The organism is Amaricoccus macauensis (assembly GCF_049800915.1).
Taxonomy (GTDB): Bacteria; Pseudomonadota; Alphaproteobacteria; order Rhodobacterales; family Rhodobacteraceae; genus Amaricoccus; species Amaricoccus macauensis_A.
The window spans coordinates 113,006-170,676 of record NZ_JBNAFY010000003.1; the positions used below are offsets into that span (position 1 = coordinate 113,006).

Sequence of the window (57,671 nt, forward strand, 5' to 3'; positions counted from 1 at the left end):
TCTCCGGCCCGACGAGCCGAATAGGCCATGATCAGATCAAGACCCTGAGCCGCCCCGTCATCGAGGCAACCCGCGAATTGACGAAGGCCATCGGCGGTGTCGTCGCTACTCGGCAGCCGACCTGAAGTCGAGCATCCCGGTCCGCCCGTTGGCGCGCGGACGCAGCGCCATTGGCCGGTTGACGTCCTTGTAAAGCAGGTAGCGGAACCGACCGGGGCCGCCAGCATAGCACGCCTGCGGGCAGAATGCGCGCAACCACATGAAATCGCCCGCTTCCACCTCGACCCAGTCCTGGTTCAGTCGATAAACTGCCTTGCCTTCAAGCACGTAGAGCCCGTGCTCCATCACGTGGGTCTCGAGGAAGGGGATCACCGCGCCGGGCTCGAAAGTCACCACCGTGACATGCATGTCGTGGCGCATGTCCATCGGATCGACAAAGCGCGTCGTCGCCCATTTCCCATCGGTCCCCGGCATCGGCGTGGGAGTGATGTCATTCTCGTTCCGCACGACCACATCGGGCTGCACGAACCCCTCTGCCGGCTCGTAGGCCTTGCGGATCCAGTGAAAGCGCAGTGTCGCGTCACCCTTGTTGTGCAGGGTCCAACCGCTCGACGGCGGCAGATAGGCATAGCCTCCGGGCACCATCGTGTATGTCCGGCCACACACCCTCAAAGTTGCGGTTCCCTCGACAACGAAGAGGACGCCCTCCGCGTCCGGGTCGGTCTCGGGCCTGTCTGACCCGCCTCCGGGCGCAACTTCCATGATGTATTGCGAGAAAGTCTCCGCGAAACCCGAGAGTGGGCGCGCCAAAACCCAAAGCCGGGTCTGCGTCCAGCCGGGGAGAAAGCTCGTGACAATGTCGCGCATCGTGCCCCGCGGAATGACCGCATAGGCGTCCGTGAAGATCGCCCTGTCAGTGAGAAGCCGATCCTGTCCCGGATGGCCACCATGGGGCGCATAGTATTTCGAAGTCATGATTGCTCCTGAGGCGGCGAGACAGCCAAAGTATGGGTATCGGAATCGCGTCCGACCACCCGTGCCCAGCCTACAACACCTTTCGGTTTTTCTTGAAAATCGCGCGGCGTTCCCAGGCAAACCCCGTGCTTCAGGCCCCCTTCTGCGGCACGCCCGCCACATAGGTCTGCGCGATTGACCTGTCGTCTCCCATGATCTGGAGCACGAAAAGCTCGTCTGCAAGCGTCTCGACCTTCTCCATGCGAAGCGCCATCGCCGGTGTCGCACGCGGATCGAGCACGACGATGTCGGCCTCGGTTCCCGCGTCCAGTGTCCCGATCCAATCCGTCATCCCGAGCACCTCGGCATTCCCGCGCGTGATCCAGTGAAACGCCCGCAACGCATGCAGCTTCTGGTCCTGAAGCTGGAGAATCTTGTAGCCCTCGTTGAGCGTCTGCAACATCGAGTAGCTGGTGCCCCCGCCAATATCGGTGGCAATCCCGCTGGTGATGCCGCGTGCCCGCAGCCCCGCATCATCGAAAAGCCCGCTGCCGAGAAAGAGGTTCGATGTCGGGCAGAACACCGGATGCGTTCCGGTTTCCGCCATGGCACCGATCTCGCGCTCCTTAAGGTGAATTGCATGCCCCAGAAGACTCCGTGGACCCAGCAGGCCGTAGGTTTCGTAGACATCGAGATAATCCCGCGCCTCCGGGTAAAGCTCCGCCGTGAAGGCAATCTCTGCATGGTTCTCCGAAAGATGCGTCTGGATGTAGCAGTCGGGATGTTCCGCCGCGAGCGAACGAGCCATTTCCATCTGCTCGGGCGTGGAGGTGATCGCAAAACGCGGTGTGATCGCATAGGACGCCCGCCCCTTGCCGTGCCAGTCCGCAATGAGCGCCTTGCTGTCGTCATAGCTCGATTGCGGCGTGTCGAGCACCGCTTCTGGCGCGTTGCGGTCCATCATCGTCTTGCCCGCGATCATCCGCATGTTTCGATCCGCAGCTTCGGAAAACAGTGCCTCGGCTGAGGCCTTGTGAACCGAGCAGAAGGCCACGGCGGTCGTGGTGCCGTGATCCGTCAGGAGCGAACAGAACTGCCGCGCCATCGCCCGCGAATGCTGGGCGTTGGCGTATTCCCCCTCCGCCGGAAAGGTGTAGTTGTTGAGCCAGTCGAGCAGTTGCGCCCCCCAGCTCGCCACGACCTGAACCTGCGGAAAATGGATATGCATGTCGATGAAACCCGCCATCATCAGCCCCGGCCGGTGATCGACGACCTCGACCTCCGGCGCCTCCCGCACCACCTCCGCGAAGGGACCACTGGCCACGATCAGCCCGTCGCGGACGAGGATGCCGCCGTCCTCGAGATAGGTATGGGCTTCGGTATCGGAGCTCTCCAGCGGCTCACGATGGAACGTCAGAAGACGGCCGCGCAGGAGCGTTTCGGTCATGGACTGCCTCTCGTGATTGGGACGGGACGGCGCGTCTGCCGCCCCGCATCTGGCCTCAGGTATATTGAGCGGGTGTATCTTCGTCGATGAAATCGGGCTCGTCGGGCACGATGATGCGATGCTCCAGATCCTCCTTCGGCGCGAACCGTGGATAGGTCAGGAGAAACGCTGCGATGATGAGATACCCCACCGTGATCCCGTCGAATTGCGGCGCCTGAAGCGTGGCGGAATGGATGATGCCAACCGAGGACATGACCGCCGCCGCGAAGGCAAACCGCCCGGCATGCTGGAACCGCCCGTCGATCACGTCCGCGACGATCGCGCCCCAGATGAGCCCCGTCAGGATCGCCCCTTGCGAGAGCGCGAGGTGCCCCTCGTAATGCGCACCTTCCATCAGAAGCGCGGCAGTCAGGTTCGTATCGCCCAACCCCGGCAGACCCTCCACACCCGAGCTTCGCAGAGCATTTAGGAGCGCGCCCCACTTCACCATCAGGAATGCGGAAATGTGCGGCAGGATCGCGAAGGCCACCGCCGCCATATGTGTCGTCTTCACCGCGAAGGTCGTGTTCGTCATGAGGCTCACCGAGACAAAGACGAGCACCGGCGCTGCGGCGGCAATCGGGATCAGACCGGCGAGGAACGAGAGAAGCCCGAAGAACGCCGCCACCGCGATCACCAGCGCCACGCCAACGATGTAGCCCGCATGTGCGTCAAGCCGCTTGTAGGCCGGATGTCCGATATAGACCGTGGTCGGAAAGGGCGAACCGAAGAGTGCGCCCACCATTGTGCCGGCTCCGTCCGTCACCTGGCAGACCGCCACCGGGTAATGATCACCCGCGGCCTCGGCCGACTCCACGTTGTTCATCGTCTCGATGAAGTTGTAGATCTGCACCGGGATCAGCACGAGGAAGAGCTCAGGATTGGCAAAGAGATACTGGATGCCCGCCAGCATGTCGCCCAGGTAGGGTATTGGCGGGTAGAACCCGATGCCCTCCACGCTGATCGTGGATTTCCCCAGCACGATCGCGATGATCGTCCCGGCTGCGATCGCGACCAGACCGGCAGGCAGGTTTCCCGGCAGCCGGAAGCGGCCAATCAACCCCCAGAGGATGAACAGCAGCGAGGTAAATCCGATGATCGGGTTCTCGAATATCTCCGCCAGCGGCACCGATCCGATGAAGACCAGCGCAATGCCGCAGAGCGTGCCCAGCATTCCGGCGCGCGGCGTGATCCGCTTCAGGAATGGCCCGACAATCGCGCCGAGCGCGGCCACGATCCCGCCCATGAAGCCAGCACCGATGCCGACCTGCCAGGCCAACATCGGATCGTCCGTTGCCCAGTAGATCGGTCCGATCACGCCGAAGAGGTAGACGAACATCACTGGCGTCGAAATCCCGTAGGGCAGCGCGGTCACATCCGCACCCTTTTGCGCCGCCGCCCGCTTTGCCAACAAGGTATAGACCGCCACACCGGCGATGATCGCCAGCGCCGCCCCCGGCACGATCCGGCCATAGACCAGGTCCGCCGGCATTTGGAACACGAACTGGCAGATCCCGGACAGGATCAGCAGGTTCACGAGGTTGTCGGTAAAGAGCGCCCAGAAGGCGCTGAAATCGCTCCGTGTGAAGAGCTTGTAGTCGTAAGCCGCCGCAGTCATCACGGTGACCCTCCCCTGTTGTGCCCCTGTTCCGCGCGGTCTTGTCGGGCCGCCTGTCGCGAGGCCGTTTTCCGTTATTCCGCTGTTTTCTCGGGTGATCGCACCATCTCGGTCAGAGCCGCCATGACCTCAGCCACCACGAAGGCCGCAATGACCTCCGGTCGCTTGTCTCCGCGCCCCACCGCCCCGATCGGACAAACGAGACGGTGCGTGTCGGCCTTAGACGCTCCGGCGGCGCAGAAGCGCTCGAATTTCACCCGCTTCGTGGCAGAGCCGATCAGCCCGACATAGGCTGCATCATGTCGCGCCAGCGCCTCCGCCGTCAGCAGGAAGTCGAGCGCATGGTCATGGGTCAGCACGATGAAGGCACTTCCCGCCGGGGCGGTTCGGATATCCGCCTCGGCCATGACGGAGAGGCGCTTCTCGATCCCGGCACCGCACATACCGAGCTCCGCCGCACGGTTGTCGATGAGGATGCAGCGAACCGGCAGGTGCTGGAAGAGATCCGAAAGTGCCCGCCCCACGTGCCCGGCACCCAGGACATAGACATGCGGCAGTTCCTCGAGACGCCGCGTTTCCGCCGCCATGGCCGCGGTCCGAGCGTCCCCCGACATCAGCGACAGCGAGATCTCGACCCGACCACCGCAACACTGGCCGATTTCCGGTCCCAGCGGCACATCCATTTCTGTCGCTATCTCGCCGCTCTTCAGCATCGAACGGGCCTTGTCGATGGCCATGTATTCGAGCTGCCCGCCGCCAATGGTCCCGAAGAACCCGTCCACCGCGACAAACATCTCCGTCCCGGCCTCTCGCGGCGAGGAACCCCGCACGCGGGTCAACCGCACGGCGATGACGCGCGGACTTGCTTCGAGGAAAGCGGCGAGCGACATGGGATCAGGCCCTCAACCGCTCGATGGCCATGAGCACCCGCTCAGGCGTCGCCGGCGCATCGAGCCGCGGACAACTCTTGTAATTCGCAACGCTCGCCACCGCATGGGAAAGCGCTTCGAACACCGAAATTCCCAGCATGAAGGGCGGCTCGCCCACGGCCTTTGAGCGCTTGATCGTCCGCTCCTTGTTCTCCGACCACTCCGCCAGCGCCACGTTGAAGACGCGCGGGCAATCCGAGGCAAGCGGGATCTTGTAGGTGGATGGCGCATGAGTGCGCAGTTGCCCCTTGTCATCCCACCACAACTCCTCGGTGGTGAGCCATCCCATGCCTTGGACGAAGGCTCCCTCGACCTGACCCTTGTCCAGGATCGGGTTCAGCGATTTGCCCACGTCATGCAGGATATCGGTGCGCTCGACCCGGTATTCGCCGGTGAGCGTATCGACGGACACCTCCGAGCACGCCGCGCCATAGGCATAGTAGTAGAAGGGCCGCCCCTTGCCCGTCGCCCGGTCCCAGTGGATTTTGGGCGTCTTGTAGAACCCGGCGGCCGAGAGATGCACCCGCGCCATGTAGGCCTCACGGATGAAATCGGCGAAGGGAATGGTCTCCTCCCCAATCTGCACCGCATTGGCGACGAAACGCACGTTCTCCGCAGTGGTCTGCCAGCGCTCGGCGGCAAAATCGATCAGCCGCGCCTTGATCTGAAGCGCCGCGTCCTGCGCCGCCATGCCGTTGAGATCGGAACCGGAAGAGGCCGCCGTGGCGGAGGTGTTGGGCACCTTCTCCGTGGTGGTCTTGGAGATCTTGATCCGGTCGAAATCGACCTGAAGCTCGTCGGCCACCACCTGCGCGACCTTGGTGTTGAGCCCCTGCCCCATCTCCGTACCGCCATGGTTGAGATGGATCGAGCCGTCGGAATAGATGTGCAGCAGCGCACCCGCCTGGTTGTACCAGGTGGCCGTGAAGGATATCCCAAACTTCACCGGCGTCAGCGCGATGCCCTTGCGCACAACCCCGCCCTTCGCGTTCCACTCCAGAACGGCCTTCCGCCGCGCCTGATAATCCGCACTCTCCTCCAGCTCCGCGACGATCCGCGGCGCGATATTGTCCTCGACCGTCTGGTGATAGGGCGTCACATCGCGCCCGTCGTCCGAACTGCCGTAGAAGTTGCGCTTGCGGATTTCCAGGCTGTCCACGCCCCGGTGATAGGCGATCTCCTCCATGATACGTTCCGCCGCGATCACACCCTGCGGTCCGCCGAAGCCCCGAAACGCGGTGTTCGACACCGTGTTGGTCTTCATCGGATGCGAGTTCAGCAGAACGTTCGGGTAGTAGTAGGCGTTGTCGGCGTGAAAGAGCGCCCGATCCGTTACCGGCCCCGAAAGGTCGGAGGAAAAACCGCAGCGCGCGGCGAACTCGCCGGTCATCGCCTCGATCCGCCCCTCGTCGTCGAACCCTACCTCGTAGTCGATCACGAAATCATGCCGCTTTCCCGTGGCGCTCATGTCGTCGTCGCGGTCGGGCCGGATCTTCACCGCGCGGTTCCACTTCTTCGCCGCTATCGCCGCGACCGAGCAGAACAGGTTCATCTGGGTTTCCTTGCCCCCGAAGCCCCCCCCCATGCGCCGCACGTTGATCGTGACCGCATTCGACGGCACGCCCAGAACATGCGCGACCATGTGCTGCGCCTCGCTCGGATGCTGGGTCGAGGAATGCACCGTGACATCCTCGTCCTCGCCCGGAATGGCGAAGGCGATATGACCCTCCAGATACATGTGATCCTGCCCGCCGATCTTGAGCTTGCCCTTGATCCGGTGCTTGGCTGCCTTCATCGCGTCCGGTGCATCGCCGCGCTTGAGCGTCAGGGGCGGTGTTACATAGCCCATATCGGCGGCCTGTGCGGCCTCCGGATCGAGCGCATGCGGCAGGTCCTCGTAGGTCACCTTCGCCAGCGTCGCGGCCCGGCGCGCGGCATCGCGGGTTTCGGCCACCACCGCGAACATGGGCTGGCCCCAGAACTCGACCTTTTCCGTCGCGAAGATCGGCTCGTCATGACGTCCGGTCGGCGAGACATCGTTCACGCCCGGAATGTCATCCGCCGTCAGCACGCCGACGACACCCGGCGCGGCCTTCACCGCTTCGAGATCCACCGCGACGATCTTCGCATGGGCCCGCGTGGAAAGCCCAAGATAGGCGTGCAGCGTGCCCGCAGGCTCCGCAATATCGTCGCAATATTCCGCCCGGCCAGTGACATGCTTGATCGCGCTGTCATGGCGCAGGTCGGTATGAACCCCGCCCCGGATCGGACCGCCATCCCGCTCGGCCCGCGCGAGCTTCTGTGCCACGGGCGGGTCCTTGCGCTTGTCGGTGTCGAGAGGAGCGTCGATGATGTCTTCCTTGCCCATGTCCATCCTCCTCATGCACTCAGCCGCACGGGCGCGTCGCCGCCCTGCTGTTCGAGCCAGAACCGCCGAAACAGGTTCTTCGCCACCTGCAAGCGGTAATCCGAAGAGGCCCGCCAATCGCTCAGCGGCGTGAAGTCCTCTCCAAGCTGCGCGGCGGCGGCCAGAACCGACGCCTCGCTCCAGGCGGACCCCACCAATGCCGCCTCTGCCTGGGCGGCCCGCTTCGGCGTCGCCGCCATGCCACCGAAGGCAATGCGTGCCTCCGTCACCACGCCATTCGCGACCGTGATGTTGAACGCCGCGCAAACCGAGGAGATATCCTCGTCCCGGCGCTTCGAGATCTTGTAGGCGGCATGCAGCGCGTCAGCCTTCGCACGCGGCACGCTGATACTCTCGAGGAACTCGCCTTCGAGCCGGTCCTGCTTGCCATAGGCGATGAAGAAATCCTCGATCGGCAGGGTCCGCCGCTCGCCCCCCCGGCGCAAGGTTATGGTAGCCCCCAACGCGATCAGGACGGGAGGCGTATCCCCGATGGGTGAGCCATTGGCCACATTCCCGCCGATGGTACCCATGTTGCGGATCTGCCAGCCGGCAATCCGGTCCCAGAACTCGGCCAGATGCGGGTATTCCCCGGCCATCGCTTCCCGGCTGCCGGTGTAGCTCACGCCGGCTCCGATCTCGATGGCCGTGCCGGTCACCTCCAGGCGCCGCAAACCGTCCAGATGTCCGAGGAAGACCACCGGCGAAATGTCCCGCAGGAACTTCGTCACCCAGAGCCCCACGTCGGTTGCTCCCGCAACCATCGTGGCACCCGGCACCTCGAGGAGTACATCGGCCAGATCGTCGACCGAGGCCGGCAGGATGCAGCGACTTCCCCCCTTTTCCACCATGACCCGCTGCCCGTCCTGCAAGCCCAAGAGCCGCGCCGTCATCGCATCGCGCTCGCGGGTCAGCGCATCCTCGGCCGGACTTCCAAGTGCGGTCGCAGCCTTTGCCGCGCGGATGATCGGCTCGTAGCCGGTGCAGCGGCAGAGATTGCCCTGAATCGCGGTTTCGATCTCGGCATGTGTCGGGTCCGGGTTGCCCATCCAGAGCGCATAGAGCGACATGACGAATCCCGGCGTACAGAACCCGCACTGGCTGCCATGATGCTCGACCATCGCCTGCTGAACCGGATGCAGCCGCCCGTCCGGCCCTGAAAGATGCTCCACCGAAACCACGTGGCAGGCATCGAGAGAGGCCAGCAGCCGGATGCAGGCATTCACCGGCTCGTAGTGAAGACTTCCCTCCTGAAGCCGCCCGACCAGAACCGTGCAGGCACCGCAGTCGCCTTCCGCGCATCCTTCCTTGGTGCCGGTCAGGCGGCGCTCGATCCGAAGGAAATCGAGCAGCGTGTCACTGGCACCGACGCTGTCCAGCGTGATGTCGCGGTCATTCAGAATGAAGCGGATATGCGATCTCGATGTCATCTGGCCTCCCTGTGTCGCAATCGGGAACTGGCGACGCTCTGATAATGCCTGATCCAATGCTCCCAAAATACGGGGTATTCGGATAAGCTTTTTCAACGATTCGTAGACAATCGGAGAAACCGATGCCTTATCTCGACAGCCTGCGCGTTTTTGTCCGGGTGGTCGAGCTTGGCAGCATCACTGCGGGCGGCCGGGACCTCAGAATGACGCCTGCGGTGGCAAGCAAGCGGATAAAAGAGCTCGAACGGCGCTTAAATGTGCGTTTGTTCAATCGAACGACGCGCAAACTTACCCCCACCGAGATCGGCCATGCCTTCTACGAACACGCCCGCCAGGTGGTCCAATCGCTCGAAGATGCCGAAGCCGCGGTCTCGAACTTCTCGCTGCAGCCCCGTGGCGCGGTGCAGGTCACGGCCCCCCTGGGTGTGGGCAAACGGATCATTGCGCCGTTGATCCCGGATTTCGTCGATCTCTACCCGGAGGTCTCGGTGCGCCTGCGGCTTTCCGACCGCAAGGTGGACATCCTCGAAGACGGTCTCGATGTCGCCTTCTTTGTCGGACGCCCGCCGGATTCGAACCTAAAGCTTCGCAAGATCATCGACACCCCTCGGGTGCTTTGCGCCGCCCCGGCCTATCTCGAGCGTTTCGGCACACCCCGAACACCGTCGGAATTGCAACGCCACAACTGCCTCCTGTTACGGTATCCTCGGTCGCCAGAATGGTTCTGGACCCTTGCCACGAAGGATGGCCCCCTCAAGGTCGAGGTCTCGGGCAGCTACGATTCCGATGACGGCGACGTGCTGACCGACTGGGCGCTCGCGGGCCGGGGTATCATCAACAAGCCACGCTTCGACATTGCCCATCACCTCGCCCGCGGCACGCTAGTGGAGGTCATGCAGGACGCGCCCCCCGAGCCCGCGCTTTTCGGCTGTCTCTATCCCCACCGCCGCCTTCAGGACAGCAAGGTCCGGCTCCTGATCGACTACGTGCTGGACCGCTGCCGCGAGCTGCCGATCATCTCGTCCTGATCTCACCCCCCGATACGCCACGGGATCGACCGCCCTCCCGAGGGTCCGGCTTCCTCGGCCTGCACTCTCCCGTGCAAAGCCGGTTTACGAGGCCATCATACTAGTATATCAGTTCTGGATTATGGGATACCAGTAGACAAGTATCCAATCGGATTTCGTGACCCGTTAAACGGAGCAAGACTTGCTGAAACGTCTGCCAGAAATGCCGCATTCCCGGACTGCGACACGCTCCGTGGGCGATCTTCTGGCGGGCATGCGGCTCGATCCCGAGACGAACATCACCTTCCAGATCTTCGATATTCTCCGCGACCTCATCGTCTCGGTGCAGCTTCGCCCCGGCCAGCGGATCTCCGAGAAGGAAGTCGCGGCGGCTCTCAATGCCAGCAAGACCCCGGTGCGCGAGGCGCTGATCCGCCTTGACGAAAGCGACCTCGTCCGCATCGTGCCCCAGAGCGGCACCTACGTGACGAAGATCTCCGTCAATCGCTACACCACGGCCTGCTTCATCCGCCTTCAACTCGAGCTCGGCGCGGTGCGCGGTGCGGCCTCCTACCCGGATCCCCGCCACCGGATCGAGGAACTCGACGACATTCTCGCACGGCAGGCCGATGCCCTCGCAGAGGAGGATCACGCCGGCTTCTTCGCGCTCGACGAGGCATTTCACCACCAGCTTTTCATCCTTGCCGGCTGCGGAGATGTCTGGCGCACGGCGCGTCGCTCGCAGTTCGACCTCAACCGCGCCCGCCATATCCGCCGGATGCACCGCATCCTGCGCGGCCCGGAGGTGCTTCGGGAACATGCCGCAATCGCGGAGGCAATCCGCACCCGAAACCCAGACCGTGCCGAAACCGCACTCCGCGCACATATCGGCGATCTCGACCGGCAGATCGGCGTGCTCTTCACCGACGAAAGGCTGCATGGGCTGATCGAATTGCCCACCCCGAACTGAGAGGCCCCAACGCCCCAGACGCCCGAAACGGGCACCACAACGGAAAAAGAGACCGAAAAGGGAGGATCCAATGAAAAAGAAACTGCTCGCCACGGCCATTCTCGGCACCACATGCCTGACATCCGCCGCCCTCGCGGACGAGAGCCTGCGGATCACCGACGAGCCGCTCGAACTGACCATCCACATGCACTGGGACCGCGCACAGGGCTACAACGAGAACTACCCCGTCGAGCAGGCGGCACGCGAAATGACGGGCATCCACCTCATCGATGCCACCGCCGGCAAGAACTCCACCGACCAGCGCGAAGCGATGAGCCTGCTGCTCGCCCAGGGCAACCTGCCCGACATCGTCGGTAGCCAGCTCATCAAGCAACCGGTGAACGAGTTCGGCCCCCAGGGCGCCTTCCTGCCGCTCAACGAGCTGATCGAAGAACACGCCCCCAACATCAAGGCCTTCTTCGACGAACGCCCGGAACTGCGCCAGGCAATCTCAGCCTATGACGGCAACATGTATTACATCCCCTACCTGCCCGACGGGAAATACGGCCGCGCCTGGTTCGTCCGGCAGGACTGGCTCGACAAGCTCGGACTGGAGCAGCCGCAGAACGTCGATGAACTCTACGATACGCTCGTGGCCTTCCGCGACCAGGACCCGAACGGCAACGGCCTGAAGGACGAGGTGCCCTTCTTCGTCCGGGACTGGGAGGAACTCATCCGCCTCGTCACGCTCTGGGACGGGCGCTCTTCCGGCTCGGACACACCGCACGACTTCCTGGTCAATGCGGACGGCGAGATCGTCCACCCCTACACGCAGGAAAACTACCGCATCGGCATGACCCATATCGCTGACTGGTACGCACAGGGGCTGATCGACCGCGAAGTCTTCACCCGTGGCACCTCGGCCCGCGACTACCTGCTCTCCGAGGATCTCGGCGGCATGACCCATGACTGGTTCGCCTCCACCTCCGGCTATAACGCCGCGCTGGAGGACGAGATCGAGGGCTTCAACTTCATCCCGTTCCTGCCCCCGGCCTCGGTCAGCGGCAACCGCATCGAGGAACACCGCCGCATCCCGATCAAACCGGATGGCTGGGCGATCAGTTACTCCAACGAACACCCGGTCGAGACCATCAAGTATTTCGACTTCTGGTTCACCGAACCGGGCCGCCTTCTGTCCAATTTCGGCGTCGAGGGCGAAACCTGGGACATGGTCGACGGCGAGCCGGTGTTCAAACCCGAGGTGCTCAACAGCGACCGCGCGGTCAACAGCCAGCTCTGGGAGGTCGGCGCCCAGATCAAGAAGGGCTACTGGCAGGACTACCGCTACGAATGGCAGTGGACCGCACCGGCCGCCCGCGAAGGCATCGAGCTCTACGATTCCGCCGATCTCCTCGTGGACCAGTTCCTCGGTGTCGCCTTCAACAAGGAAGAGCAGGCGATCTACGACCGCTACTGGCCGTCGATCCAGACCTACATGCTCGAGCGCCAGCAGGCCTGGGTGCTCGGTACCGGCAATATCGAAAATGACTGGGACGCCTATCTCGCGACCCTCGACAACATGGGCTACGGCCAGGTGATCCAGGTCATGAACGACGCCTACGCCCGCCAGTACAGCAACTGACCACGACGCATGAACCGGCGCGGCGGGGCCATCGCGCCTCGCCGCGCTGGCTTTTCTCACCCTGTTTCGCTGCCCTCCGGCGGTCCGATTGTCGTGCCCGCACGGATGAACCCCACACATCACGAAGAGAAGAAGGATAGGATGCTGAAAGTCTTGATCTCAGGAACCGGCTTTGCAGGACAAGGCCATGCCGATGCATTTCGAGGAGCGGGTGCCGAGGTGGTCGGCATGGTCGGCCGCACCCCGAGCGTCGTCCGCGAGGTCGCTGAAAAGATGGCCATCCCCTACGCGGGCACCGACTGGCAGGACGCGCTCGAGACCTGCAAGCCCGACATCGTCTCCATCGCCACCCCGGGCGGCGCGCATTACGCGCCCATCAGGCAGGCCATCGCCGCCGGATGCCACGTCTTCGTCGACAAGCCGATGACCGAAAGCGGCGAAACAGCCGTCGAACTCAGACGCCTCGCGGATGAGAAAGGCGTCAAGACCGCTTACGCCGCGAGCTTTCGCTATGCACCCAGTGTTCTTCACGCGAAACGGCTGGTGGCAGAAGGCGCGATCGGCGAGCCCACGGAGATCGAATGCATCTCCCATTTCAATCTGGAGCGCGAGATCCCCTTCGGCTGGTCACACCAGAAATCCGCGGGTGGCGGTCGCCTCAACAACAATTTCACCCACACGCTCTCCATCGCCTGTTCCGTCGTGGGCGACAGGATCCTGGGCATCATGGGCGAGGTGCGCGACGATCTCGGGCGTGCGCCCATCGTCGAGGGCGTCCACAACTTCGCCACGCGGCGCAACTTCATTCCGAAGGATCTCTCCGACCCCTCTCTCGAATGGGGCGAGAGCGATGTCGAATGGTCCTATACCGTGCTGGCACAACTCGAGAGCCCCTTTGCCGAGAAGCCGGTATCGGTCCTCTTCAAGCATGGCGGCCTCGTGCCGCGCTTTCACGAGGATCACATCGTCTTCTACGGCAAGGAGGGCGCGATCTACATCAAGGGCCATTACGGCAGCCGCGAACTCTACCACTACGGCGCAAGCAAGACCTGGACGGAGCTTCCCCTGCCCGAGGACATCGCCGCATCCATCCCGAAGGTGGAGGGCGAGACCGAGCAATGCTGGCACTATCTCGCCCGCGAATTCGTCCGCGACATCAGGGGAGAGAGCGTCGAGCCCTACCCGACCTTCACAGAGGGAAGCCGGTATCAGCAGATCATCGACCTGATCCGCCGCAATGACGACTGGACCGACCTGTCCAACCTGGCCTGAGGAACCCAACGATGAAAATCACCGATGCAAAAGTCTTCGTCGGCGGCCCCGGCAAGAATTACGTCACGCTCAAGATCATGACCGATCAGGGCATCTACGGTCTGGGCGACGCGACGCTCAACAACCGCGAGACCCTGCCCGCGACCTACCTTCAGGACTACCTTGTACCGAACCTGATCGGGATGGACCCGCGCAACAGCGAGGACATCTGGCAATTCTTCTATCGTGGCGCCTACTTCCGACGCGGCCCCATTGCCATGGCCGCCTTCGGCGCGATCGACATGGCCCTTTGGGACATCAAGGGCAAGATCGCCGGCCTGCCGCTCTATCAGCTCTTTGGTGGCAAGAGCCGCGCGGGCGCCATGGTCTATGCCCATGCGACCGGCGCCGACCTCGAAGACCTCATGGACTCGATCTCGTATTTCGTCGAGCAGGGATACAAGGCCGTGCGCGTCCAGTGCGGCATACCCGGAATGCCGAGCGCGAGCTATGCCGTGCCCGAGGAAAAGGGCGCATCCACCTCCTACATGACCGATTTCAGCGGCATCCGGCCCAAGGTCGAGACCTGGGACACCGAGCGCTACATGCGCTACATGCCCGGAGCGCTGGCCGAGATCCGGGCGCGCTTCGGTCCCGACCTGAAGATCCTTCATGACGTTCATCACCGGCTGATGCCGCGCGAGGCCGCCGAATTCGCGAGGGCCGTCGAACCCGTCGGCCTGTTCTGGCTGGAAGATCCCACACCCGCAGAGGACCAAGCCGCGCTCCGGCTCCTGCGCCAGCATTCCACCGTTCCCATCGCCATCGGCGAGGTCTTCAACTCGATCTGGGAATGCAACAAGTTGATCGAAGAAGAACTGATCGACTTCATCCGCGTGGCCGTCACCTACGCCGGCGGCATCACCCATGTGAAGCGGATCGTCGATCTCGCGGGTCTGCACAATGTCCGCACGGGCTTTCACGGCGCACCGAGCCATTCGCCGATCTGCATGGCGGCCCAGGCGCATCTCAACGCCTGGGCGCCCAATTTCGGCATCCAGGAATACCTGGTGCTGGGCACGCCAGAATGTGACGCGCTCTTCCCATCCGAGCACCGGATGGAGAATGGACTCGTTTTTGTCAGCGATACGCCCGGCCTTGGCGTGGACTTCGACGAGGCCGAAGCGGCGCGCTACAGCTACAAGCCGGGCAGCCATCCGGTAGTGCGCCTCGAGGACGGAACACTCTGGAATTACTGAACACTCAACCGGGCATGGGCGAATAGACGCCGTCAAAGCCGTATTTTTAAAGGAAGGAAGTGGCGCCGCTCCGCTTCCTTCTTGATTTCATGTCGACTGATCTTGTATACTAGTCTACAATGAAATGCACGGAGCGGGGGAATCATGAAAATCGCTGAAATCTGGCGAAATGCGAGCAGTCGCATTGGCGTGAGGACTTATGCGCGATACGCTCATCGCGTTTAGTCGTTATGCTTGGGCCATTGCCGCAACAATGCGCACGCCCCGGCATCTGGACGCGCAAACACTCTGGACGCGTCCGATTCACAAGTAACCTGTGTGCTTTTCTAAAATACGATCTTTGAAACTTGGGCGGCAGTTGCCAACCTTTCCGCCCCGGGAGGAAACATGGAAAATGATCTCTTGGCATCGGTACTGGAACGCAGGGTCGATTTTGCCCTCGTCGTTCTCTACCTGATTTTCATCGTGGCCATCGGCTTTCTGTTCAGCGGAAAGTCGAACACGCCGAGCAACTACTTCCGCGGCGGCGGCAAGCTGCTCTGGTGGATGACCGGCGCCAGCGCCTTCATGGTCCAGTTCTCCGCCTGGACCTTCACCGGCGCCGCCGGCAAGGCCTATACCGACGGCCTCGCCGTCGCCGTCATCTTCATCGGCAACGCGGTGGGCTATTTCGTCTCCTTCCTGCTCGTGGCCGAGATGTTCCGCCAGACGCGCTGCATCACGCCCGTGGATGCGATCCGGCGGCGCTACGGTCCGGTTAACGAACAGTTCTTCACCTGGGCGCAGGTGCCGCTGGGCGTCATCCAGGCCGGGATCTGGCTCAATGGCCTCGCGATCTTCACCTCGGCCGTCTTCGGCATCTCCATCGAATGGACCATCGTCATCACCGGCCTCGTCGTGATGTTCGTCTCGCTTACCGGCGGAGCCTGGGCTGTCGTCGCCTCGGACTACGTCCAGATGCTGGTCATCATGGCGATCTCGATCACCGCCTGCGTGTTCGTCGCCACCGAGTTCGGCGTCTCCACCGTGATAGTCGAGTTCCCCAACGACCTCTTCACCAACAACATGAACTACGTCGGCCTGTTCTTCGTCTGGTCGCTGATGTCGATCTCCAAGCAGATCTTCTCGACGAACAACATGTATGACGCCTCGCGCTACCTCGTGGCGAAGGACAGCAAGAACGCCAAGAAGGCCGCCCTGCTTGCCTCGCTGCTGATGCTCGCTGGCACGTTCATCTGGTTCCTGCCGCCGATGGCCACTGCCGTCATGGGCATCGACCTCGAGGCGACCTACCCCACCCTCGGCTCCAAGGCCTCGGACGCCGCATATCTTGGCTTCGTCGACACCGTCATGCCCGTGGGCATGGTCGGCATAATGATGGCAGCGCTCTTCTCGGCCACCATGTCCTCGATGGACTCCGGCCTCAACCGCAGTGCCGGCATCATGTGCATGAACTTCTACAAGCCGGTGATCCGCGGCGGCCATGCCAGCGACGGCGAACTGATGACAGTGGGCAAGATCATCACCTTCTTCTTCGGCGTGATCATCGTGCTCGTGGGCCTCTTCATCGCCTCCCTGAAGGAACTGAGCCTCTTCGACATCATGCTCCAGATGGGCAGCCTCATCCAGATGCCGATCCTGATCCCGCTCTTCCTGGCCGTCTTCGTGCGCCGGGTGCCGGACTGGGCCCCCTGGGCGACGGTGATCCTCGGAATTGGCGTGTCCCTCCTGTCGAAATACGTCCTGACGGCCGACGCACTCGGCGCAATGTTCGGAGCGGAATTCACCAGCCGCGAAGGCAGCGACCTGGTGTTCATCGTCTCGATGTTCCTGCACCTGACGGTCACGGTCGGCTTCTTCTTCTGGACCCGCCGCTTCTACAACGGCCTGTCGCCCGTGCGTCATGAGGAAGTCGACGCATTCTTCGAAGACATCGCCACCCCGGTCGTCTCGGAAGAAGGCGTCAGCGCAACCGACCTGGAACAGCGCAACAAGCTGGGCACGCTCGCCATGATCTACGGCGTGACGATCCTGCTCCTGCCGCTGATCCCGCAGCCCGACGGCCAGGAAGGCGCGTTCTTCGGCTTCGGACTGACAGGCGGCATCGTGCTCTGCATCGGCGCGCTCCTGAAGCTCTCGGCCCGTGGGCCGGCAACGGTGGTCGAACCGGCCGAATGATCCTACCAGGCGCGCGGGCCTGCCCCGCGCCCCGGCCAGACATAACAATGCCCCGGGCCCAGTGCCCGGGGCATTTTCGTTACGGCAGGGTATCGTCCTCAGATCTCTCCGCAGAGCGGGCGTTCGAGAAAGGCGATGCGCCGGGAATAGTCCGTCTCTTCCACCAGAGCGTGGATCATCTTGGCGTAGGCCGCCTCGACCGTCATGTCGCGGCCATCGGCAACGCCGCCCTCCACCAGCACGGCGCCCGCTGCATAGGTTCCGAGCGCCACCCCGCCCTCGGCGCATTGGCTCACCGCCATCACCGGAACTTCGCCCGCCCGCGCCGCGGCCAGCGCCGACCGCAGGGCCTCGGACTCCGGTATCGTCCCAGAGCCGAAACAACGCAGGATGATCGCATCGCAGTTCGTCACCACATGACCGAGCAGATCCGCCGGCATGAAGGGGGCCGCCGCAATGATTGCCACCCGCGCATTCCGTGCCTCATGCCGGATGAGCGCCGCCCCGTCGCGCCGCGGCGGCACATGGGCCGGAACGCAGGAAAACGCGTCGTGCTTGCGCGAATGGGTCTTGTAGACCCGCGCCCCGTGCAGCCGCCGGCCGGCGAATTGCACCCAGACACCGGCGGGCGCATCGAGCACCGCCGCAAAGGCATCACGCAGGTTTCCGGCCCCGTCATTCTCCGGCTCGGTCAGCGGCAGCATAGACCCGGTCAGGATCACCGGCATCTCTAGTCCCTCCAGCGCGAAGCAGAGGGCCGCCGCGGTATAGGCCAGCGTGTCGGTGCCGTGGGTCACGACCACTCCGCGATAGCGCCCCACCGCATCCGCGATCCGGCGGCTGATCCGGTTCCAGTCCTCGGGCGTGGCGTTCGCGCTGTCGATGAGGGGCGTGAGCAATTCGATGTCGATCTCGTGCGCGCCCGTGCGACCGCCCAGCTCCTTCTCGACGAAATCCTCGACCACCCCGGCCTTCGGCGCGAAGCCCGTTTCCGTCCGGGCCATCGAGATGGTTCCCCCGGTGTGGATCAACAAGACAGCCATGCCCCCGCTTCCTCCAATTCATTCACGCGACCAGCGGGGCCTCTTTAGTCGGCACTTGCCGGAAGGCGAAGGGCCTTCGGCTCAGGCAGGCGTTTCTTCGAGCAGCCCGACATCTGGCGTCAGCAGTGCCTGGATCTCCTCCGCCGTGCCGTATCCCAGGGCAACCGCGGATTGCGTCACGCTCAGATCCTCCGCCAGCGCGTGTTTCGCCACCTTCGCCGCCTTGGCGTAGCCGATATGAGGCACGAGCAGCGTCGCCAGAACGAGGCTGTTTTCCAGCGCGCCTTCACACTGCGCCCGATTGGCCTCGATCCCGCGCACGCAGCGCTTGTCGAGCGTATCCATTGCGCGGATCAGCATCCGCATGGATTGCAACACATTCAGAACGATCACCGGCTCGAACGCATTGAGCTGAAGCTGCCCATGTTCCGCCGCGAGCGTCACCGTCAGATCGTTGCCGATCACCTGGAACGCCACCTGGTTCACCACCTCGGGGATGACCGGGTTGATCTTGCCCGGCATGATCGAGCTGCCAGCCTGCACCGGCGGCAGCACGATCTCGCGCAGACCCGAGCGCGGCCCGGAAGAAAGCAGGCGGAGATCGTTGCAGATCTTCGAGAGCTTCACCGAAATCCGCTTGAGGATGCCCGAGAAGGTCACATAGGCGCCGGTATCGGACGCCGCCTCGATCAGATGCCCGGCGAGCGACACGTCCATTCCCGAGATCGTCGAGAGCTTCGCCACCGCCAGTTCGGCGTAGCCGTCGGGGGTGTTGACCTTGGTGCCGATTGCCGTGCCGCCGAGATTGACCTCGAGCAGCAGTTTCGAGACCCGGCCGATGATCTCGATGTCTTCCCGAATGGTTGCCGCGAACCCTGCGAATTCCTGGCCGAGCGTCATCGGCACGGCGTCCTGCAACTGGGTCCGGCCGATCTTGCGGATATCCGCGAAGGCCTCGGCCCGCTCGTCGAATGCATGCGACAGTCGCTGCTGGGCCTGCTGAAGCGCATTGCACTGCGAAACGATCGCCAGCCGCATGGCAGTGGGATAGACGTCATTCGTCGATTGCGACTTGTTCACGTCATCATTGGGGTGGAGATGCTGATAGTCGCCCGGCTGATACCCCATCTTGATCAGCCCGAGATTGGCGATCACCTCATTGGCGTTCATGTTGGTCGAGGTGCCCGCGCCCCCCTGGATCATGTCGACCCGGAAATGCTCGTGGTGCTTTCCTGCAGCAATCTCGTCGCAGACCGCCGAGATCACTTCACCCTTCTCCTCCGAGAGCACCCCCAGTTTCACGTTGGTCCGGGCAGAGGCCTTCTTCACCCAGGCCAGCGCCCGAACGAACTCGGGAAAGAGGCTGAGCTTGATGTCCGAGATCGGGAAGTTCTCGATCGCGCGGGCGGTCTGGATACCCCAGATGCAATCTGCCGGAAGCTCCTTGGCGCCAAGACTGTCTTCTTCAATGCGGGACTTCATCGCGATCTCCGATCAGGCGGTAATTCGATTCTGTCGCCCAGAATACCCACGGATCTGGCGTACAAATAGGCACAAAATTGGGCGGTATGGGCTCAAATTTCCGCGCAGCCTTGCGACTTCCAGGGTCCGATCACCGAGGGTCCAGGCGGGTCCGTCGGATTGCCACGGCCGCTTCGGCCGGTTCAGTCGACTGGATGCTCGGATTGCGAATATTCAGGAAATGATTGGCAAGCCACGAGATGGCGGCTCGCGCTAACCGGCCATACAAATAGCCATACCGAAACCATATCGATTCCATACCGTTTCCATACTCGGATTCCGGTCGCTTTTCGCCGTTTCAGCCGCCTGCGGTGATGCTCACACTAGTGGGCGCACCCACAGCCCCAAACCGTCGATCACGGCTGCGGAACGCCGTCACTTCATCCCTCAGATGCGCGAGCGTGAACTCCGGCCAAGGGATCTCGGGGAAGCTGTATTCGGCGTAAACCCCTTGCCACAAAAGGAAATTCGAGACACGCTGTTCGCCGGACGTGCGGATGATGAAGTCCGGATCAGGCAGTCCGGCCGTATCGAGCGCGGCGGCCATGCTGTCCTCCCCGATCTCCTCGACCGGCCCGTCCCCGAGCTCCGCCGTCATCTTCTGTACGGCCCGCGCGATCTCGTCCCGCCCGCCATAATCGATGGCAATCGTCAGGTTGAGCCGCTCGCATTCCGCTGTCGCCTCTTCCAGGCGTGCCATAAGCCTCTGCAGCTTAAGGGGGATTCTGTGCCGCATCCCGATAAAGCGAACCCGCACTCCTTCTCGTTGCAGGCCATCGAGCTTGCTGAGGATATACTGCTGGAAGATTTTCATGAGCCCTTCGACTTCCGCAACCGGCCTGCGCCAGTTTTCCGTCGAGAAGGCATAGAGCGTAAGATGCGTGACCCCGATATCCGGACAGCCGCGGACAATTTCCGTTACCCGTTTCGCCCCGCGCGCGTGGCCGGAAATACGTGCAAGACCGCGCGATTGGGCCCAGCGCCCGTTTCCATCCATGATGATCCCGACATGGAGAGGCGGGCGGCCAACATCACTCATATACAAGGGCTCTCTAAAACTGATCCATCTGAATAAAACGGATCGTGCTGCCGCGCAACATCGACGGGGCGCAAAACCCAGAATTGAAAACCTTCGACACAAAACGTGAAAGGCCCGCGCTGTGGCGGGCCTTCCGGATCCTGTTGCTATCCAGGTCGGACAGCGGGGTCGCTATCAGACCTGGGCGCGCGGAACCCGGACGTTTTCGACCAGCTCCTGGATCTCCACCGGCGTCGGCTTGGTCATGCCCGAGACGATATAGGCCGTGGCGAAGTTCAGGATCGCACCGATCACACCGAAGCCCGACGGATTGATCCCGAGGATCCAGCCATCCGGCTCGCTCAGAGGAGCAGTACCCGGAATGAAGAACCAGCCCTTGTAGAGGAAGATGTAGACCATTGTCGTAATGAGGCCCACGAGCATCCCCGCAATGGCGCCTTCCTTGTTGATGCGCTTGGAGAAGATCCCCATCATCAGCACCGGGAAGAGACTAGAAGCCGCAAGTCCGAAGGCCAGCGCCACCACCTGCGCCGCGAAGCCCGGCGGGTTGAGGCCCAGATAGCCCGCTATACAGATCGCCACCAGCATCGAGATCCGCGCTGCCATCAACTCCGCCTTGGGCGAAATCGTCGGCATAAAGATCCCTTTCAGCAGGTCGTGGCTAACCGAGGACGAGATCGCGAGCAGAAGCCCTGCAGCAGTGGAAAGCGCAGCTGCGATACCACCAGCGGCCACAAGTGCCGCGACCCAGTTGGGAAGCTGTGCGATCTCGGGATTCGCGAGCACCATGATGTCGCGGTCGAACTCGACCAGTTCGTTGCCAGCCCAGCCATAACCCTCGGCCTCAGCGGCCATTTCCGGGTTCGCATCGTTGTAGTACTGGATGCGACCGTCACCGTTCTTGTCTTCGAACGCCAGCAGCCCGGTTGATTCCCAGCGGTCCATCCATGCCGGACGCTCATCGAAAGGCAGGTTTGCGGTTTCTTCGCCGACAGGGCCGGTCTGGATCGTCGTGGTCATGTTGTAGATCGCCATGGCCGCGACAGCCGGTGCCACCGTGTAGAGAAGCGCAATGAAGATCAGCGCATAGCCTGCCGACTTGCGCGCATCCGAGATCTTCGGCACGGTGAAGAAGCGCACGATCACGTGGGGCAAGCCCGCGGTGCCGATCATGAGCGAGAGCGTGAGCAGGAACATGTTGTAGGTGCCCATGCCCGGACGATCAGTGTAGGAACCGAAACCGATCTCCGTCATCGTCCTGTCGAGCGCTTCGAGCAGATAGGTATCCGAACCCGCAAGCGTGGATCCGAGACCGAGCTGCGGCAGCGCCACGCCGGTGATCTCGATCGAGATGAAGATCGCCGGGACGGTGTAGGCGAAGATCATGATCACGTACTGCGCGATCTGCGTGTAGGTGATCCCCTTCATGCCGCCCATGACGGCGTAGATCGCCACGATCACCATGCCGACCAGAAGCCCGAGCGTGATGGGCAGGTTCAGGATGTTGGAGAAGGCGATGCCGACGCCGCGCATCTGGCCGATCACGTAGGTCAGCGAGATCATCAGCAGACAGATCACCGCCACGGCACGCGCGGTAGTGGAGTAGAAGCGGTCGCCGATGAACTCCGGCACGGTGAACTTGCCGAATTTGCGCAGGTAGGGTGCGAGCAGAAGCGCCATCAGAACGTATCCGCCGGTCCACCCCATGAGGTAAGCACCGCCGGTATATCCGAGAAACGCGATCAGGCCTGCCATAGAGATGAACGAGGCCGCCGACATCCAGTCCGCCGCCGTGGCCATACCGTTTGCGACCGGGTGAATGCCGCCGCCTGCAACGTAGAATTCCTCGGTGCTTCCGGCCCGCGACCAAATTGCGATTGCGATGTAGACAAGGAAGGTCAGCCCCACCGCAATGAGGCTCATAGTTTGAAGATCCATGGTCCCGGCCCCTTATTGCTCGTCTACGTCGAATTCCCGATCCAGCTTGTTCATCCGCCAAGCATAGAAGAAGATCAGGACAATGAAGACGTAGATCGCGCCCTGCTGGGCAAACCAGAAGCCAAGCGGGTAGCCGCCAAGCTGAATTCCGTTCAACAATGGGGCGAACAGGATACCTGCGCCCAAGGACACCAGTGCCCAAACGATGAGGCAGGGAACAATAATGGAAATGTTCCTGCTCCAATACTCTCCGACATCTTTACGTTGCGCGTTCATGTTTCTCCCCAGTTACATAATCTGCGTGTGGCCAGCCCGCGCGCGACCTCCCGAATAGGTGCACGGGACATATTGTTATTCGACACATTAGTTTTTTTGTTAGATGTTTCAAAGCTGATAGTCCAGTGATATTTTGGATTGCAGCCTCTTCGACTCTCGGAAGGCCTCCTTCAGAATCCTCCTGTCGAGGTCGTGCAAACCATCAGGCGCCACCCGATTCGAAAGATTCTTTCCCTGCTCCGCCTGCATCTCGTTGACCCGCATTCGCAACAGGCGAATGTAGTCGTAAGCATCTCTCCACGCTGCAGAATCATTGGAATTGAGCGCGCCTTTTTCGGTTGCAGCTGTAAGTCTGGAGACGGTGTTTGTGGCCGGAATTCCGTTTGCCAGCGCAATGATTCGCATGGCATCGATGAAGGGTGTGACGCCGTTTACCTTGAGATCGATTGTGTTCGACTGATCACCCTTACCTGACAGCCTAAAGTCTCTGATTAACCCTAATGGCGGAGTATTTCTTAAAGCATTGGCCGCCATCTGCTTCAGGAAGCGACTATTCTTGGAAGTTTTTTCAAGTAGCCAGCCTCGCAACTCGTCAAGCGGAGTCTCGTCACCCCATATGGGACGAAAGTCGAAGAAGATCGAACCCTTCAAAAGGTGCTCCGGCGTGCCTTGGTCGATCCATGCGGTGAACCGCCTTTTCCACTCATCAAGCGTCAGACAACACTCCGGATTCTGGGCCATGATCCCGCCGGTACAGAGCGGGAAGCCACTGGCATCCAATGCATCGTTGATCTTCTTCGCGATCGGCAGGAGGATCGCCCGGCCAGCGTCCGCATCCATGCCTTCCGGAGGAGTGAAGACGATGCCGTTGTCCTGGTCTGTTTTGAGGGTCTGCTCCTGTCGCCCCTCGCTACCAAAGGCCATCCACGTGAAGGGCAAGGGCGCTCCACCCTCCTCGTCCAGCACCATCTCGATCAGGCGCACCGCGATCTGGTCATTCAGGAGCGTGATGATCTGGGTGATCTGCGCGACCTTCATCCCTTGCGCGATCATCTGCGCCACGAGCAGATGAATGTCGCCTGCGAGCCGCGCCACCTCCTCAACGCTCGGCGCCTTGTTGATCGACTTCGATAGGTTCACGAGGCCGACCCGCTGCATCGAGAACAGGTCGCGTTCGGAGACGACACCTTTCAGTCGTCCGTCTTCTACCACGACGATATGATGAATGCCCGCATGGGCCATCTTCATAGCTGCTTCGAAAGCGAAAGCTGAACTTGGGATCGTGATCGGATCTTCGGTCATCACCGAGCGGATCGGCTCGGAAGAGGATACCCCGGCCAGCGCCACGCGATTCATAAGATCCCGCAGGGTGAAGATCCCGATAGGTCGACCATCGCCATCCACGATCAGCATGGAGCCGATATTTGCCTGGCTCATCCTTTGGAGCACCTGAGAGATCGGCACGTCCGGACCGCTCGTTGTCGGGCGCCTGAGCCGCTTTTCCTTGAGGGTGAGGTTGAGCGAACTGTCATCGCCCAGCCCTTGCGCTGCCTCGGCCTGGATCTGGCGGCTGACCTTCTCCATCAGGCCGGAAAGTCTGTGAGTGCAGTAGGCGCTGAATGCCTTCGAGATCGCGCGAAGCTGGTTGAAATCGGACTTGCGCATGGTCAGGCAGACCACGTCACCACAAGCGCGCTGGACATTGCGGATCGCCCTGTCAGCGACCAAAGCCCCAATCGGGAAGCACTCCCCCGGGACAAGCTCGAAGGCATTGCCGGAGATCGCCTCGTCCTCCTCGCTCTTTTCGCCGATGACGAGGCCGGATTTCAGAATGTAGAACCACTCCGCCGGTCCCGCCGCAGGATCGGTGATCGCTTCCCCATCCCGGAATGTGACGCGCTTGAGCTTTGTCGCGAGAAAGTCCACATGCGCTGCCTCCATCTTGTCATAAGGCGGATGAGCGGTGAGAAACTCGATTGCCTCAGCCCTCTCCTGTGCCGCTGACGGCGCATTGTCGTGAAGGTTCATCTCAGGCACCATTTCCCGTTCCATGCGCGAACACCGCGCTGCGATGCCGCAATTCCGCGGCCATGTTGGTCCGGCGCATGACTTCACCGAACGTGTCGAGCCCCTGTGCTTCCAACCGCCCGATCATCTTGACGAGCAGATCAGCCGTCGCGATCGTATCGCCCAAAGCGGTATGCCGAGCCGCATTGGGGATGTTGTAGCGTTCGCAAAGAGCGTCGAGTGAGTGATCGTCCTTCTCCCCGTCGAGCAGGCGCGATATCAGCATTGTATCGAGGACCGGATTGTCGAACGAAACGCCCGCTGTTCTTTCCTTCAGGGAAACGAAACGCAGGTCGAAGGCGGCATTGTGTGCGACGAGGACGGCATCGCTCGCCATGGCGTGAAATTGCGGCAAGACCTCGTCGACGGTGGGCTTGTCTGCAACGTCTGCATCCGTGAGCCCGTGAAACTTGATTGAACGTGGCGGGATCGGCCGGCCGGGATTGATCACCCAGTCCATGCCTTCCCCCGAGAGGATACGCTTGCGGACCACCGGCACTGCGGCAATCTGGACAATTTCGTCTCCCTGATCCGGGTTGAGCCCGGTCATTTCGCAATCGAAGACGACGTAGCGCAGTTCGCCGAGCTTTCTCTCGGCAAGATCGGCATCGCCCTGATGCGCAGCCATCAACTCTGCGTCGTAGAATTCCGGTCGCGCGGGATGTCTTCGTGATGGCGCCGCATCCGGGCGCTGCGCTGGTGCGCTGAGTGGAATTCTCAGAAAGCTGCTTCCACTGCTGGTGGGTCCGGATGCCTCCAGACGCGTCCCATGTCGTTCCAGGACGTTGCGGACCCGCTGATGCTCCCCCGGCCCCTGGCATTCGAGTTCGAGCCAGGCGTCAAGTTCCTCGGCATCAACCGGCGCGCCCTTCCAGCTCAGTTCGAGAACCAGACCCGGCTCCTCCGGGCGGGTTTCCACAAAAACCTCCGTCACACTCAGCCTGGCGCCGATCTCGAGCACGAGGGCCTCGATCGCTTCGACGAGCGCCATGCTGTCAACTCGCACCCAGAGCGGAGTTCCGATCATGACTACTCGAGGCGCACCCTCAGGCAAGGTCTTCTGCACAAGCTTGATGAGGTCGAGCGCATAGACATCCACGAGGGTCGAATGACGGAGCATGAGATCGCGAATTCCGAGAGACACGGCATCCGTCATTTCCGCCGCTTCGCGGCTGGCATCCGCAACGATCCGCACGAGCATCTCCTGCTCGCCCCCGGCGGCACTACCAATCTGGCCGATCCGCTCCGCTGAACGACGGATCTCTGCGAGCATCGGGGCAAGCTCCGTTTCGAGTGTGTGCTGCAAAGCATCTCCGCCGGCCAGCAGAGCTTCATCCTCCGAGCCATCGACAAGGGTAATGAGGTAGCCCGTCACTTCGCCGGAATCGCCGATAAGAAGGGCCATCCGACCGTGAAAGACCTTTGCCCCATCGGGCGTGGTGCAGAAGAATGGAGCGGAAATGGCGTTGAGGGAGTCGGGATCCGCCTCATGTCGCAACTCAAGTCGAGTAAGGCTGTGACTGACGGGACCGATATCAATGATATCGCCAAGATACCGCCCTAGTCCTATCCGTTCCGGCATGTCCGGAAGCGCAACCGCGGCCTTGTTGTAAAGCATGATCTGATGCTGATGATTGCAAACGAAAACACCCTCGTTGAGGTTCTGCAATATCGACTCAAGCCAGACTTTTTGCCCACCGGCCTTTGCGGCCTCGGCCAATGCGATGTCGCGCGTTTCCTGACGTGCCGCCGAGAGCGCCTCTGCAAGTGCCTTGCATTCACCCGCGAGTGGACCGAGAAAGCCGGTGCCAGAGAGACCGAAGCGGAGGTCCGGATCCCGCGTCTCGCGGAACAGTCGCATCTTGCGAACGAGGCGCTGAGCGGGAACTGCGACCATTGCCGCGTGCATCCCCCATGCACAAAGCACCACGCCACCCGCAATAGCCGCGGCGGCCACGGGCGCCAACCAACCATCGACACCGGGGGCCATCCGGACAGCCCCCCAACCGGCGGCAAGAGCGGCCAGGGTCAGCAAACCGAAACCCATATGTGATTGTGCGTTCACGTGCCCATCATGCGAAGCGACCCGCGTCCTCCCTGCTTTTTCCAATCCCTTTGACGGTTGTGCTTCCTGTTGGCCTTGATCTGGAACAAGGCAGGCAAGCCTAGCCACAATTCGGCACCACGCGAAGCAGTAATCCGCGCAAGTTTCGGGCGCCTGAAGGCAGAAGAACTGTAATTGAAACGCGGCCGCGTCTAGAGAAGACGACCGAGCCGCACGGGCAACCGCGGCGCATTCAGCGACATGATCCTATAGATCTGGCTGTAGACCACCGCCGTCAGGATAAAGAACACCGCACTGAGCACAGCGTTGTCGTAGGAGATGGTCACGAGGACAAATGCCAGAACAGGAAGGATCCAGGTTACGAGACTTGTTGCCGGGTTACGGAACTCGTGACGGTGCTTTGGAACAATCCTGCGCGCATAGCGCCTGTGAGCGAGCATGTGGAAATGCACGCGATCCGGCCTCCCCACACTATGGCCGTCGCGACGGGATTTGCGGCGCATTGACGAAATGGTCTCGATAACGGGATAGGCACAGATAAGCAGCGCCGCCCAAGCCGAGATCTCCGGATTGCGGGTCGGCAGGAGCACCCCAAGGACGGCAAGCAGAAAGCCGCAGAAATAGGCCCCACCATCTCCCATGAAGATGTGGCCACGTGGAAAATTCACAAGAAAGAAACCTGCGACGAGCGAGCCGAACAGCACGGAAAGCATCAGCACGAGATCGTCGCCCACCTGCCCCGCCACGAAGGCGAAGCCGCCGAACATGATCAGGAGCGAGCCCGCAGCCAGACCGTTGAACCCATCGATGATGTTGATGGCGTTGGCGACGCCGCCGATGCAAAAACAGGTGAAGAAAATCGCCACTGGCGCGAACATGAGCAGGAGATCGACACCAGGCAGGTCGACCTTGTTCATGACGTAGCCGGTGGAAAGCGCGAATACGAGCCCCGAGCCCATCGTCGCCAGAAGTCGCATTTTCACCCCGACCTTCCGGGTAACGTCTTCGAGGAGCCCGGCCATGAGAGCCGGCAGCCCGGCGACCCCGATCGCGAACCAGAATTTCCGCCCATCGTCAGGAAGGAGCAGGCCGAGCGCCAAGTAGGCGAGACCAATCCCGGCTCCACCGATTCTGGGAGTAGGCCGCTTGTGGAACTTCTGCACACCTTCATGGTCGTCATGGGTCATATGACCGTGCCACTGCTGGGTCAGAACCAATGCAAGGCAGGCTAGAAAACAGATGATAAGACCGAGTGCGCCATAGGCGAACAGCTCTTCGAAATTCACATCAACTATCGGATTTTGCATTCCGAATCACTCTGCGTGCGTCTCGGCTAATCTCTAGTGAAATTCTGGTAACCAATCATGAAGGGGAAGGCGACTGTTTTTAGCTCCGCGTTTGCCGCCCTGAGCGGCAATGTGCCCAATAAGATACAGCGCCAAACCAAAACTTTGGCAGTTCAATGCACGGTTATGGCCCCTCTGTCTGCAAAATGCGATGCGGAAAGGCTGTCTACACTGTGGGCGCGACGTTTTGGTCATCGATGCCGGATCCGGAATCCGGACATGTCAATGCGGGCAGATCGCAGGTGACGGCGACAGCAACCGCACTAAAATACGGTCGACCTCACTTGATACGGATCATGGACGACACCGCGGCACTCCATTCAGATCATGACAGAATGATGAAGGGAGAAAGTCCGATGCTCGCGGTCGCGGAAAGGAAAACCACGCTTCAGGGTCGGTTGCAGGAGTTGATGGGTCGTCTGAACCGCATTGAGACCGAACTCGACGAACCTGCAAGCAAGGACTCGGAAGATCGCGCGACAGAACGGGAAACAACCGAGGTGCTGGAGGATCTCGGCGTCGCTGGCATGATCGAGGTCCGAATGATCGAGGCAGCACTCTCTCGGATCGAGAACGGCACCTACGGCATTTGCGCGGAGTGCGGCGACCCGATCAGCGAGGCCCGGCTGGACGTTCTTCCGCACACTCCGAAATGTGCAGCCTGTGCGGGCAAACGCGCCTGACTGGCGCGGATGCCCGACCAGAGGTTTCGAACTCAGGCGCCTGACGTAGGCGTAATGACGATTTCCACCCGGCGGTTTGCCTGGCGCCCGGCTGAGGTCTCGTTCGTCGCGACCGGACTGGAGGCCCCGCGCCCATAGGTCTGGATGCGCCCCGCCGAGGTACCACTTGCAACAAGAATGTTGGTTACGGCTTGTGCACGACGCTCACTCAGGCCCTGATTGTAGCTGGCCGAACCGGTACTGTCGGTATGTCCCACGACCTGAACCACAGAATTGGGATAGGACTGCAGGTTGCGTGAAATCGCGATGATCTCGTCACGGATCGAGGGTTTGACGTCGGAACTGTCCACATCGAAGGTAATGGCTTCCGGCAAGCTCACGATCAATTCGCTGCCAGTATTGACGATCGTCGCACCGCTACCGCCGATGGAGGCCTGAAGGTCCCGCTGCTGGCGATCAAGATAGCTGCCCAGCGCCGTGCCGGCGATGCCACCGACCACGCCGCCGATGATCGTGCCCTCTTCTTCGCCGCCACTGACGATATTTCCGATCACCGCGCCCGCAGCCGTGCCGACCGCCGCCTGTGTCGCCGTGTTGTTGCGCGTTCCATCCGCATGGGTGCAGCCCATGACCAAACTAGTCATTGCGAGCGCACCCACCGCCCAAGATCTGCCTGCCACTGCTCATTCCTCACTGAAGTTTGTTGTTATCATTCTATAGCACCCGGTCCCGGCTGCGAAAACAGGCCACCCCTCAACTCACGGTGACACCCCGCCGGGTAGTAGCACTGCTCAATCACCGATTGGGGGGGCCGGATCCATCGACCTTCGCGACAGACTCAGACAAAAATTTCCCGGTTGCTTTCCCCGTGGCGATTGAACAGCTTTCTATACATACGGCCATGAGTTCGATTTTCCGGAGATTCGCGCATGAGACTGCCTCTCCATCCGAGAGCCGCCCTAGTTCTGTTGTTCACGGCCATACTAGCACCCGAGAAAAGCGACGCACAGGACGTCCGAGAGGAACGCATCAGCCTGTCGGCCGCGGAAAACAAGACGACCGTCCGCGGTAGCCTCACCGGCGAAAGGAGTATTTCCTATCGCCTCGGGGCAGAAGCCGGGCAGCGGCTCCACGTCAAGCTGAATGCGCCCAGGCTCTCTGCATATTTCAACATTTACGCCCCCGGAAGCGGCCCGGGGGAAACTGCGATGGCGAACTCGGGCCTTGATGGCCCACTCATCCCAGAGATCAACACGTTCGACGCAATCCTCCCGACGTCCGGTGAGTATGTCGTGGCGGTCTATCTTCTGGGCGCTGCGGCCCGGCACGAGGAAACCATCGATTTCAGCCTCGATGTCGGGCTTTCGGGAGAGATCGGAGGGACCGTTGTCGCAGATTTTGCCGATGGACTGCAGGGTGGGCCGGATTTCTGGGAGGTCGATGTCAGTACGAGCCTCAATCTGCGGGGCGCGCCATCGACCGGCGCAGCAATCCTGACCTCACTTTCCTCAGGCCAGGTTCTGCAGAATTTGGGCTGTCGAATGGCGGAAGGCCGGCGCTGGTGCCATGTCGCAACGCCCGATCTTGAAATCGAGGGATGGGTTGCGGGAGCGTTTCTCGTTGAATCAAGCGTCGTTCAGGATTCGCCGGAATATAGAGTTGCTTCTGGAAGCGCCTCCGCAGACCAACCCGCAACTGCATTCGAAGATCTGCGCCTGAGCCCAGGGGAACCGCCCATAGAATTGCAGGGTGACCTTCTGGGAGGCGATGCAGTCATCTACAGCCTCGGCGCACTTCGGGGACAGATCCTGACAGTCGATCTGAGTGACAACAACGAAGACATTCGGTTCAACATATTCGGACCCGACAACCGCGCATTGTACCAATCGAGCGACGAAAACTTCGACGGGGGAAGCTACCGCGGCCTGCTCCTTCACGACGGGCACCACAAAATTGCCATCTCCTCCAGCGCCCCGAGGTCCGAGACGCGCCGCTATGCGATCGAGATCGCCTTGGAATGACCCGATGTCATTTCCTGACAGTTTTCAGACCTGACTATTGCCGATCGATCCGATTCCCGACCTCGCCGCCAGCGGCACCACCGAGAACACCACCGACGGCCCCGCCGATCTCGTCATTGACCTGATGGCCGACAATGATCCCACCGGCCGTGCCCAATACAGCCCCGGTGCGACCTGCGTTAACTGATCCATCTGCGTTGGTGCAGGCCGAAAGCACGATCGCCCCGGCCAGTATGATTCCATAGCGCCACATTGTCTGCTCCGTTCTTTGTCGTTTCAGGTGTTCTCGGACGCCCGACTAAGCCGGAAGAATTCGGCGATTGCCCGCGCCCATTCTCGTGAATGGACCGGGCGCCCGATGCCGCGCTGCGCAGTCTCAGCAAGATCCTGCGGGAAAACCGTTCCCGACCGCGTGGCAATGAGGTCCGACGCATAGCCGGCCCCGAACTCCGGATGCGGCTGGATTGAAATTGCGTCCGGAGCGTCGATTGATCCGTAGGAGACCGCAGCAATTGGACAGAAATCCGAACTGGCAAGCACATGTGCTCCCTCGGGCAGTGCCGTTACCTGGTCCTGATGCATCGCTTGCATGGAGAACTGCTGCGGAATTCCGGCCATCCAGTCGGGGCGTGCGCGCATTTCGTACCCATGGACACCAATTCCCCATCCATGCGACGCCTTGCCTGCGCGCCCACCAAGCGCCTGCGCCAAGATCTGGTGTCCGAAACAGATGCCCGCGACCGGAACATGGCTTGCGAGACAGTCCCGTAGAAAGCCTTCGAGCGGAGCGATCCAGGGCAATGGATCGTAGACACCATGCCGTGACCCGGTGACCAGCCAGCCGTCTGCTGCATTCGGCGAAGCAGGCATTTCGCCTTTCACCACGTGAACGGTGAAAAAATCGAAATCCGGCGCGACTTCGGCGAACAATACCCGAAACATGTCGGGATAGCTTCCAAAACGCGGGCGAAACTCCTCGCTGACCTCTCCGGTTTCCAGAATACCGATGCGCACGGCTGCACTCCCACGTCGCAAGTCCTGATCGCCATATGACAATTCGGCGAGCCCGTGGCAATCCGCCCAAGGGCCTCACCAGCGCATGGTCCAGCCGGGCCAACCCCGGGTGATTAACAGACTTGCGATCTGTTCAGAATTTCTTCACCCATTGGTTGCACAGACTGTCGTTAACCAAACGGCGTAGGCTTTACCGTCCCGCATGAGGACGCCTATAAGGTGAAGCGCTTCGACGTGAGACGCATATATACGACTGACGAGCAGCATCCATAGGGCAGATAAATAGAATGTTTGGGGCATTGGGCGGACTGCTTTCGAAGGACATGGCAATCGACCTCGGAACGGCGAACACGCTGATCTACGTCAAGGGCAAGGGCGTGGTACTCTCCGAGCCCTCGGTCGTGGCTTATCACTCGAAAGACGGGAGAAAACGCGTTCTGGCGGTGGGCGAGGACGCGAAATTGATGCTTGGGCGCACGCCCGGCTCCATCGAGGCGATCCGGCCCATGCGCGACGGAGTGATCGCAGATTTCGATGTCGCCGAAGAAATGATCAAGCATTTCATTCGGAAAGTTCATCGCAGCGGCGGCTGGGCGAAGCCGAAGATCATCGTCTGTGTGCCCCACGGCGCGACACCGGTGGAACGCCGCGCCATCCGAGACAGCGTGATGGGCGCAGGCGCACGCAAGGCGGGCCTGATTTCCGAACCCATTGCCGCAGCCATCGGCGCCGGAATGCCGATTGCCGAGCCGACCGGGAACATGGTTGTCGATATCGGCGGAGGCACGACGGAAGTGGCCGTCATGTCGCTGGGTGACGTCGTTTACGCCCAGAGCGTGCGGGTGGGTGGCGACCGGATGGACGAAGCCATCGCCTCCTATCTGCGGCGGCAGCACAACCTCCTCGTGGGCGAAGCGACAGCCGAACGGATCAAGCTGGAAATCGGCACCGCGCGAATGCCCGAAGACGGGTTTGGCCAGCGTATGAGCGTGCGCGGCCGTGACCAGCTCACCGGCGTGCCGAAAGAGCTCGAAATCAACCAGGCACAGGTTGCCGAGGCCCTGGCAGAAACGGTGCAGACCATTGTCGAGGCCGTGATCACCGCGCTCGAACAGACCCCGCCAGACCTCGCTGCCGATATCGTCGATCGCGGGGTCATGCTGACGGGCGGCGGCGCGCTTCTTGGTGATCTCGACCTGGCCCTGCGCGAACAGACCGGGCTTGCCATCACCGTTGCGGAGGACCCGCTCAATTGCGTGGCCATCGGGACCGGAAAATCACTGGAGTTTGAAACCCAACTGGCCCATGTGCTAGATTTCGGGAACTGATGCGGGCCTTCGTGCCCGGCTTTCTCCGGCACCAGAATCTGGGCCGGGTAGAGGTCTGAGGTAGGCCCCTTGTCGATCCGAAACGGTTCAGAACCTGACTATCTCGCCAGCCTCCGCCGAATTCTGCTCGGCGCCGCAACCGTTCTGCTGATTGCGCTCTTCCTCCTGTGGCGGGTCGACAATGCCCGTGTCGAACGGCTGCGCGCGGCCATCGTCGACAAGGTTGTCCCCAGTTTCGAGTGGACCATCAACCCCGTCGCGGCAACCGGCCGTTTGCTGAAGGATCTCCGATCCTACCAGCGCGTACATGCCCAGAACGAGGAGCTGCGCCGTGAATTGCAGCGGATGAAAGGCTGGCGCGAAGCCGCACTTCAGCTCGAACAGAAGAATGCGCGCCTGCTCGCCCTCAACAAGGTGCGTCTCAATGCCCGGACCACGTTCGTCACGGGCGAGATCATCGCCGATGCGTCGAGCCCGTTCCAGCGCTCGGCCATGGTCAATGTGGGGCGGGTCGATGGCGTGGTGGACGGATCTGCCGCCATGGATGGTCTCGGCCTCGTGGGGCGCATCGCAGGCGTCGGGCAGCGCTCGGCACGGATCCTGCTCCTGACGGACGGATCGAGCCGTGTACCTGCCGTCATCCGGCCTTCCGGGCAGCACGCCATCGTCTCGGGAAACAACAGTTCAGCGCCATTTCTCGAGTTCCTCGACCAGCCAGACGCTGTCCGAACAGGCGACCGGATCGTCACCTCGGGCGACGGAGGGCTCTATCCGCCCGACATCGTCATTGGACAGGTCTTCACCGGGCATGACGGCAGGCTCCGTGCCCGGCTTGCCGCGAGTTACGGTCATCTCGACTTCGTGCGTGTGGTGCGCCAACTGCCGATGGAAGAGATCCACGGCCCCGGCGGGCTTATTGGCCCTGTCCTTACCGCGCAGCCCGGTGCGACCGAGGAAAGCGACGACGAGGGGAGCGTTGAGCAATGAGACGGCGCGCGGAACCATACCGCTTTCTGCGTCAGGGTGCGTTCTTTCTCCTCTGCATCGCGGTGGTTTACCTGCCACTTGTCCCGCTGGCTCCCGGACAGGATCGCGTCGCGCCCGACATGCTCTTCTGCTTCGTGATCGCATGGGTTCTGCGCGATCCGGCCTCCGCCCCTCTCTGGATCATCCTCGCCGCAGGCCTTCTGGCAGACACCCTGATGGCACGCCCATTAGGGCTTGGTGCACTCGGGCTCGTGCTCGCCTCCGAGATTGCCCGCAGCCAGCGCACAACCGTGCGAAATACGAACATCGTCATGGAATGGCTTTTTGCCATCCTCCTCTTTTGCCTGATGTGGTTTGGCATGATGCTCGCCCTTCGCTTGAGTTTCAGCGACACGCCTGATCTCAAGACGACCCTGCGTCTGCTGCTCGAGATCGCACTGCTTTATCCGGTAATCTCACTCGCCGTGGCCCTGGGTTTCCGGATGTTCGGCCCGCGCCAGGGAGCGCATGATCCCTACGAGGGGGGCCGCGCATGGTGATCCGCAGTCCGAACGATCCGCCACCCAGGATTACCCGTCGGGGGTTGATGCTCCTGGGGCTACAGATGGGCGTGGTCGGCGCACTCGGTTGGCGGATGCGCGACCTCCAGATCGTGCAGAACGCCCACTACCACCTTCTGGCGGAAGAGAACCGCATCAATATTCGGCTCCTGCCACCTGCCCGTGGCCTGATCCACGACCGCAATGGGCGGCTGCTTGCGGGAAACAGGCAGAACTACCGCGTCGTGATGGTGCGGGAACAGGCGGGCGATCTTGAGGCGGTTCTCGATCGGCTTGGTCGTATCATCGACCTGCCGGACGACAAGCGCGAACGGGCACTCAAGGAAATGGCGAGCCGTTCCGCCTTCGTGCCCGTTGTCGTGGCGGAGCATCTCACTTGGGACGACGTCGCACGGATCTCGGCCAATGCGCCGGTTCTGCCCGGTGTCATCCCCGAAGTCGGCCTTAGCCGCTTTTACCCGGAGGGCTATTCCACAGCACATGTGGTGGGCTATGTCGGCCCGGTCTCGGAACGCGATCTTGCCAAGCTCGAGGACCCTGACCCACTGCTCCAGATCCCGCGCTTCCAGATCGGCAAGACCGGTGTCGAGCAGAGGCTCGAGGAAGACCTGCGAGGTGAGGCCGGCAACCAGCGCATCGAGGTCAGCGCGGCCGGACGCGTGATGCGCGAACTGGGCCGCACCGAGGGCAAGGCAGGCAGCGAGACCAAGCTCACCATCGATCAGGGCCTGCAGGACTACGCCATGGAACGGATGCGCGGAGAAAGCGCCGCTTCCGTGGTTCTCAACGTGACCAATGGCGACATCATGGCCATCGCCTCGTCACCGGGTTTCGATCCCTCGAGTTTCGTTTTCGGCATATCCTCGGGCGAATGGAGCGGGCTTCTCAACGACGAATACCGTCCGCTCTCCAACAAGACTGTTTCGGGTGTCTATCCGCCGGGTTCGACCTTCAAGATATGTGTCGCACTTGCGGCCCTCGAGGCGGGGGTCAGCAACCCGTACGAGACGGTCTACTGTCCCGGCTTTACCCAGCTCGGACGGCGGCGCTTTCATTGCTGGAAGCGTGGCGGGCATGGGCATGTGGATCTGCGTCGCAGCCTCGCCCATTCCTGCGACTGCTACTACTACGAGATGGCTCGGCGGGTCGGTGCGGACAACATCTCCGCCATGGCCCGGCGACTGGGCATGGGCATACGCCACGACCTGCCGCTGCCCGCGATATCCGAAGGTTTGATGCCGGACCGTGCCTGGAAAAAGGAGAACCGGGGCGAGGTCTGGACACCCGGCGACAGCTTCAACTACGGCATCGGGCAGGGCTTCACTCTCGCCTCGCCCTTGCACCTGGCAATCATGACGGCGCGAGTGGCGACCGGGCTCAGCGTCACGCCCCGGCTGGTAAAGTCGATCAATGGCGTGGAGCAGCCAATTCATCCTCTCGAATCGCTCGGGCTTCAACCCCAACACCTGAACGCGGTGCGGGACGGCATGTACACCGTCTCGAACGTGCCCGGAGGAACGGCCTTTCGCTCCAGGATCGTCGATGAGTCGATGGAGCTCGCGGGCAAGACCGGAACCAGCCAGGTTCGCATCATCACCGCGGCCGAGCGTGCCGCCGGCGTCACCCGTAATGAGCAACTGCCCTGGAACAGACGCGACCACGCCCTTTTTGTGGCCTATGCGCCCTATGACCGACCGCGATACGCCATCGCGCAGATTGTCGAGCATGGCGGCGGCGGCTCGAAGGTCGCGGCCCCGATCGCACGCGACATCCTGATGCAGGCGCTTTGGGGCGGGGAGCCGCCGCTGGAGGCCTACCCTTCCGAACAGCGCCGCGAGATCGAGGAACGACGCGAGGCCATGCGAGCCGCACGCGGAGACATCATCGAGCCGGAGGGCGACCCGGCATGAGCTTCGCGGACCCTACCGATCGCGCCCAGCCACGCGGCCTTGGCAAGCTTCTGGCACTGAACTGGCCGCTGAACCTTCTCATTGCCGCGATCGCGGGCGTAGGCTTCCTGATGCTCTACGCCAATGCGGGCGGCAGCTATTCGCCTTGGGCCGGACCGCAAATGGTGCGCTTCGGTGTCGGGATGGTGGCGCTCATCGTGATTGCGATGATCCCGATCCGGTTCTGGCGGCTGATTTCGCCGCTGGCCTATCTCGGCGCGTTGGGGCTGCTCGTACTCGTGGAGATCATGGGGTCGGTCGGCATGGGCGCGCAGCGCTGGATCGACCTCGGCCCGATCCAGCTGCAGCCCTCGGAACTCATGAAGATCACCTTGGTGATGGCGCTCGCAGCCTACTACCAATGGCTCGACCCCGAGAAGGTCTCACGCATCTTTTGGGTGCTGCTGCCTCTGGTCCTCATCCTCCTGCCGACCGCGCTCGTCCTCAAACAGCCGGATCTCGGCACGGCACTCCTCCTGGTGATGGGGGGAGGCGCGGTGATGTTCCTCGCGGGCGTATCGCTCTGGTATTTCGGCACGGCGCTGGCGCTCGGGGCCGGCATGATCGCGGCGGTCCTCAAGTCCAAGGGCACCGAATGGCAGCTCCTCGAGGACTACCAGTATCGCCGGATCTTCACCTTTCTCGATCCCTCGGTCGACCCGCTCGGAGCGGGATATCACATCACACAGGCCAAGATCGCCATGGGATCAGGCGGGCTTTCTGGCAGGGGTTTCATGCAGGGCACCCAAAGCCGCCTGAACTTCCTGCCCGAGAAACACACCGACTTCATCTTCACCACGCTGGCCGAGGAATTTGGCTTCATCGGCTCGGTCGCGCTCTTGGCACTCTACGCGCTGGTGATCGTTTTCTGCATCGCGTCCGCAATCTCGAACCGGGACCGCTACGGCGCCCTTCTCACTGGCGGGATCGCGGTGACGTTCTTTCTCTTCTTCGCGGTCAACATGGGCATGGTGATGGGGCTGATGCCGGTGGTGGGTGTGCCGCTGCCGCTCGTGTCCTATGGTGGGTCGGCCATGTTGGTGCTGCTCGCGGCCTTCGGCTTGGTGCAAAGCGCCCATGTGCACCGGCCGCGCAACCGCGATTGAGGTTGAGCTCTCCCGCACGGCCCGCCTAGAACTGGCTCCATAACCGAGGCAGGGTCAAGGAGCGGCTTAACCATGCAGAAGATCCTTTTCTCCGTATCCGAGTCGGAATTCCGGGCGTTCGCCGGTCCAATCGAGACAGCCTGCCGAGCAGCGGGACTTGACCCGACGATCTCGAAGCAGCCGCAGGATCCCACCAGCATCGATTACATCGTCTTCTCGCCCGACGGTCCGATCGCTGATTTCTCACCCTTCACCGGGCTCAAGGCGGCGCTGAGCCTCTGGGCCGGTGTCGAGCGGATTGTTGGCAATGAGACGCTGAAGGCTCCGCTCGCGCGCATGGTCGATCCAGGCCTGACCGAGGGCATGGTCGAATACGTGACCGGCCATGTCCTGCGCTACCATCTCGGGCTCGATGCGATCCTGGCCACCCAGCGCGGGAGATGGGCGCCGGAGCTGGCACCGCCACTGGCGCGCAACCGGACCGTGGGCATTCTGGGACTGGGCGCGCTGGGAGCGGCCTGCGGTCTCGCGCTCGCATCGCTTGGCTTCAGCGTGGCAGGCTGGAGCCGGAGGCCGAAAGAGATCGACGGCATCGAGTGCTTCAGCGGTGACGCAGGCCTGAACGAGATACTGCGCCGATCGGATATTCTCGTCTCGCTCTTGCCGGCCACACCACAGACCGAGAGCATCCTCGGCGCAGAGGAGTTCGCGCTCCTGCCCGAAGGGGCCTGCCTGATCAATCCGGGTCGCGGCACGCTGATCGACGATGACGCGCTTCTTGCTGCGCTCGATGGCGGCCCGCTGGCCCATGCCACCCTTGATGTCTTCCGTACCGAGCCCCTGCCTGCGGATCATCCCTTCTGGGAGCATCCGAAGGTCACGGTGACGCCCCATATCGCCGCCGCAACCCGGCCCGAGACCGCCGGGGAGGTCATTGCAGAGAACATAAGGCGCTCGGAAGCGGGGCTTTCCCTCCTGCATCTGGTGGATCGCTTGGCAGGCTACTGACCACACCTGCGGCATTCATTTGACAGTTTGTTGACACCTGTCGCAGGTTGGCGCGGAGCCCTGCCCGGTCCTCGGGCGGTCGTCATTTCCAAGGATGGATGCCATGCCCAGACTTCGTTCGTGTTCTGCCTTTGCGATTGCCACCGTGCTCTCTGCCGGATGCCTCACCGGCCCTGTCCTGGCGCAGGATACGTCGACCGAGACGCCGCCGGTGCCCCAGAACGATCTCCTGAACGCAACGGTCTGGATGGAGACCTCGGTCGAATACAAGGCAACGGTCCTGCAGCTCTTCAAGCTTGCAAGAACGCAACTCGATGCAGCGCTGGCCGATCCCACCTGGAGCGCCATGCCGGACAAGCAGGTCGAGGGCTACGAGGACCAACCGGTCGCCATCATCGCAGACCTCGACGAGACCCTGCTCGACAACGGCAACTACGAGGCCTCGCTCATCACCCGCGGCACGAGTTTCAGCTCGTCCGAATGGACCGACTACGTGAACAGCGAAACCTCGGGGGCCGTCCCCGGCGCGCTGGACTTCCTCAATCACATCGACAGCCTCGGCGTGAAGATCTTCTACGTCTCGAACCGAAAGGCCATCGAGAAAGAGGGCACGATCTCGAACATGGAAGCGCTCGGCTTCCCCATGGGAGGGAATGTGGACACGGTGCTGCTGCGGGGCGACCGTGAGGAATGGGGATCGGCAAAGGAGAACCGGCTCGCCTTCGTCGCGAAGGACTATCGCGTGGCGCTGGTCATGGGGGACAACCTCGGTGATTTCAGCGATGCGGCCGACGGGACGATCGCCGAACGGGATGCCTTCCTCGAAAGCTCGCTCGATCACTGGGGCCACGATTGGATCATGTTCCCCAACCCGGAATACGGTTCCTGGGAGTCCGCAGCCTTCGGTGGCGATTGGTCGAAGCCGTCCGATCAGCGTCGCCAGGAGAAGATCGACGCGCTCGACCCCTGGGTTCCCGACGCGCAGTAACCAATCCCGTATTAGCCACCGGAAAGTTGATACGCATCAAGGTGGTTGCGGGGCCTGGCTTTACCATCGGCAGGACACGAGAGCGTCCAGCGGACAAGAAGGAGACAACCATGGCCCATGCCCCGCACGAACTCGCCGAGGAATTTCCGGACAAGGTGCAGCGTATCCAGGTTCTCAAGGCGACCGATGCGCATTTCCGCAAGCTGGCGGAAGAATACGAGACCGTGAACCACGCCGTCTATCGGGCAGAGGCAAACCTCGATCCGACGGACAATTTCCATGAGGCCGAGCTTCGCAAGAACCGTCTCGTGCTCAAGGACCAGATCGCGCGCATGCTCGCCTGATCGATCGAACAGCCATCCGCGGGATCAGCGATCCAGAAAGGATACGATCTCGCGGACGGCCGCGATGCGCGCATCGGCATTGAACTCCAATGTACTAAGCGCGGATTTCTGCGCCTGGTCGAATCCGTGGGTGACGCCGCGAAACGTGCCGACCTCGACCTCCGCGCCCAGAGCCTGCTCTTTCGCGGCAAGGTCCAGGCAATCGCGATCATCCGCAATCGAATCGCCCTCGACCAGCAGGAAGAGCGCGGGCACATCCGCCGACCAGCCTTCCCGTCCGGCGATGCTGAGCGCCCCGCAATAGGGATAGAGTGCGACGACGCTTTCAATGCCGGAAAGGCCGTCGCGCGCCAGGCTGTCGGGCCAGCTCTCGAGAATGGGGGGCACACGACCGGAACTGGCGAGCGCGAGGAAATCGAAGATCGCCCAGCCGCCGTGCGAAGCACCGATGAGCGCAATGCGATCTCCATCCACGAACTCCATCGCGCGGGCCTCGTCGATGGCAACGGCAACATCTCCTGCCCGTTCCGCGCCGGTCAGAAGCTGGCCCGAACAGATCAACCGCCAAGCCTCGTATTTCCCGTAGTCACGCGGTCCATGACTGTCGATGACGATCGAGGCCCAGCCGGCCTCGGCCAGCGCGTGCGCGAGAAACCCGAGATTGTCCTTTGGCCCGTCGCAGCCTGAAAACAGTAGCGCGGTGGGAAAGGGTCCATCGCCGGTTTCGGGGATCACCGTTCGGTAGTATGGAGCGAGCGTCGCCGCTAAAGCCGCCGGCGTGTGATCCGCGGTGGACCATCCCATCGGACCGCGCAGCGTATTTACCCCGACCGCACCGAACGCGGCGACAAGGGTCAGGATTCCTGCTGCTATCGCCGTCATGAGAGATCGGGGCTCCGTCGGTGCAGTTCAGTAGGCTGGCGGGCGGCGGGCAAAGATGTCCCTGAGTGTCTCCGTCCGCTCTGCGGTCCAGTCGTCCGGAGCCGCGACCGCAACCCAGGCATCGATATAGTCCTGCGCCGCGTATTCGTGTCCGAAACCTTCTATTTGCTGCGAAGTGGCCATGTCCAGACCGAGCTGCAAGGTGGTGACGAAGGGAAACCAGCGGAACTCCGGCGCAACATCGGGAGCGCGCGGGCTGTTCATCCACTCAGGGCGCTGAAAAGCCGACGTAAACGTGAAATTAACGATTGGGTCGCTGCCGTATTGCAGAAAAACGAACCGCATCGGCCCCCAGGGAGGATCGCCCTCAAGTCCGGTGCCGTTCTGGTTCATAGCACGGATCAGGGTGCTGTTGCCGAAAATGGGGCGCCAGGCCGCGCTGCCCTCGACGCGATCGTTGCGCACATCCTGCCAGATGGGACTGAGGAAGGGCGAGCCGGCCCAGACCCCGCCCGAGATCGGATCGGCCAGGAGATCGAGCAACGGGAGCGTGGCCTGCGAATTGTAGGCGCCCTGGCTCAGCCCGAAGACGTAGAGCTGGGGGCGGTCGTCTTTCGGAAGTCTCGCCCAGTAGTCGTAGATTGTCTGGAACAGCGCTTGAGACTGATCGAGCCCGTATTCCGGGTGAACCATCAGGGCAAGCGCGCTGGTCAGATAGGAATACTGCACCCCCACGGTGGCGATATCGCCGCCACGGATGAATTCGAGCGTGTCCTGCGCGTATTTATCCATGAACCCCGTGCCGACGGGCGTTGCGATCAGAAGCGCGGACCGCTCAAAGGCCCCGACACGCAGCAATTCGGCCAGCGCCAGATCGGCGCGCGCCTGTGGCGTCGGCGCCGAATTCCGACCCACATAGACCCGGATCGGCTCGATCGCATCAGGGTCGAAGGCGCGCAATTCGTCAATCTCCGGCGCCCGGGAGACGAAGGCTCTGCCCCAGCGGCCCATGTCGCGCCAGCCGATCAGGGAGTGCGGACTGCCCGAAAGATCCGGATCGTCCGGCGGTGCCAGATCGGGGGAAATCATTTCGTCGGCGGTCTCGAAGAAGCTGTCGGCAGCTCGAAAGGCCCGATCCACGAAAACGCCATCCGTGACCGCCCAGGCCAGCCAGGCCGTCAGGCTCAGGGCGATGAGCACGCTCACACGGGGCGGAAGGACACGGGCCAGCGTGGCTTCGATGCGATCGAAGAGAACGCCCAAGGCGCGAAAGATGAGCCAGAGTATGAGCATGACCACGGCGCTGATCGCGAAGACCTTCGTCGGGTGAGACGTATCGACCGGGGGCATGCCTGCGACATCCCGGACCGCATTCTGCCAATCCGCTGCGTGGAACATGGAGTAACCCACGCCCAGGGCAACGAGGACATAGATCACCACGCGCAGAAACACCTCCACCCGCGGATGCTTGGTCGGAAGTTGCAGGAAGCGCCAGATCAGGAGCAGGAGGTTGCCGGCCTCGTATCCCAGTGCGGCCACGAGACCGCTGATCAGACCCTGCAGCAGCGGATCGCGGGGAACGAGCGAGGGCGTGAAAGAGGCGCAGAAGGCGGCAGCGGCAATGACCAGCCCCAGGAGACTCGGCCGTAGACGGGAATGAAAGAAGCCCAGAATCCTGAGCATCAATCCTGCCCCCCGCTAGAGAGCGGAAGGCACGGCATTCCACCCGGCGGTGGTGTCGGAAGGTAGGCCTGCGTGTCGATCGGATCAAAGGCGAATGTGCGCCAGATTCGTGAGGGCAGTTCGGGATACTTGTCGCGGGGCGTCTGGATCTTGCCAAGGTTGTAGCCCTTTGCCGCGAGCGTCTGGCCATGCCCGGCGATGGCCCCCGCCCCACCCGGCAGGTTCCAGTCCATTCGGTAGAAATCGACGTGGGACCGGCGCGCAAGGTCCTCGGCCACCGGGCAAACTTCATCCTGCCAGTCGTAGTAGAAGGGAAGCGTTCCTTCCTCGTGGAACGGCATTTCCAGGCTGTCGAAGTATTTCACGATCGTCCGCTGAGCGAAGGTCTCGGTCGGATCGTCGCGGTCTTCGGTCCGGCCGAACACCGCAAGCCGCCCGTCGCCTTCCACGCCACGCCGTTCCAGCGCATCGAGCTTGCCCGAAAGCATGGCGGCCGAGATCCAGGCCTGCAGGCGGGGATCGGCAAACCCGCCCATCATGACCAGCGGGCCTGCGGCGACGGAACTGTCCGCGCCGGCCGGAACCGCGATGGCATCAAGACCGATGGGCGCAACGCGCAACTTCCCGGTCAATGGGGTCATGAGTTCGGGCTCGCGGAGCGTGATGTTCAGGATATTCCGCCACGAGCGCGTGCTGGCGAGCACGAGCCGCTCCTGCATCTGGGTGCTGGACCCGAGCCATTCGCCCAAATGCGTGTTGGACGACAACGTCGTGAAGGTTTCGGGATCGCAGATCGCAATGAGGCGCAGGTCCGCATAGGAGAAGGGCGGTTTTGGCCGGCCTGTGACGGCAAGGGCGGTTGCGCAGATGCCGGGACCAACGGGGACATCCGTTGCCGGTGCCTGCTGCAGGGCCTTGTCGACCTGCCCGCGCGCGGCATTGGCCAGCGCCTCCATGCGCGCGGCGGCGGGGTCCTCTCCGGACTGTCCGAGCTGCGCAGGGCGCTCCGCATAGAGCGGCAGAGGCCCGGCCTCGTCCATGAGAGCATCATGCCATGCGGGGTCATAGACCCGCGCGGCACGGACCCAATCGCCGAAGATCGCCGCGTTGACCGAGGCGGTGGAGACGCCGCGCCAGTAGCGGCCGCCCAGCGCATTGCTCGAGCGATCAAAGAGGCCCAGCCAGGCGCCAATACCCGTGCCGACGAGCCGTCTGTATTCGCCATCGAAATTGGTGGAAAGCGCGAGAAACATCAGGGCGCGCGAGACGCCCTGGGCCTCCTCCGGGGTCAGCCAATCGTCATTTCGGTCAACCAGGGTTGGGTTTTCGAGCAGGGCGTCGAGCACAGCCGCTGCCGGGCCACCCGAGGACGAACCGGTCGCGCAGCGAAGGTCGATGCCCGCACGGGAACCGGGATGAGCGGCCTCCCAGGCGGAGGCGCGGGCCGCCGCGATCTCGACCTGACCCGACAGCCAGCCGAGCGTGGAGGCCCAGTTGTAGCCATTGCCCTGCATCACGACGCATTGCACGAAAACGCGGGACGGGACGGGGGCGGCCTGCGGGGAGGAAACGAAGAGAAAAAAACCGCTCAGCAAGGCCCATCCGAAGATGGCGCATCGCCCGAGCCAGTTTCTCATGCTGTTCTGCTTCATGCGCCCGACACCCCTCGAAGAACCGTCTAGCGCGAAAATCCTGCGGTTTGAACCGTTCTTCGGAGGGCAGTTTCCAATGTGGGATTAAGGCGGGGTTAACGGCTTTCGGCGCTGCGCCGGACGGACTGCGGAGGGGCATGAAAACAAGGGGAAAATCGGTTCGAAGCCGCTCGGGGCGGATGCATATTCCATGCATATTTCATGCATATTTCATGCAGACAATTTCCCGCATCCGTGACCGGATGGTTAACGGAGTGGGGGATTCTCGGTTTCGCGAAAACCGGACAGAATAGGTGTGGAACGCTGCCGTTGCGCGGGACTGAGTAACGCCGCCCCCCGGATCGACGGCGCGCATGGCGCATGTGGCGCTCAGGTCGGCGGTGCCGGGAAACAGTGGCACAGAACAAACCGAAGGCGCCGTGCCTGCGACGGCCCGGTTTCGAAAACGTCAGCAATTCTGTCCCTTGCCGTCGTTCGAGTTCCGCGCGGCATCGGTCATGAAGGGATCGATAGATAGGAGCTGCTGGACCGCTTCAGCGGGGCGAAGCCCCGGATCGCGCACGCCCCGCCCCCCAAGGCGGGCGCGATTGCGCCCACCTCCGGGTCGCGCGCGAGCCTTGGGCCAAAGGCAGGATGGAGCGGCTCAGCCCGCCGCGACACCCCCGGCCTCGAAGCGTGCGGATTCCCAGGCCAGCATCGCGCGTTTGACCCCGAGGCCCCAGTGGTAGCCGCCGAGACCGCCGGATTTGCGCATGGCCCGGTGGCAGGGAATGAGCCAGCTCACCGGGTTGCGCCCGACGGCGGTGCCGACCGCGCGCACGGCCCGCGGATTTCCCACCGCGGCGGCGATGTCCGAATAGGTCGTGACATGGCCCGAGGGCACCTGCAGCAGGGCCTCCCAGACCTTGATCTGGAACGGCGCGCCGATCATGTGGATCCGCGCCTCGCCCCCCGCGCCGAAGGCCGCCTCGACCCAGGCCGCGATCCGCTCCGGCGCCTCGACGAGCTCCGCTTCCGGCCAGCGGCTCCGCATGTCGGCCATCGCGGCGTCCCAACCGGTCTCGGAGGTGAAGGCAATCCCGCAGAGGCCCCGGCCCGTGCCCATGGCCAGCACCGGGCCGAAGGGGCTTTCGAATTGTCCCCAGGCGATTTCCAGCCCCGCGCCGCCGCGGGCATATTCGCCGGGGCTCATCGCCTCCCAGCGCAGGAAGAGATCGTGCAGCCGCCCTGCCCCGGACAAGCCGGAAGCATGCGCGGCATCGAGCACGGAATGGCGCTCGGCCAGGAGCGTCTTGGCGTGATCAAGCGCAAGATACTGCTGGTAGCGCTTGGGGCTCACGCCGACCCACTGGCTGAACACGCGCTGGAAATGCGCGGGGCTCAGCCCCACGCCCGCCGCGACATCCTCGAGAGAGAGCTGTTCGGGGGCGCGGGCGGCCATTTCGTCGAGCGCGCGCGCCATGACGCCGTAATGATAGGGTTGCAGTTCGGTCATCGCCTGCTATTCCAGTATCCCAGTAAGATGCGGCCTTCTCGCCATTGGTGGGAGGTTAGCGCGCCCCGGCGATTTCAGGCCACCCGAATCCTGCTTATTGGGGCCGACCGGCCCTTTCACAACTGGGAGCTTCATGCCCGAACAGCTGGACTACGCCACGATCTCGGAGATCTTCCGGCGGTTCCATGCGGCGGAGCCCGAGCCCAAGGGTGAGCTCAATCATGTGAATGCCTACACGCTTCTGGTCGCGGTGGCGCTCTCGGCGCAGGCGACCGACAAGGGCGTGAACCGCGCGACCGAGGCGCTCTTCAAGGTGGTGGACACGCCGCAGAAGATGCTCGACCTCGGCGAGGAAGGGCTGATCGAGCATATCCGGACCATCGGGCTCTACCGCAACAAGGCCAAGAACGTGATGAAGCTCAGCCGTATCCTCGTGGAGGAATTTGGCGGCGAAGTGCCCTCGTCGCGGGCCGCGCTGAACGCCCTGCCCGGTGTCGGGAGGAAGACCGCCAATGTCGTGCTGAACATGTGGTGGCGAATGCCGGCGCAAGCCGTGGACACGCATATCTTCCGGGTGGGCAACCGCACCGGAATCGCCAAGGGAAAGGATGTCGTCGCGGTCGAGCGCGCCATCGAGGACCATGTTCCCGCCCCCTACCAGCTTCATGCCCATCACTGGATGATCCTGCACGGGCGCTATGTCTGCACGGCGCGTAAACCCGCCTGCAAGGCGTGCCTGATACGCGACATCTGCGAATTCGAGGAGAAAACCCTGTGACCAAAGCTTTTCAGGTTGTCGGTGTCGGCAACGCGATTGTGGATGTGATTTCGCGGATCGAGGACGATTTCCTGTCCGAGAACAAGGTCGAGAAGGGGATCATGCAGCTGATCGACCGCGACCGCGCGGTCGAGCTCTATTCGCACATGGGCCCGTCGCGGGAAGTGTCGGGCGGATCGGCGGCGAACACCATTGCAGGCCTCGCCTCGCTCGGCGAACGGACGGCCTATGTGGGCAAGGTGAAGGACGACCAGCTGGGCGAGATCTTCGCCCATGACCTGCGTGCGCAGGGCGCGGTCTACGAGACGCCCTTCGCGCCAAAGGATCATGCCCATGAGACCGGACGCTGCATGGTGCTGGTGAGCCCCGATGGCGAGCGCTCCATGAGCACCTATCTCGGCGTGTCGGAGTTTCTCTCGGCGTCCGATATCGACGAGGCGCAGATGGCGCAGGCCGAGTGGCTCTTCCTCGAAGGCTACCGCTTCGACGGGCCGGACAGCCATGCGGCTTTCGCGCGGGCCATCCGGGCCTGCAAGGCTGCCGGCGGGAAGGTGGCGGTGACGCTGTCGGACCCGTTCTGCGTCGAGCGGCACCGGGATGCGTTTCTCGCCATGATCCGGACGGATGCGGATCTCGTGGTGGCCAACGAGCACGAGTTGAAGTCGCTCTTCGAGACCGACGATCTGACCCATGCCATGGACCGGGCCGAGGCGGAGATCGCCATGACCGCCTGCACGGTGGGCGCGAAGGGTGCGCATCTGATCGCGGGCGGTTCGCGCGTTCATGCCGCGGCCACGGCCACAAGTGTGGTGGATGCGACAGGTGCGGGCGATCTCTTCGCGGCGGGGCTGTTGCACGGGCTGGCCACGCGCCGCGACATGCTCACCTGTCTGCGCATGGGCTGCGTGGCGGCGGCGGAGGTGATCTCCCATATCGGCGCGCGCCCGGAGCAGGATCTGCGGGAATTGTTCGCCCAGGAAGGGCTGGCGCAGAAGGCCGCCTGAGGCCACTGCTCCGCACGAGGTGTGTTGCCCGGACCTGTCAGCTTTCGGCGCAAATGATGGGGTCTGCCCTCGCATGAAGCGGCGGAGACATGTCGACCACACGTCAAATCCTCCGAGCCGAGCCCGGACGGCCATCGATCACCCCGCGCAGAATAGAGCGGTTCGTGATATCCTGACGGGACCACTTGCTTGGTCGGGACGATGGCTTGGACGGAAGACGGGCTCTACGGGAGCGAGGCACAACGAAAGCTGCAAGCGCGCTCGCTGGCGGCGGCCGACACGGTCGCCGAGACACCGGGAGCCGTTTTTGCAGCCCGGCTGGCCGGAACGGACGATCCGGATCGGCTTGGCTGGCATCGGATCAGCGCCATATTGCGGGACGAGGGCGCGATGACGTTCCGCATGATAGCGCTCAAGGACTGCTCGGAAATCGAACGCCGCCTCGCGGATATCGGTTGCACCATCACCTGGTGGGATGTGTTTGATGGGTCTCGCGATGACATCAGGGCAGCCTGCAATGACATTCTTCGCCTGCCCCGCGACGACCTCGCATTAGCTGGGCGCTCTGCGAGCGCCGATGGGGATTTCCTTGGATCCGTGCAAGCTTTCATGGCCAAGTCCGGTGTGGCGCCCTTCCCTGCGCAGGTTCTGTCGGGAAGCGCGGGACCATCGACGCTGGCTGTCTTGCTCGACCCTGAGGATTGCTCGGTCGCTGCAACTGCCTTCTCCTATTTTCCCTACAATCGGTTCAGCGCGCACAGGGCCTCGGCCTGGGCAGGATTGGTCGCGGTCCGAGAGGATCTGCGGAATCGGGGTGTCGGAGTTTGGGCCAATGCCCTCGCATTGAAGGGGGCGGTCGATGACCTCGGAGCGCATACGGTGCAGGAATTTGCGCGGACGAGCAACGTGCCCTCCTGCCGGATGATCGAGCGCTGCGGCCTTCGCCTTCGGCCCGATGTCCGTTCCGGAATCGCCCAGCCAGACGGCGCGCAAAGCTTCACGCGGTGATGCGCGCCACAGTGCCCAGCTTCTGCAACCATGTGCCGTAGTGCAGGTCCGGCCACGGAGTTTGCCATAAATCCTGCAAGGGGCCGCAGCTCCCCCGGCACGCGTCAAGCCACAGGCCAAGGGTTGTTTCTCCGCGCGGGGGCGGCATGTCGTCTGGTGGTTTCATCAGCAGAGGGAGATGCGAGACATGACCGACATGCTTTTCCAGGGATGGGGTGGGATCCTGCGCACGATCCTGGTGGGCACGCTGGCCTATGGCCTTCTCGTCGCGGCGCTGCGCAGTTCGGGCAAGCGGACGCTGGCAAAGCTCAACGCCTTCGATCTTGTCGTCACCGTCGCCATCGGCTCGACGCTGGCGACTGTCCTCCTTTCTTCGGATGTGGCGCTGGCCGAAGGCGTGACGGCGTTCGCGACGCTGATCGGATTGCAGTGGATCGTTGCCTATGCCTCCGTGCGGTCACGCAAGGTGGCGCGGCTGGTGCGCTCCGAGCCGCAGCTTCTCATGCGGGACGGAGAGATCTGCGTCGATGCGCTGCGCAGGGAGCGTGTCACGCAGGACGAACTGATGACCGTCATCCGCACCAGTCCGACCTCCGATCCCGACGAGGTGGCGGCCGTGATCCTTGAGAGCGACGGCTCCTTCAGCGTGATCCCGCGCCCCGAAGGTGGCGGGAACGCGAATTATGCGCGCGCCGGTCTCTCCGTGGGGGGTTAGGGCGCGGACGGCCTGGACCGAACCATTCCGAAGCGGTTCCGGCTCGGGATTTTCCGGAATTTTTTCGGAACCGTCGCTGGCTTCACTCGTTGGGCGAGTATGCACAATGCGAGAAGGGAGATGACAATGAAGTTCATGACCGCAACCGCAGTGGCACTGGCCCTGAGCGCAACCGCCGCCATGGCACAGGATACGTCCGTCGATACGGAAGAGATGCAGGCCAGCGAGGATGGCGGCGCGAACGCCACCCATGACGGGCTGATCCGCACCCGCGACATCACCGATGGCACGATCTACACGATGAATGCTTCGGACCATCAGAGCTGGGACCCGACCACACGTCACGATGAGGTCGGCAGCAGTTGGGAAAGCATCGGGGAGATCGAAGACCTGGTCCTCTCGCCCGACGGTAAGCTGGTGGGACTGGTCGCCGAGGTCGGCGGGTTCCTCGACGTGGGCGACAAGCACGTGATGATCCAGGTGGACGACGTGAACCTCGTGGCGGTGGACGACACCGAATACGGGTATGTCACCCGGCTGACCGAGGAAGAACTGGAGTCGATGGAGGACGTCGACGAAGGGTTCTGGAACTGATTTCCACCGTCCCGGTATCGGGGCCGGCAGAGGGCTTCGCGCCCTAGCCGGCCTTCAGCATCATGCCGCCTGTCCCGCCCTGGGGCAGGCGGAACTTTGCGACGGTCTCGCCGAGGGTGGCGGCCTCCCCGCTCAGCGCCTGGGTCGCATCGTTGGTATGGGAGAACATCGCGGCATTCTGTTGCGTCGCCTTGTCGAGCTCGGTGACGGACCGGCTGATCTCCTCGATCCCGCTGACCTGTTCCTTGGTCGACCCGGAGATTTCACTCACCAGGCCCGAGATCTTGTAAATCGAGCCCACGATGCCCTCGAGCGCCTCGCCGACGCGGTTGACGAGATCGACGCCTTCCCGGATCTGACCGCCGTTGCCGCCGATGAGTTCGCGGATTTCCTGTGCCGCGGTCGATGACCGCTGGGCCAGAGCCCGGACTTCGGAGGCGACCACCGCGAAGCCCCGGCCCGCATCGCCTGCGCGTGCCGCTTCGACACCGGCATTGAGTGCGAGCAGGTTCGTCTGGAAGGCGATGTCCTCGATGACGCCAACGATGTTCGCGACCTTGTCCGACGACCCCTTGATTTCCCCCATGGCCGCGACCGCCCTCGCCACGAGCGCGCTCTTGCTTTCGGCATCGGCGGTAGCGTCGCGGACAATACCGTTGGTGGATTCGGCCCGCTCTGCGCTGGACCGCACCGTTTCCGTGAGCTGATGCAGGGCTGCGGAGCTTTCCTCCAGGGACGCCGCCGAGCGTTCCGTACGGTTCGCCAGTTGATCGGCGGCCTCGGACAGGGAGGCCACGCTGCGCTCGATCGTGGCCGAGCTGCCGGAAAGATCCCGGATGACCTGGGCAAGCCGGCTCACGGCAAGGTTGAAATCCTTGCGCAACCGCTCGTAGCCCTCACCGAAATCGTCGGAAATCTGCGAATCGAGATCCCCTTCCGCAAGCTGGCGAAGCCCGAGCGCAAGCCGCTCGACCACACGGGTCTGCTCGGCAAGGCGCGCCTGGCGCTCCGCCTCGGCCTTGGCGCGGATCTCTGCCAGCCGCGCCGCTTCGGCCTCCTCCGCGGCCCGGTGGCGCGCCTCTTCCTCGCGCTTGTGTTCCTCGGCTTCGCGCTCACGCGCATGTTCGGCCTCGATGCGCTCCAACCTCTCGCGCTCCTCGCGGGCGCGAGTCTCTTCCCGTTCGCGCTCGAGCCGTCTCCGTTCGATCCCGCTTTCGCGGAAGACCTCGGCTGCCATTGCGATGGCCCCGATCTCGTCCTTGCGATCCTTGAAGGGAACAATGGTGTTGAAATTCCGTTCGGCCAGCGCCTCGATGGTCCCTGACAACTGGCGCAGCGGCGTTCCGATCCGACGCGTCGTGACCTGTGCGCTGACGAATGCCACGGCAAAACCGGCGGCAAATACGGCGGCCATCACGCCCATCGTGATCCAGGCGCGCTCCGTGACCTGATTCAGTTTGGTGGTCATTCCCTCGGAGGCGGTTTGCTGGAGTTCGTTGATCGCGAGAACAAGATCGTGGAGGGCTTCGCGAAGATCGGATACAGTTTCGGAATTGATCGCTACGGCCTGGCTGAGGCCCTCTTCCGCGTAGGTCGCGGCATCGAGCAGGCTGCGATCCACCTTCGTCAACCGTCGGGTCTTCAAGCGAACGAGATAGGACTCGGCCTTGTCAGGATTGCCGACAACCCTTTCGCCGGCATAGGTCAACATGGCGGCTTCCGCCGCGCCATAGGCCTGCAGCTTCTCTTCCAGAACCGGATCCGCAGCGGTGAAGGTCCGCTTCCAGCGCGCGAAGAGTGTCTGGCTCGGGTCGGTCGATATGCCGTCGAAGACCCCGAACCGGGCGGCATCGTCGAGGGACTTCATGTATCGCGCATTGTCGACCGCCACCCGGTTGAGAAACGCGGCCACGTTCATCACGCGATCGTCCCCGACGAAGTAGTATGCGGCCAGATCCGCGTGACTGCCGAGCGCAGCATCTATCCGGGCAGAAAGCTCGTCCACGTCGAACTGGGAACTGATGGCGGGAACATGGGAGATCTCCTCCACGAATGCCGCGAACGCGCGCCGGATCTCCGCCTCAGATTCGCTATCCTGAAGCGGACTCGCGACATGAGACAGAACGGCCGTTTCGAGCGCCGTGGCCGTCTCGACCTGATGCACCGTATGGGTCGCGTCATGCACTTCGTGTTCGACCACCGACGAGATCGTGGAGACGATCGAAAAGGTTCCGATGACACCGACCAGGCCAATTGCCGCGGCCGCGGCCATGACAAGGCCGAAGGACACGGTCAGCTGTCTGGAAATCGAGTTTACTATCATGAGTCCGGAACCTTCTCTGGCATCATATTCGGCGCGTCGTCCAACCTCATGGGTCGGACTGAAGGGCCGAAGGGTCAGTCCAGCTCAGTGCATGTGATCCATGTGTTCGACGGCCGCCGAAAGCTCGTCCTTCACCTGCATGAGGTTCATATCATCGCCGGTCCTGCCGTATTCCCCGAGCGCGACGTAGGCTGTCGCGGGATGGACGATCGACTCGGTGATCCCGAGCTCTTCACCAAAATGGTCGTAAGCATCGATATCGATGCCGGCGTCTCCGTATATCTCGCCATCGTGCCAAGCGGTTTCCAGCTCTTCGAGGTTCATCTCAAGCATGCTGTCGGCGTTGTCGGCCACGAAGTTCATGAGTTCCGCGGACTCGGGGTGTTCTGCCGCGTATTCCTTCGCGGCCTCCATCCCGATCGCCATCAACTGCTTCTGGTTTTCCTGAAGAGCCGCGACGTCGATATTGCCGGAATTGACCTGCACGATCGTATCGCTGACGATTGCGCGGTATTCGTCGGCATCGAACGCATGCACCGGCAGCGCCGTAGCCAACATGAGGAGGGACAGGGCGGCACGTTTCATCACTATACTCCCAGGCGAACAGTTTCTTCGGTGCTGAGCAATACTTCGCAGAATTTAAAAGAGTATGACCTGCGGCGGGGTGGTTGAGCGGCCAGACCGCCGCCTATTTCGGGCAGTATTGCCCGGAGCCGGATTTGGTCCTTGACGGGGCGGCGTTTTGCGCCTTGCTACAGCCACATGAATGACTGTGGGGAGATTTGAGCATGGCGTACGATTACGATGACGAGAACATCTTCGCGAAGATCCTTCGCGGCGAGATCCCGAACAAGACGGTCCACGAAACCGAGCATACGCTCGCCTTTCACGACATCCGCCCGCAGGCCCCGCTGCATGTGCTGCTGATCCCGAAGGGCCCATACGTGAACTCCGACCATTTCGGGCTGGAGGCGAGCGACGCGGAGATCCTCGATTTCTATCGCACGCTGGCGAAGCTGAGCCATGATCTGGGCGTGGCGCCCGGTGCGGACGGGCCGGGCTATCGCCTCATCGGCAATTCCGGCGATCATGCCCATCAGGAGGTTCCGCATTTCCATATGCATCTGATGGCCGGACGCTCGCTCGGCGCGATGCTGGTCAACCCGGCCTGATCGCCGCGGGATGTGCGCGGGCCATTGCCCGCCGCCACGCCGCCGCGCTAAGGAAGGCATGAGACAAGACGCAGCCTGACGGAGCCAGCCATGAGCATCCCCGCCCCGGAAGTCATCGAAGTGACCTCGACCCGTATCGCCTGCGACGGAGGTGTCGGCGCGCTCGGCCACCCGCGCGTCTGGCTGTCGATCGATCCCAAGACCGGGTTCGTCGAATGCGGCTACTGCGACCGGAAATACGTGCTGAAGCCCGGCGCGGCTTCCTCGGACCACTGACGTGGCGTTCGGCAAGGGTCACCACCTGCATCTGATCGACGGCTCGGGGTTCATCTTCCGGGCCTATCACGCCTTGCCGCCGCTCACGCGGAAGTCCGACGGCCTGCCCATCGGGGCGGTCGCGGGATTCTGCAACATGGTCTTCAAGATGGTGGAGGATGCCAAGGGCTCGGACGCGCCGACCCATGTGGCGGTGATCTTCGACCATTCCGGCAAGACCTTCCGCAGCGACATCTACCCTGAATACAAGGCCCAGCGCCCGGAGCCGCCCGAGGATCTGCGGCCGCAGTTCTCGCTCATCCGGGATGCGACACGCGCCTTCAACCTGCCCTGCATCGAGAAGAAAGGCTATGAGGCCGACGATCTGATCGCGACCTATGGCTGCCTCGCGCGGGAAGCCGGGGGGCGCGTGACGATCATCTCCTCGGACAAGGACCTGATGCAGCTGGTGGGCGGCGGGATCGAGATGCTCGACCCGATCAAGGCCCGCACCATCGGCCCGGACGAGGTGCGCGAGAAGTTCGGCGTCGCGCCCGAGAAGGTGGTCGATGTGCAGGCGCTGGCAGGCGATTCGGTGGACAACGTGCCCGGTGCGCCGGGGATCGGCGTGAAGACGGCGGCGCTGCTCATCGAGCAATACGGCGACATTGACACGCTTCTGGCGCGCGCCGAGGAGATCAAGCAGCCCAAGCGCCGGCAGACGCTGATCGAGTTCGCCGACCAGATCCGGATCTCGCGCGAGTTGGTGACGCTCAAGTGCGACACGCCGCTCGACGAGACATTGGACGAGTTGGAGGTGCGCGAGCCCGACCCTGAGAAACTTCTGACCTTCCTTGCGGAGATGGAGTTCCGCACGCTCTCGAGCCGGGTTGCGTCGAAATTCGACGTCGAGCCGCCGGTGATCGAGAGCAAGCCCGTGCCGTCTGCCAGCAGTTCGGCGGGCGACGGCGAGGGCTGGTCCGGCCCTGCGACATCGAGCTTTCCCGAGTTCAGCACGGCTGACTACGAGACGGTTCGCGACCGCGCGGCTCTGGAGACCTGGGTCGAACGTATCCGGGAACGCGGCGTGGTGGCGGTGGATACCGAAACTACCGGTCTTGACGAGATGGTGGCGGATCTCGTGGGCATTTCGCTTTCGGTTGGGGCCGGAACGGGGTGTTACGTGCCGGTCGGGCATGTGGAAAAGGGCGACGGCGATCTCTTCGGTGCGGGCAAGCGCGCCGAGGGCCAGATGAGCCTTGAGGAAGCGCTGGAGATCCTGAAGCCTGTTCTGGAAGACCCGAGCGTTCTCAAGATCGGCCAGAACATGAAATACGACGCGAAGATCTTCTCGCGTCATGGCGTCGAAGTGGCGCCCATCGACGATACGATGCTGATCTCCTTCGCGCTGCACTCCGGGCTGCACGGCCACGGGATGGACATGCTCTCGGAGACCTATCTCGGGCACACGCCGATCCCGATCAAGCCGCTCCTGGGCTCGGGCAAATCCGCGATCACCTTCGACAAGGTGCCGGTGGAGGATGCCAGCGCCTATGCCGCGGAGGATGCCGAGATCACCTGGCGGCTCTGGGAGACGCTCAAGCCCCGCCTGCCCTACGCGCGCGTGACCCGTGTCTACGAGACCATGGAGCGGCCGCTCATCCCGGTGCTGGCGAAGATGGAGATGGCGGGTGTGAAGGTCGACCGCGATCACCTGTCTCGCATGTCGGGGGCGTTTGCGCAGAAGATGGCGCAGCTCGAGGAGGAGATCCACGAACTGGCGGGCGGCAAGTTCAACGTGGGCTCCCCGAAACAGCTCGGCGAGGTGCTCTTCGACCAGATGGGGCTCGAGGGCGGCAAGAAGGGCAAGACAGGCGCCTATGCCACGGGCGCGGATGTGCTGGAGACGCTGGCCGCACAGGGACACGATCTGCCCGCGCGGGTGCTCGACTGGCGGCAGGTCTCGAAGCTGAAATCGACCTACACGGACTCGCTGCAAGAGCACATCAATCCCGACACGGGGCGGGTGCATACGTCCTACGTGATTTCGGGGGCGGCGACGGGGCGGCTCGCCTCGACCGATCCGAACCTGCAGAACATTCCCGTTCGGACCGAGGAGGGGCGGCGCATCCGCGAGGCCTTCATCGCGCCGGAGGGTCGGGTTCTGGTTAGCCTCGACTATTCGCAGATCGAGCTGCGCATCCTCGCGCATGTGGCCGATATCGAAGCGTTGAAACAGGCGTTCCGAGATGGGCTCGACATCCATGCCATGACCGCCTCCGAGATGTTCGGCGTGCCGGTGGAGGGTATGGACCCGATGGTCCGGCGGCAGGCGAAAGCGATCAATTTCGGCGTGATCTACGGCATTTCGGCCTTCGGGCTGGCGAACAACCTGCGTATTCCGCGCGATCAGGCAAAAGAGTTCATCGACACCTATTTCGAACGCTTTCCGGGCATTCGCGAATACATGGATCGGACAAAGGCGTTTGCGAAGGAGAACCAATTCGTCGAGACGCTGTTCGGGCGAAAGATCCATACGCCGCAGATTTCCGCCAAGGGGCCGAAGGCAGCTTTCGCGCAGCGGGCGGCAATCAATGCGCCGATCCAGGGCTCAGCGGCGGATGTGATCCGGCGGGCGATGATCCGGGTGCCGGAAGCCATCGAGAAACTGCCGGCGAAGATGCTGCTTCAGGTCCATGACGAGCTGGTCTTCGAGGTCGAGGAAAGCGCGGTCGAGGACACGATCGCGGCAGTGCGCAAGGTGATGGAAGGCGCGGCGATGCCCGCGGTGGATCTCTCCGTGCCGCTGGTCGTCGATGCGGGAACCGGGCCGAACTGGGCCAAGGCGCACTGAAAGAGCCGGCGCGGCGCGACTGTACGTGGCGCCGTTTCGACCCTTCCCCAACGAAAATGTGATCTGCAGATCTGTCGGGCCGATGGCGCGGAACTGCCGGTATCGGGCCGTATGGATTCGATATGGTTCGGATATGGATTCGGTATGGCAGCGCGTCGGTTTCGGGCTCCCTGCCGGGGGCTTCCAGCCAAGATCATCCTTCGGCTCACATGGCCGAACATCGGCGCGGCATGAGCGATGCGCGTTGCGCCTACCAACTGATGATCGCATTACGATATACGCAAGATGCACGCCGGGCGGCGCGACGTCACGGGAAAGTCGTGGAACTGGCCCTCGATATCACGAGACCGCAATGATCGGCCCAAGCTCATCGGACCGCAAATCGAAGGCTGCGCCCTACTGGGAGGGCGCAGGCCAGTGGCAGCTGATCAAGATGTTGATCTTGTGGGGGTCGAAACCGGCAAACCTGCCATGGGATGCCGGTTCATTATCATTGCGCAATATTATTACGCTTGCTGGCAGATCGGGGGCTGTTAGAGATCAGGCGCCCCCACCCTGTCTTCACAAAATTCTGCGTTGGGTCAGACCAGAGCGGACAATCGCTCGATCTCTTCCTTCAGATGAAGCTTCTGGAGCTTGAGTTGCTTGATGTCGAGATCGTCGGAAGCCGGTCGTCGCTGTTCGGTTTCGATCACTTCCGAAAGCGTCTGGTGCTTTTTCCTCAGCTCAGACAGATGGGAACTCATGCTCATGTTTTCCTCCATGCTGTTTCGGAACAACCACCGGAGTAAAGCACGATTTCATACTTCTGTCACGCGATCCTGTGTCGCAAATTCGCCGTAAAGGCGAGGCGGAATTTTCGC

The 57,671-nt window shown here is 62.6% G+C and carries 50 protein-coding genes (2 of these 50 running past the window's edge); 25 read left to right on the forward strand and 25 right to left on the reverse strand.

Annotated features, from left to right (window positions below; translation table 11 throughout):
• On the forward strand, positions 1–125 hold the 3' portion of the coding sequence (bhcR, locus tag ACP15W_RS08280; protein ID WP_424932401.1) for an HTH-type transcriptional regulator BhcR. Its footprint begins 727 nt before the window's first position; 125 of the gene's 852 nt are visible here — the last part of the coding sequence; the start codon falls outside the window, past its left edge; its stop codon occupies positions 123–125.
• On the opposite strand, the gene ACP15W_RS08285 is transcribed toward bhcR, so the two are convergent.
• The 6 genes from ACP15W_RS08285 to xdhA form a co-directional block, all read right to left on the reverse strand.
• Positions 106–975: a bifunctional allantoicase/(S)-ureidoglycine aminohydrolase gene (locus ACP15W_RS08285; protein WP_424932402.1), complete on the reverse strand. Its 870-nt coding sequence runs from the start codon at positions 973–975 to the stop codon at positions 106–108. The two genes, bhcR and ACP15W_RS08285, sit on opposite strands and share 20 nt — an antisense overlap.
• Positions 976–1,105: 130 nt before the next feature.
• A complete protein-coding gene (gene guaD / locus ACP15W_RS08290; RefSeq protein WP_424932403.1) occupies positions 1,106–2,401 on the reverse strand; it encodes a guanine deaminase in 1,296 nt (431 codons plus the stop codon).
• Between the two features lie 55 nt (positions 2,402–2,456).
• Entirely contained in the window at positions 2,457–4,058 is a 1,602-nt protein-coding gene (locus ACP15W_RS08295; RefSeq protein ID WP_424932404.1) for a xanthine/uracil/vitamin C permease, read from the reverse strand.
• A gap of 74 nt (positions 4,059–4,132) precedes the next feature.
• Positions 4,133–4,948 (reverse strand): xanthine dehydrogenase accessory protein XdhC, encoded by an 816-nt coding sequence (gene xdhC / locus ACP15W_RS08300; RefSeq protein WP_424932405.1) that lies wholly within the window; start codon positions 4,946–4,948, stop codon positions 4,133–4,135.
• A 4-nt stretch (positions 4,949–4,952) separates the two neighbouring features.
• Positions 4,953–7,355: a xanthine dehydrogenase molybdopterin binding subunit gene (gene xdhB, locus ACP15W_RS08305; RefSeq protein WP_424932406.1), complete on the reverse strand. Its 2,403-nt coding sequence runs from the start codon at positions 7,353–7,355 to the stop codon at positions 4,953–4,955.
• An 11-nt stretch (positions 7,356–7,366) separates the two neighbouring features.
• Complete coding sequence (gene xdhA / locus ACP15W_RS08310) at positions 7,367–8,824, reverse strand: xanthine dehydrogenase small subunit (protein WP_424932407.1); 1,458 nt, start codon at positions 8,822–8,824, stop codon at positions 7,367–7,369.
• Between the two features lie 122 nt (positions 8,825–8,946).
• On the opposite strand from xdhA, the gene ACP15W_RS08315 reads away from it, so the two are divergent.
• The 6 genes from ACP15W_RS08315 (at position 8,947) to ACP15W_RS08340 (ending at position 17,110) form a co-directional block, all read left to right on the forward strand.
• The gene (locus ACP15W_RS08315) at positions 8,947–9,852 is read left to right on the forward strand and encodes a LysR family transcriptional regulator (protein ID WP_424932408.1); all 906 of its coding nucleotides are present in this window, start codon (positions 8,947–8,949) and stop codon (positions 9,850–9,852) included.
• A 181-nt stretch (positions 9,853–10,033) separates the two neighbouring features.
• Positions 10,034–10,801: a GntR family transcriptional regulator gene (locus tag ACP15W_RS08320; protein ID WP_424932409.1), complete on the forward strand. Its 768-nt coding sequence runs from the start codon at positions 10,034–10,036 to the stop codon at positions 10,799–10,801.
• A 70-nt stretch (positions 10,802–10,871) separates the two neighbouring features.
• Complete coding sequence (locus ACP15W_RS08325; protein ID WP_424932410.1) at positions 10,872–12,422, forward strand: extracellular solute-binding protein; 1,551 nt, start codon at positions 10,872–10,874, stop codon at positions 12,420–12,422.
• 141 nt (positions 12,423–12,563) lie between these two features.
• The gene (locus ACP15W_RS08330) at positions 12,564–13,694 is read left to right on the forward strand and encodes a Gfo/Idh/MocA family protein (RefSeq protein WP_424932411.1); all 1,131 of its coding nucleotides are present in this window, start codon (positions 12,564–12,566) and stop codon (positions 13,692–13,694) included.
• A gap of 11 nt (positions 13,695–13,705) precedes the next feature.
• Positions 13,706–14,932, forward strand: coding sequence for a D-mannonate dehydratase ManD (manD, locus tag ACP15W_RS08335; protein WP_424932412.1), 1,227 nt, complete (start codon positions 13,706–13,708; stop codon positions 14,930–14,932).
• A gap of 387 nt (positions 14,933–15,319) precedes the next feature.
• Positions 15,320–17,110, forward strand: coding sequence for a sodium:solute symporter family transporter (locus ACP15W_RS08340; RefSeq protein ID WP_424932413.1), 1,791 nt, complete (start codon positions 15,320–15,322; stop codon positions 17,108–17,110).
• Positions 17,111–17,208: 98 nt separating this feature from the next.
• On the opposite strand, the gene ACP15W_RS08345 is transcribed toward ACP15W_RS08340, so the two are convergent.
• From ACP15W_RS08345 to ACP15W_RS08380, 8 genes are all read right to left on the reverse strand, one after another.
• The gene (locus ACP15W_RS08345) at positions 17,209–18,153 is read right to left on the reverse strand and encodes an asparaginase (protein WP_424932414.1); all 945 of its coding nucleotides are present in this window, start codon (positions 18,151–18,153) and stop codon (positions 17,209–17,211) included.
• Between the two features lie 81 nt (positions 18,154–18,234).
• Positions 18,235–19,635 (reverse strand): aspartate ammonia-lyase, encoded by a 1,401-nt coding sequence (locus tag ACP15W_RS08350; protein ID WP_424932415.1) that lies wholly within the window; start codon positions 19,633–19,635, stop codon positions 18,235–18,237.
• A gap of 337 nt (positions 19,636–19,972) precedes the next feature.
• Positions 19,973–20,713 carry a polyprenyl diphosphate synthase gene (uppS, locus tag ACP15W_RS08355; protein WP_424932416.1) on the reverse strand — a complete coding sequence of 247 codons (741 nt, stop codon included), beginning with the start codon at positions 20,711–20,713 and terminating at the stop codon, positions 19,973–19,975.
• A 174-nt stretch (positions 20,714–20,887) separates the two neighbouring features.
• On the reverse strand, positions 20,888–22,651 hold the full coding sequence (locus tag ACP15W_RS08360) for a sodium:solute symporter family protein (protein WP_424932417.1): 1,764 nt from the start codon (positions 22,649–22,651) through the stop codon (positions 20,888–20,890).
• 12 nt (positions 22,652–22,663) lie between these two features.
• Positions 22,664–22,927 (reverse strand): DUF4212 domain-containing protein, encoded by a 264-nt coding sequence (locus ACP15W_RS08365; protein WP_424932418.1) that lies wholly within the window; start codon positions 22,925–22,927, stop codon positions 22,664–22,666.
• A gap of 108 nt (positions 22,928–23,035) precedes the next feature.
• Complete coding sequence (locus tag ACP15W_RS08370) at positions 23,036–24,592, reverse strand: DUF294 nucleotidyltransferase-like domain-containing protein (protein ID WP_424932419.1); 1,557 nt, start codon at positions 24,590–24,592, stop codon at positions 23,036–23,038.
• 364 nt (positions 24,593–24,956) lie between these two features.
• Positions 24,957–27,059: an exonuclease domain-containing protein gene (locus tag ACP15W_RS08375; protein WP_424932420.1), complete on the reverse strand. Its 2,103-nt coding sequence runs from the start codon at positions 27,057–27,059 to the stop codon at positions 24,957–24,959.
• 191 nt (positions 27,060–27,250) lie between these two features.
• Complete coding sequence (locus ACP15W_RS08380) at positions 27,251–28,366, reverse strand: MraY family glycosyltransferase (RefSeq protein WP_424932421.1); 1,116 nt, start codon at positions 28,364–28,366, stop codon at positions 27,251–27,253.
• Positions 28,367–28,761: 395 nt separating this feature from the next.
• Between ACP15W_RS08380 and ACP15W_RS08385 the strand changes: the two genes are divergently transcribed.
• The gene (locus ACP15W_RS08385; protein WP_424932422.1) at positions 28,762–29,088 is read left to right on the forward strand and encodes a TraR/DksA family transcriptional regulator; all 327 of its coding nucleotides are present in this window, start codon (positions 28,762–28,764) and stop codon (positions 29,086–29,088) included.
• Positions 29,089–29,120: 32 nt separating this feature from the next.
• Here the strand turns inward: ACP15W_RS08385 and ACP15W_RS08390 are convergent, their stop codons facing one another.
• Positions 29,121–29,732, reverse strand: coding sequence for an OmpA family protein (locus tag ACP15W_RS08390; RefSeq protein WP_424932423.1), 612 nt, complete (start codon positions 29,730–29,732; stop codon positions 29,121–29,123).
• A gap of 285 nt (positions 29,733–30,017) precedes the next feature.
• Between ACP15W_RS08390 and ACP15W_RS08395 the strand changes: the two genes are divergently transcribed.
• Positions 30,018–31,109 (forward strand): SH3 domain-containing protein, encoded by a 1,092-nt coding sequence (locus ACP15W_RS08395; protein ID WP_424932424.1) that lies wholly within the window; start codon positions 30,018–30,020, stop codon positions 31,107–31,109.
• Positions 31,110–31,143: 34 nt separating this feature from the next.
• On the opposite strand, the gene ACP15W_RS08400 is transcribed toward ACP15W_RS08395, so the two are convergent.
• Together ACP15W_RS08400 and ACP15W_RS08405 are read right to left on the reverse strand one after the other, a co-directional pair.
• On the reverse strand, positions 31,144–31,362 hold the full coding sequence (locus tag ACP15W_RS08400) for a glycine zipper domain-containing protein (RefSeq protein ID WP_424932425.1): 219 nt from the start codon (positions 31,360–31,362) through the stop codon (positions 31,144–31,146).
• 23 nt (positions 31,363–31,385) lie between these two features.
• On the reverse strand, positions 31,386–32,123 hold the full coding sequence (locus ACP15W_RS08405) for a type 1 glutamine amidotransferase (protein WP_424932426.1): 738 nt from the start codon (positions 32,121–32,123) through the stop codon (positions 31,386–31,388).
• 287 nt (positions 32,124–32,410) lie between these two features.
• Here ACP15W_RS08405 and ACP15W_RS08410 point away from each other — a divergent pair, with 287 nt between their 5' ends.
• The 8 genes from ACP15W_RS08410 to ACP15W_RS08445 all read left to right on the forward strand — a co-directional run bounded on the left by ACP15W_RS08410 (position 32,411) and on the right by ACP15W_RS08445 (position 40,393).
• Positions 32,411–33,451, forward strand: a complete 1,041-nt coding sequence (locus ACP15W_RS08410; protein WP_424932427.1) for a rod shape-determining protein — start codon at positions 32,411–32,413, stop codon at positions 33,449–33,451.
• Positions 33,452–33,520: 69 nt separating this feature from the next.
• Positions 33,521–34,438, forward strand: coding sequence for a rod shape-determining protein MreC (gene mreC / locus ACP15W_RS08415; protein ID WP_424932428.1), 918 nt, complete (start codon positions 33,521–33,523; stop codon positions 34,436–34,438).
• Positions 34,435–34,977, forward strand: a complete 543-nt coding sequence (gene mreD, locus ACP15W_RS08420) for a rod shape-determining protein MreD (RefSeq protein ID WP_424932429.1) — start codon at positions 34,435–34,437, stop codon at positions 34,975–34,977. Before mreC ends, mreD begins: the two co-directional genes overlap by 4 nt.
• Positions 34,971–36,908 carry a penicillin-binding protein 2 gene (gene mrdA / locus ACP15W_RS08425; protein ID WP_424932430.1) on the forward strand — a complete coding sequence of 646 codons (1,938 nt, stop codon included), beginning with the start codon at positions 34,971–34,973 and terminating at the stop codon, positions 36,906–36,908. Before mreD ends, mrdA begins: the two co-directional genes overlap by 7 nt.
• Positions 36,905–38,053: a rod shape-determining protein RodA gene (gene rodA / locus ACP15W_RS08430; protein ID WP_424932431.1), complete on the forward strand. Its 1,149-nt coding sequence runs from the start codon at positions 36,905–36,907 to the stop codon at positions 38,051–38,053. The genes mrdA and rodA overlap by 4 nt, the downstream gene beginning before the upstream one ends.
• A 72-nt stretch (positions 38,054–38,125) precedes the next feature.
• The gene (locus tag ACP15W_RS08435) at positions 38,126–39,061 is read left to right on the forward strand and encodes a 2-hydroxyacid dehydrogenase (RefSeq protein ID WP_424932432.1); all 936 of its coding nucleotides are present in this window, start codon (positions 38,126–38,128) and stop codon (positions 39,059–39,061) included.
• A 103-nt stretch (positions 39,062–39,164) separates the two neighbouring features.
• A complete protein-coding gene (locus ACP15W_RS08440) occupies positions 39,165–40,049 on the forward strand; it encodes a 5'-nucleotidase, lipoprotein e(P4) family (RefSeq protein ID WP_424932433.1) in 885 nt (294 codons plus the stop codon).
• Between the two features lie 110 nt (positions 40,050–40,159).
• Positions 40,160–40,393, forward strand: a complete 234-nt coding sequence (locus ACP15W_RS08445; RefSeq protein WP_424932434.1) for a YdcH family protein — start codon at positions 40,160–40,162, stop codon at positions 40,391–40,393.
• A gap of 24 nt (positions 40,394–40,417) precedes the next feature.
• Here the strand turns inward: ACP15W_RS08445 and ACP15W_RS08450 are convergent, their stop codons facing one another.
• The 4 genes from ACP15W_RS08450 to ACP15W_RS08465 all read right to left on the reverse strand — a co-directional run bounded on the left by ACP15W_RS08450 (position 40,418) and on the right by ACP15W_RS08465 (position 46,105).
• Positions 40,418–41,275, reverse strand: a complete 858-nt coding sequence (locus ACP15W_RS08450; RefSeq protein ID WP_424932435.1) for a dienelactone hydrolase family protein — start codon at positions 41,273–41,275, stop codon at positions 40,418–40,420.
• 27 nt (positions 41,276–41,302) lie between these two features.
• A complete protein-coding gene (locus ACP15W_RS08455; RefSeq protein WP_424932436.1) occupies positions 41,303–42,958 on the reverse strand; it encodes an alpha/beta hydrolase in 1,656 nt (551 codons plus the stop codon).
• A complete protein-coding gene (locus ACP15W_RS08460) occupies positions 42,958–44,610 on the reverse strand; it encodes a hypothetical protein (RefSeq protein ID WP_424932437.1) in 1,653 nt (550 codons plus the stop codon). Before ACP15W_RS08460 ends, ACP15W_RS08455 begins: the two co-directional genes overlap by 1 nt.
• A gap of 643 nt (positions 44,611–45,253) precedes the next feature.
• The gene (locus tag ACP15W_RS08465; RefSeq protein ID WP_424932438.1) at positions 45,254–46,105 is read right to left on the reverse strand and encodes a methylated-DNA--[protein]-cysteine S-methyltransferase; all 852 of its coding nucleotides are present in this window, start codon (positions 46,103–46,105) and stop codon (positions 45,254–45,256) included.
• 133 nt (positions 46,106–46,238) lie between these two features.
• Between ACP15W_RS08465 and nth the strand changes: the two genes are divergently transcribed.
• From nth to ACP15W_RS08490, 5 genes are all read left to right on the forward strand, one after another.
• Positions 46,239–46,883, forward strand: coding sequence for an endonuclease III (gene nth / locus ACP15W_RS08470; RefSeq protein ID WP_424932439.1), 645 nt, complete (start codon positions 46,239–46,241; stop codon positions 46,881–46,883).
• Positions 46,880–47,887 (forward strand): adenosine kinase, encoded by a 1,008-nt coding sequence (locus ACP15W_RS08475; protein WP_424932440.1) that lies wholly within the window; start codon positions 46,880–46,882, stop codon positions 47,885–47,887. Before nth ends, ACP15W_RS08475 begins: the two co-directional genes overlap by 4 nt.
• 201 nt (positions 47,888–48,088) lie before the next feature.
• Positions 48,089–48,895, forward strand: a complete 807-nt coding sequence (locus tag ACP15W_RS08480) for a hypothetical protein (RefSeq protein WP_424932441.1) — start codon at positions 48,089–48,091, stop codon at positions 48,893–48,895.
• 187 nt (positions 48,896–49,082) lie between these two features.
• Positions 49,083–49,610, forward strand: coding sequence for a DUF421 domain-containing protein (locus tag ACP15W_RS08485; protein ID WP_424932442.1), 528 nt, complete (start codon positions 49,083–49,085; stop codon positions 49,608–49,610).
• Positions 49,611–49,736: 126 nt separating this feature from the next.
• Entirely contained in the window at positions 49,737–50,204 is a 468-nt protein-coding gene (locus ACP15W_RS08490; RefSeq protein ID WP_424932443.1) for a PRC-barrel domain-containing protein, read from the forward strand.
• 43 nt (positions 50,205–50,247) lie between these two features.
• Here the strand turns inward: ACP15W_RS08490 and ACP15W_RS08495 are convergent, their stop codons facing one another.
• Both ACP15W_RS08495 and ACP15W_RS08500 read right to left on the reverse strand, forming a co-directional pair.
• Positions 50,248–52,527, reverse strand: a complete 2,280-nt coding sequence (locus tag ACP15W_RS08495; RefSeq protein ID WP_424932444.1) for a methyl-accepting chemotaxis protein — start codon at positions 52,525–52,527, stop codon at positions 50,248–50,250.
• Positions 52,528–52,611: 84 nt separating this feature from the next.
• The gene (locus ACP15W_RS08500) at positions 52,612–53,112 is read right to left on the reverse strand and encodes a hypothetical protein (protein ID WP_424932445.1); all 501 of its coding nucleotides are present in this window, start codon (positions 53,110–53,112) and stop codon (positions 52,612–52,614) included.
• Positions 53,113–53,315: 203 nt separating this feature from the next.
• On the opposite strand from ACP15W_RS08500, the gene ACP15W_RS08505 reads away from it, so the two are divergent.
• From ACP15W_RS08505 to polA, 3 genes are all read left to right on the forward strand, one after another.
• Positions 53,316–53,699: an HIT domain-containing protein gene (locus ACP15W_RS08505; RefSeq protein ID WP_424932446.1), complete on the forward strand. Its 384-nt coding sequence runs from the start codon at positions 53,316–53,318 to the stop codon at positions 53,697–53,699.
• A gap of 90 nt (positions 53,700–53,789) precedes the next feature.
• Positions 53,790–53,975 carry a zinc-finger domain-containing protein gene (locus tag ACP15W_RS08510; protein WP_424932447.1) on the forward strand — a complete coding sequence of 62 codons (186 nt, stop codon included), beginning with the start codon at positions 53,790–53,792 and terminating at the stop codon, positions 53,973–53,975.
• Position 53,976: 1 nt separating this feature from the next.
• The gene (polA, locus tag ACP15W_RS08515) at positions 53,977–56,808 is read left to right on the forward strand and encodes a DNA polymerase I (protein ID WP_424932448.1); all 2,832 of its coding nucleotides are present in this window, start codon (positions 53,977–53,979) and stop codon (positions 56,806–56,808) included.
• A gap of 581 nt (positions 56,809–57,389) precedes the next feature.
• On the opposite strand, the gene ACP15W_RS08520 is transcribed toward polA, so the two are convergent.
• Together ACP15W_RS08520 and ACP15W_RS08525 are read right to left on the reverse strand one after the other, a co-directional pair.
• Complete coding sequence (locus tag ACP15W_RS08520) at positions 57,390–57,560, reverse strand: YdcH family protein (protein ID WP_424932449.1); 171 nt, start codon at positions 57,558–57,560, stop codon at positions 57,390–57,392.
• A 59-nt stretch (positions 57,561–57,619) separates the two neighbouring features.
• Positions 57,620–57,671, reverse strand: the 3' portion of a protein-coding gene (locus tag ACP15W_RS08525) for a DMT family transporter (RefSeq protein WP_424932450.1). Its footprint extends 830 nt past the window's final position; the window shows 52 of its 882 coding nt (coding positions 831–882); its start codon lies beyond the right edge, outside the window; it ends in the stop codon at positions 57,620–57,622.

Bases quoted from the DNA above. Each gene is read 5' to 3' on its own strand.
- ACP15W_RS08285 (WP_424932402.1), bottom strand. From the start codon at position 975: ATGACTTCGAAATACTATGCGCCCCATGGTGGCCATCCGGGACAGGAT.
- guaD (WP_424932403.1), bottom strand. From the start codon at position 2,401: ATGACCGAAACGCTCCTGCGCGGCCGTCTTCTGACGTTCCATCGTGAG.
- ACP15W_RS08295 (WP_424932404.1), bottom strand. From the start codon at position 4,058: ATGACTGCGGCGGCTTACGACTACAAGCTCTTCACACGGAGCGATTTC.
- xdhC (WP_424932405.1), bottom strand. From the start codon at position 4,948: ATGTCGCTCGCCGCTTTCCTCGAAGCAAGTCCGCGCGTCATCGCCGTG.
- xdhB (WP_424932406.1), bottom strand. From the start codon at position 7,355: ATGGGCAAGGAAGACATCATCGACGCTCCTCTCGACACCGACAAGCGC.
- xdhA (WP_424932407.1), bottom strand. From the start codon at position 8,824: ATGACATCGAGATCGCATATCCGCTTCATTCTGAATGACCGCGACATC.
- ACP15W_RS08315 (WP_424932408.1), top strand. From the start codon at position 8,947: ATGCCTTATCTCGACAGCCTGCGCGTTTTTGTCCGGGTGGTCGAGCTT.
- ACP15W_RS08325 (WP_424932410.1), top strand. From the start codon at position 10,872: ATGAAAAAGAAACTGCTCGCCACGGCCATTCTCGGCACCACATGCCTG.
- ACP15W_RS08330 (WP_424932411.1), top strand. From the start codon at position 12,564: ATGCTGAAAGTCTTGATCTCAGGAACCGGCTTTGCAGGACAAGGCCAT.
- manD (WP_424932412.1), top strand. From the start codon at position 13,706: ATGAAAATCACCGATGCAAAAGTCTTCGTCGGCGGCCCCGGCAAGAAT.
- ACP15W_RS08340 (WP_424932413.1), top strand. From the start codon at position 15,320: ATGGAAAATGATCTCTTGGCATCGGTACTGGAACGCAGGGTCGATTTT.
- ACP15W_RS08345 (WP_424932414.1), bottom strand. From the start codon at position 18,153: ATGGCTGTCTTGTTGATCCACACCGGGGGAACCATCTCGATGGCCCGG.
- ACP15W_RS08350 (WP_424932415.1), bottom strand. From the start codon at position 19,635: ATGAAGTCCCGCATTGAAGAAGACAGTCTTGGCGCCAAGGAGCTTCCG.
- uppS (WP_424932416.1), bottom strand. From the start codon at position 20,713: ATGAGTGATGTTGGCCGCCCGCCTCTCCATGTCGGGATCATCATGGAT.
- ACP15W_RS08360 (WP_424932417.1), bottom strand. From the start codon at position 22,651: ATGGATCTTCAAACTATGAGCCTCATTGCGGTGGGGCTGACCTTCCTT.
- ACP15W_RS08365 (WP_424932418.1), bottom strand. From the start codon at position 22,927: ATGAACGCGCAACGTAAAGATGTCGGAGAGTATTGGAGCAGGAACATT.
- ACP15W_RS08370 (WP_424932419.1), bottom strand. From the start codon at position 24,592: ATGCGCAAGTCCGATTTCAACCAGCTTCGCGCGATCTCGAAGGCATTC.
- ACP15W_RS08380 (WP_424932421.1), bottom strand. From the start codon at position 28,366: ATGCAAAATCCGATAGTTGATGTGAATTTCGAAGAGCTGTTCGCCTAT.
- ACP15W_RS08385 (WP_424932422.1), top strand. From the start codon at position 28,762: ATGCTCGCGGTCGCGGAAAGGAAAACCACGCTTCAGGGTCGGTTGCAG.
- ACP15W_RS08390 (WP_424932423.1), bottom strand. From the start codon at position 29,732: ATGACTAGTTTGGTCATGGGCTGCACCCATGCGGATGGAACGCGCAAC.
- ACP15W_RS08395 (WP_424932424.1), top strand. From the start codon at position 30,018: ATGAGACTGCCTCTCCATCCGAGAGCCGCCCTAGTTCTGTTGTTCACG.
- ACP15W_RS08400 (WP_424932425.1), bottom strand. From the start codon at position 31,362: ATGTGGCGCTATGGAATCATACTGGCCGGGGCGATCGTGCTTTCGGCC.
- ACP15W_RS08410 (WP_424932427.1), top strand. From the start codon at position 32,411: ATGTTTGGGGCATTGGGCGGACTGCTTTCGAAGGACATGGCAATCGAC.
- mreD (WP_424932429.1), top strand. From the start codon at position 34,435: ATGAGACGGCGCGCGGAACCATACCGCTTTCTGCGTCAGGGTGCGTTC.
- mrdA (WP_424932430.1), top strand. From the start codon at position 34,971: ATGGTGATCCGCAGTCCGAACGATCCGCCACCCAGGATTACCCGTCGG.
- rodA (WP_424932431.1), top strand. From the start codon at position 36,905: ATGAGCTTCGCGGACCCTACCGATCGCGCCCAGCCACGCGGCCTTGGC.
- ACP15W_RS08435 (WP_424932432.1), top strand. From the start codon at position 38,126: ATGCAGAAGATCCTTTTCTCCGTATCCGAGTCGGAATTCCGGGCGTTC.
- ACP15W_RS08440 (WP_424932433.1), top strand. From the start codon at position 39,165: ATGCCCAGACTTCGTTCGTGTTCTGCCTTTGCGATTGCCACCGTGCTC.
- ACP15W_RS08445 (WP_424932434.1), top strand. From the start codon at position 40,160: ATGGCCCATGCCCCGCACGAACTCGCCGAGGAATTTCCGGACAAGGTG.
- ACP15W_RS08450 (WP_424932435.1), bottom strand. From the start codon at position 41,275: ATGACGGCGATAGCAGCAGGAATCCTGACCCTTGTCGCCGCGTTCGGT.
- ACP15W_RS08455 (WP_424932436.1), bottom strand. From the start codon at position 42,958: ATGCTCAGGATTCTGGGCTTCTTTCATTCCCGTCTACGGCCGAGTCTC.
- ACP15W_RS08460 (WP_424932437.1), bottom strand. From the start codon at position 44,610: ATGAAGCAGAACAGCATGAGAAACTGGCTCGGGCGATGCGCCATCTTC.
- ACP15W_RS08465 (WP_424932438.1), bottom strand. From the start codon at position 46,105: ATGACCGAACTGCAACCCTATCATTACGGCGTCATGGCGCGCGCGCTC.
- nth (WP_424932439.1), top strand. From the start codon at position 46,239: ATGCCCGAACAGCTGGACTACGCCACGATCTCGGAGATCTTCCGGCGG.
- ACP15W_RS08480 (WP_424932441.1), top strand. From the start codon at position 48,089: ATGGCTTGGACGGAAGACGGGCTCTACGGGAGCGAGGCACAACGAAAG.
- ACP15W_RS08485 (WP_424932442.1), top strand. From the start codon at position 49,083: ATGACCGACATGCTTTTCCAGGGATGGGGTGGGATCCTGCGCACGATC.
- ACP15W_RS08490 (WP_424932443.1), top strand. From the start codon at position 49,737: ATGAAGTTCATGACCGCAACCGCAGTGGCACTGGCCCTGAGCGCAACC.
- ACP15W_RS08495 (WP_424932444.1), bottom strand. From the start codon at position 52,527: ATGATAGTAAACTCGATTTCCAGACAGCTGACCGTGTCCTTCGGCCTT.
- ACP15W_RS08500 (WP_424932445.1), bottom strand. From the start codon at position 53,112: ATGAAACGTGCCGCCCTGTCCCTCCTCATGTTGGCTACGGCGCTGCCG.
- ACP15W_RS08505 (WP_424932446.1), top strand. From the start codon at position 53,316: ATGGCGTACGATTACGATGACGAGAACATCTTCGCGAAGATCCTTCGC.
- ACP15W_RS08510 (WP_424932447.1), top strand. From the start codon at position 53,790: ATGAGCATCCCCGCCCCGGAAGTCATCGAAGTGACCTCGACCCGTATC.
- ACP15W_RS08520 (WP_424932449.1), bottom strand. From the start codon at position 57,560: ATGAGCATGAGTTCCCATCTGTCTGAGCTGAGGAAAAAGCACCAGACG.